Source organism: Sphingomonas sp. 77B (assembly GCF_056497825.1).
Genome location: NZ_JBWMBY010000001.1, coordinates 3,521,666 through 3,576,694 on the forward strand (window position 1 = coordinate 3,521,666; position 55,029 = coordinate 3,576,694).

A 55,029-nucleotide genomic window follows, 5' to 3' on the forward strand; every position below is an offset into this window, starting at 1 on the left:
CCGACTGATCGCGGCGGCCAAGGGCGCGCGGATCATCATCGTCTCGGCCTCCACCCCGGCGGGTGGGGCGGCGGCAGTGCAGGCGATGGCGCACGGCGCGGCCGACACGCTCGACAAGCCCCGACCGCAAGGGCTGGCCGGGTTCGGCGATGCGCTGCTCCAGAAACTCGATGCGTTGGCCTGTCCCCCCGTCGAGCGAGGCGCGCCTGCTTCGCCCGCACCCGCCATGTCGGTGGCGCCAAGCCCCCTCCGCATCGGCAAGGCCTGGCCCGAAATCATCGGCATCGGCGCGTCGACGGGCGGCATCCACGCGCTGGCGAAGCTGTTCGCTCCCATTCCGACGACGATGACGGTGCCGATCGTGGTGACGCAGCATCTGCCCGCCACCTTCATCCCGTTTTTCGCCGCGCAACTCACCGCCGTCGCGCGCCGCCCGAGCGTCATGGCCGAGGACCGGATGCGCGTCCGGCCCGGACAGATCCTCATCGCCCCCGGCGATGCGCATGTGACCTTCGCCCGGCTGGCCGACGGCAGCGCGGCGATCCGGCTGAAGCATGAACGCGCGCGCAGCGGCTGCCTCCCCTCGGTCGATCCGATGTTCGCCTCGATGGCGGAGCTGTGGGGCGACCGGGCCTGGGGCATCGTGCTGACGGGCATGGGACGCGACGGGCTGGAGGGCGCGCGGATGCTGAAGGCGGCAGGTGGAACGATCGTCGCGCAGGATCGCGAAAGCGCGGTCGTCTGGGGAATGCCCGGCGCGGTCGTGACCGATGGTTTGGCCGATGCGGTGATGACCCCGGACGCGATCGGCGCGGTGATCGCGGCGGGAGCGCCCCGCTGATGGTCATGGCCTCGGGCTGGACGCCCGCCCCCCCCGTCCGAACCGGGAGCATGTCCATGGCGCAGTCCCCTTTGTCGGGCCAGTCGCTCGCCGTGCTCAGTGCACTTCTGGAGGCGCGAACCGGGCAGCAGATCGCCAGCCACCGTTCGACCCGCGTCGACACCGTCCTGCTGCCCCTGATGCGCGAACGGCGGATCGACACGCTCGATCAACTCGTCTGCGCCGTGCTCGACGGGCGCGACCCGCAGCTGGCGGGCCGGGTGATCGACGCGCTGGTCAATTGCGAGACGTCCTTCTTTCGCGACCCGCATGTGTTCGACAACATCGTCGAGGCGGTCGCCGAGGTCGAGCGGGAAGGCCGCCGTGCCCGCATCTGGAGCGCCGGCTGCTCGACCGGGCAAGAGCCCTTGTCGCTGGCGATGATGTTCGCCGATCGGCAGCAGACGCAGGGCAGGCCGATGCCCGAGATCGTTGCGACCGACGTGTCCGAAGCCGCGATCGCCCGCGCGCGCAGCGGCTGCTACACCCAGTTCGAGGTGCAGCGCGGCCTTCCCATCCGTCAGCTGGTCCGCTGGTTCGAGGGGCGGCCCGGCAATGAATGGGTGGCCCGGCCCGAATTGCTGCGTCCCATTTCATTCCGCCAGATGAACCTGACCATCGACCCGGCTCCGTCCGGTCAGTTTGACCTGGTGCTGTGCCGCAACGTCATGCTCTATTTCGCGCCCGATCCCAAGGAACGAGCCTTTCGTACCCTTGCGGGCGCGATGCGGGACACGGGCTTGCTGATCCTGGGGGCGGGCGAAACGGTGATGGGGCAGACCGACCTGTTCCAGCTCGCGTCTGTCGGGCGCGGCATGTACCGGAAAAGCGCTGCGCCCGATCCCGTGTTCCGTGCATGAAGTCATATCCTTGGGCGGGGCTTCCCGCTAACAGGGGGCACGAACCGGGGTCGTTCAGGAGGTTGCATGACGATCGTCGACACGCCGTCACCCAATTTCGACGCGCGTAGCCTGCCCATCACGATGATCGTATTGCACTATACGGGGATGCAGGACGCCGAGTCCGCCATCGCGCGTCTGCGCGATCCGGAAGCCAAGGTGTCGTGCCATTATCTCGTTGCCGAGGACGGCACGATCCTGCGCATGGTCGACGAAGCGGAACGTGCCTGGCATGCGGGCCGCTCGCACTGGCGTTCGATCGAGGATGTGAACTCGGCGAGCATCGGCATCGAGATCGTCAATCCCGGCCATGACTGGGGCTATCGCCCGTTTCCCGACGAGCAGATCGCCGCCGTCATGGAACTGGTCGCCGATATCCAGAAGCGGCATGGCATCACGCGGGGCAATATCGTCGGCCATTCCGACATCGCCCCCGCCCGCAAGCGCGATCCGGGCGAGCTGTTTCCCTGGGGCGATCTCGCCAAGCGTCGCCTGGCCCTGCCGCGCCCGACCAAAAATTTGATGGACCCGATGTGGACCGAGGCGGGCTTCTGTTTGGCGCTGGAGCGGTTCGGCTATGACGTGACCGACCGGATGGCGGCGATCATGGCGTTCCAGCGGCGCTTCCGCCCCGAGCTGATCGATGGTGAGATCGATTCGGAATGCCGGATGATCCTGCTGGCCTTGCTGTTGCCGCGCCCGCAGGGGGATGATTGACGGGGTTACAGCTTGGGCTTGTGCTTCGACTTCGCTCAGCCTGAACGGAGGGAGGGATTGGGAATTGGCCCCAAAGGCCGTTCAGGCTGAGCGAAGTCGAAGCCCAAGTGCTACGCCCAACCACAAACCCCTTGCCCTAATCCCCAATCCGTCTACATCCCCCCGCAGTCAGAGGGCCGGGCGGCCGCGGCCTTGGGAAACCGGGGGCGAGGAAAGTCCGGGCTCCACGGAATAACGGTGCCGGGTAACGCCCGGCGGGGGCGACCCCAGGGACAGTGCCACAGAGAGCAGACGGCCACGGCTTCGGCCAGGTCAGGGTGAAAGGGTGCGGTAAAAGCGCACCGCGGGTCCGGTAACGGAAACGGCATGGCAAACCCCACCGGGAGCAAGACCGAATAGGGATGGCATGGCGCGAAAGCGTCGGGGCGTGTTCCCGCCCGCCGTCCGGGTTGGTTGCTTGAGGCGATGTGCAAACATCGTCCTAGAAGAATGGTCGCCCATCCGGCCTTGCGCCGGTGGACAGAACCCGGCTTACAGGCCCTCTGACTGCATTCCCCGCGCGGGCAGGGTCCCGATCACGGCTTGCCCAGCGCGCCTGCATTGATCGAGACATTATTGCCCTGCGACTTGGCCGACGGTGCCCCCTTGGACACGAGGTCCCATACCTGTTCGGGGCGGGGCAGGCCATCGAACGAGGGATAGCTGTCCGCGCTGTCGTCAACATGGTGCAGCACCACCGAATAGGACATGGTCTTGCGCTTTTCGATCTGGCTCATGATGCCCGGAAAGACGCTGATCGTGCGTCCGGCGTCGTAAAGCGCCATCGTATAGCCGTTGATGTCGGACCCATCCCAACGATAGACGCCGTAGGTCGTATGGCCTGCCCCGTCGCGGCAGATCGGCGCGGCGGGCTTTTCGGCTTCGGCCTTCGTATCGGGCTTGTGGTTGGCCATGACCGCACCTAGCAGCAGATTGCTCATCACATCGGCCCCGCCCGGCTTTTCCAGCTTGGCCTTGGGCAGGTGCGCGAAATCGGTCTGCGTCGCGCATGGGCGGACCGGCACCGCTGGCCCCGGATAGGCGGCAGTCGTGGCAATGGCGGGTTTCAGCGCGGCGATGATCTCGTCCATCTTGCCGTCGAGCGTCGTGGCGTTCAGCTTCTCGGCGGTCAGGCGGATGACCAGCAGCCATTCGCCCATCGGCATCACCGCCAGCGAGGTGCTGCGATACGGACTGCTCAGCAGCGACCAGCTCTGGCGCAAGCCCACCGCCGGATCGGTGCCCAGCGGCGCGAAGGCGATGGGATCGGTGCTGGCAGGCGCGCCCTTGTCGAAATTCTTGCGCTCCTCGATCGCGGTGCGCGAGCGGTCGAACCACAGCGGCACGCTGGGCACCGCCGGGTGGAAGAGGAACAGCGTGGCGAAGACCGACTTGTCGGTGCTCTCCAGCTTGACCGCGATGTCATGCTCGTTCGTGGTCGCATCGGTGATCGCGACGCGGTTCAGCCCGGCGACGCTCGGCCGGACGATCAGCTTCGTCTCGGCGTGCATCCAGCCCTTGTTCGCCGGAACCTCCAGATCGCGCGCCGATACCGCCGTCGCCGCCGTCAGGGCGACCATCGCCGCCAAACCCCAGTGCCGCATTCGATCCTCCCCCATGGACGGGGCAGAGGCTAGGCGGTCACCGGGGGGGCGATCAAGCGTCGTCGATCACATGAGAACCTTTTCGGGCCGTGCCAGCCCGTCGAGATCGGTGTTCGCATCGATCTCCAGCAGGGTCTTTATATGCCCGTCGCGAATGTCATAGACCCAGCCGTGCAGCCACAGCTCGCGCTTTTCCGCGAACGCCTTCTGGATGGTGTCGAGCCGGGCGAGATGGCGCAGCTGCTCCATCACGTTCACCTCGACCAGCCGGTTGACCTTCGCGGCCTGGTCCGGCTGGGCGTCGATCTCGTCGCGGTGGCGGTGGAGCACGTCGCGGGCATTGCCCAGCCACTGGTCGACCGGCCCCTGCGTCCCGCCCTCCAGCGTCGCCAGCACCCCGCCACAGCCATGATGGCCGCACAGGATGACGTGGCGCACCTTCAGCACGTCGACCGCATATTGCACGACCGACAACAGGTTCAGGTCGTCGTCATGGACGAGGTTCGCGATATTCCGGTGCAGGAACATGCCACCCGGCGGGGTCATCGTCATCTGCTCGGGCGTCACCCGGCTGTCGGAACAGCCGATCCAGAGGAAGTCGGGCTTCTGCCCCACCGTCTGGCGCTGGAAGAAGTCGGTCTTCTCCTCCAAGAGCTCCGTCGCCCACGCCTTATTGGCGAGCAGCAGCTGCTTATATTCCCTCATGCGTAGCGCACTCCGGTCGATGGGGCATTGATGAGGGGGGCGGTTCGCTCGGCGATGTCGCCGCGCACGATCACGCTGATCCCGCGAAAGTCGGCGCCCTTGATGAAGGCGTTGATGATGTCGACATTATCCAGGTCGACATAGGAGGTCGAGGACAGGTCGATCAGCAGGTTCGCGCCGTCCGGCACCTTCGCGAGCGACTTCTGCAACTCGTACTTGTGGATGAAGTACAGGTTGCGCCGCGCCCGGATCAGGCAATCCTCGTCATCGCACGCGAAGGTCAGCGCCGGGCGGAAATTGCGCGCCACGACGAAGACGAAGCCGACGACCAGACCGACCAGGATGCCGATCAACAGGTCGGTGCGCAGGATCGCCAGGATGGTGACGATGAAGGGAATGAACTGACTCCACCCCTGCTTGTAGCGCTCGGTGAACAGCTTGGGCTTGCACAGCTTGTAGCCGGTGGCGATCAGCACGGCGGCAAGTGCGGCCAGCGGAATCTGGTTCAGCACGACCGGGATCAGCGCGACCGACAGCAGCAGCCAGGTGGCGTGCAGCATGGTCGACAGCTTGCTCTCCGCGCCCGCATCGACATTGGCCGACGAACGCACAATCACCGAGGTGACGGGCAGACCGCCGAGCAGGCCGGAGACGATATTGCCGCCGCCCTGCGCCATCAGCTCCCAGTTCTTGTCGGTGGTGCGGCGGCGCGGATCGAGTTCGTCGACGGCCTTGACGCTGAGCAGCGACTCCAGGCTGGCGACGATGGCCAGGGTGAGGGCGGTGGTCCATACCGCGCCCAGGCCGATCGCGCCGAAATCAGGCAGCCGGAACTGGCCGATAAAGGCCGACGGACTGCCCGCGACCGGCACGCGGACCAGGTGCGAGCCTGCCAGCTGCCAGTCGGGACGCAGCGCACCGAGCAGCATGTTGCCGACCACGCCGATCACCACGACGACCAGCGGCCCGGGCAGCAGTCGCAGCGGGCCCTGCTTAGGCTTGGCGTGATCCCACCAAAAGAGGAAGGCGAGCGAGATCGCGCCGATCAGCACCGCGCCGGGCGCGATGTCGTTGCTGACGCTGGTCCACAGGTCGGTGAAGGTGTTGCCGCCCGCGCGGCTGGCATATTCGAAGCTGCCTTCGAAATCACCGTCATAGCCGATGGCGTGCGGCACCTGCTTGAGGATCAGGATCAGGCCGATCGCGGCCAGCATGCCGGTGATGACCGAGGATGGCACGAACTCCGCCAGCACGCCCGCGCGGGTGAACGAGAAGGCGAGCTGGAGCACGCCCGCCAGCGTCACCGCCAGAAGGAACACCTGGAAGCTGGGAAGCCGCTCGATCGCCTCGAACACGATGACGGTCAGACCGGCGGCGGGCCCCGCGACCGACAGCGGCGACTTGGAGAGGAAGCCGACGACCAGGCCGCCCGCGATCCCGGCGATCATCCCCGCGAAGGGCGGCGCGCCGGACGCGACCGCGACACCGAGGCAAAGGGGCAGGGCGACCAGCGCCACCACGATCGAGGCCGGCACGTCCGCTCTTGCGGTGGCCAAGAAGGAACGACTTTGGGCCACAATGGCTCCTGTCAAAGCTGGGCGTCCGCATATGCCCGGTACGGACATGAATATATGATGACGTATATTTCATGAACGAGGGAACCATTCGCGGTCAAGCGATTCAGTGGGTCATTCGGGGGCTGCGGCTTGCAAAGCATGGCGACGATGCTTGCACCCGCGCCGAAGTCGCCTAAATCGGCCGGCGTGGCGCGTTCTTCTACCCGATCCAATGACTGGGGCTTCCCCCGCTGGCGCAGCTATGGCGCCTCGCGGGAGGCCAAGCCGGTGCGTATCTGCGACCGGCACGGTTGCGACCAGCCGGGCAATTGCCCGGCCCCGAAATCCCCCAACAGCCCCGACCGCTGGTATTTCTGCGAGGCGCATGCCGCCGAGTATAATCGCGGATGGGACTATTTTCAGGGGCTCAGTGCCGAAGAGGCCGCCGCGCGCGAAGCCTCCGAGCGACAGACGAGTGCGGGCTATGCCCAGTCCAAGCATCAGGCCTGGGCCGGGCCGGGGGACGGCAGCCGCTCGCGCGACGAGATGCGTGCGCTCGATGCGCTGGGTCTGGAGCCGGATGCGGAGTTCGACCTGATCCGCGCGACCTGGCGCGGGCTGGCCAAGGCCAATCATCCCGACATCCGCCCCAATGATCCAGAGGCGGCGACCAAGTTCCAGCAGGTGCAGGCGGCATACGAAGTCCTGCGCGCGGCCGAGGAACGGCGCAGCTGGAAGCCCGAATGATCCGCCGCGCCAAGGCGGAATGGGAATCGACGGTCCTGATCTGCGGCAAATGTTCGAAGAAGGTCGGCGGCGGTTTCGGGCCGAAGGGCAAGACGCCGCTGGCGAAGGCGCTCAAGCGGATCTTCGGCAAGGGGCGCAAGGCATCGGTGGGCGTGGTTGAGACAAAGTGTCTGGGGCTTTGCCCGAAGAATGCGGTGACTTTGGTCGATGGGCGTCGGCCGGGGGAATGGCTGGTGGTGACGCCGGACGAGGATGTCGAGGCGATCGCGGCACGGTTGGGGCGGGGGAGTTAGGGTTTTAAAGCGGGGTCTCTGTGAGACCCCGAACCCTCCCCCATCCCCTCCTGCTTGCGGGAGGGGCGTGTCTGGTGGCGGGCCGTGCGCTTTTATTCTTTTGCGTTGAGCCTAGCCGAACGGTCTACGACCGAGCCTGCCAGCACCTCTAGCCGCTCCCCTCCCGCAAGCGGGAGGGGATGGGGGAGGGCCAGGTGTCTCACCGAGCCCGCCGCCGCCCGATCAATACCGCCCCGCCGTCTCCCGGATCAGCGCGATCATATTCGGAATCCCCTGCGTCCGGTTGGAACTCAACTGGTTCCGCAAATCGAACGGCGCCAGTTCGCCCTCGATATCGGTCGCCAATATCTGCGCAGGCGTCTTGTCTTGGACCGTCTTCAACACCAGCGCGATGATCCCCTTGGTGATCGCCGCATTGGAGTCCGCCAGGAAATGCAGGCCCTCGACCTCGCCTTTGGTCGGATAGACCCAGACCGACGCCGAACACCCGCGGACCAGTGTCGCGTCGGTCTTCAATGCCTCGGGCATCGGCTCCAGTGCGCGGCCGAGATCGATCAGCAGGCGATAGCGATCGTCGGCGTCGAGAAATTCATATTCGTCGCGGATTTCGGCAAGATCGGACATGATACCGCGCTACCGCGAACGGTGCGCCGCGACAACTGGTCAGTCCTTCAGCAAGGCGTCCACCGATCCGCCGTTGCGCACCAGTTCGGCCGCCACGCGGCGACGCCCTTCATAATAGGTCAGCACGCGCGCATTCGGATCGCGCGCGCGGATCAACGCCTCGTCCTGCGGGCGGATGCTGGTTTCCCGCGCGACATAGTCGGGATAGCCCTCGCGCTTCCAGGCGGGCAGGCGAAGCGCGGCCCATTCGCCGATATGATCGGCGACCAGCCGGTGCGTCATCTCATGCGCGATGGTGCCCGACAGAGTGCGCACACCGCCCAGCGGCGCGCCGTTCGTCACCCGGTCGTCCGCCACCGAGCTTCGGTTGAAGATCAGCGCATGGGCGAAGGGCCGTCGAAACGCGATGGAGCCCCGCGCGCCGATCGACAGCAGGTCCCAGCGCCAACCGCCATCGGTCAGCACGACCTGCCGCGACAGTCCCGGCCGGTAAAGCGGGCTGGCCGCCAGCAAGCCATCGGCGCGGGCCAGCACCCGTCCCATCGCCGCCCGGTCGATGGGCTGTTCGGACAGGACCGTCGTCCGCCCGAAATCGGCGCGATAGGGAAAGGCGAGGGCGGCGGGCGTGTGGACCACCCCGGCGACGACGACCGCGCCGCCGCAGGCGATCCGGGTCGTCCATCGACGAAGGGTGGCGAAGCGGCTCACAGGTCGACGCCTGCGGCGATGGCTTCGAGCTTGCGGATACGCTCCTTCAGGTCCGCCATCTCGATCCGCGACGCGGCCGAGGCGGCGGGCGGGTAGGGATTGTCGTGGCTACGCTCGAATTCGCGGTTCTTCAGCTGCAACCAGCCGCGCCAGCCCGCGAGGCCTGCGGTTACGATCATCGCCAGGCCTGCCAGGCCTGCGGTCGCGATCACGATGTAAAGATTGGTGTCGGTCATGATCCGGGCTCCCTGTCCGTATCAACGGGTGGCTTAACGGTCGCGCAGCCGCTCGATCTCGCGGTCGAGATCGATGCTCTTGCGTTCGTCGGTGATGACGCGCTCCAGGACCTGGATGCGCTCCTTGAGCTGCTGTACTTCGGCACGCAGCGCCTGGGTGTCGCGCGAGGCATCGCCGCGCAGATGCTCCACCATGTCGAGGCCGGGCGAACGGCGGTGCTTGGCCTTGAAGATGCTGGCGACCATGACGATCGCGACGATCAGTACGGTCATGAACTGTCCGCCGGACATAGCGGTGACTCCCCTCTAGATACTTATGTCAGTGTTCGATGCGGGCGGGCGTCTCGCCTGGGACCCGCAGGCCGTCGATCTCGTCGCTCAGCGCCAGGCCGCGGTCGGTGACGATCCGCTCCAGCACCCGGACCCGCTGTTCGAGCCGTTCGGTCTGGGCGGCATATTGCGCCGCCTTTTCCGCGACCATCGAGGCTTCGGTGGCCAGCCGCTTTTCGCGGTAAGCAAACCAGGGCTTGACGACGACACCGCCGATGATCGCGACCATTCCGCAACTGATGCCGAAGAGCGGGATCAGGATGGCAAAATCGTGCATCTTCCTTCTCCCTCAGCGATCGCGCAGCGCATCGATTTCGCGCGCGGTTCGCTCGGCGGGGTCGGTGGCGATGCGCTCCAGCACCGCGATCCGCTCTTCCAGTCGAGAGACCTGGCCGACCAGCTTCTGGTTCTCGGCGGTCAGCAGTTCGACCTTGCGGCCATCGGCGATGTCGTTCTTGTGCGTCATGCCGCCCCAGTCATTTTCCAGGCTGTAGCCGTGCTTCGCACGGATCCAGGTTGTGACGACCCAACCGATCGTCGACATTGCGATGATAGCCAGGACGAAACCCGGTCCTCCCCAAGCCATAATCCATACTCCCATAGGATAGTTGATGTGTCAGCGCTCTCTCAGCGCAGGCTGTCGATCTCGTCGGCCAGCTGGCGGTTGCGGCTGGTGTAGTGCAGTTCGATATCGGCAAGGCGACGGTCGAGATCGCGGAACTTCGAGCGGACCTCGGCGGTCGAGCGGCGCGGATTGCTGCGCACGCCCTGCCAGAACTTGGCGTCCTCGGCCGACTGGTAGAGGCCGATCGGCTTGGCCGTCGCCATCCATGCGATCAGCATATAGGCAAGCGGGACCCAGGGCATGCCGACCCCGGTCAGGGTGAGCAGGACCGCGGCGACGCGGACCCACATCACATCGACGCCCGTATAGTCGGCGATTCCCGAGCAGACGCCTTTGAACTTCGCATTCTGCTTGTCGAGGTAGAAATTGGTGCGGCTGGCGGTCATCTCAATTCCTCCGATCGAGGCTGTAGTCGGTCTGGCCCAGGCGCGGTTCGGGGCGCCATTCGGACTGGAGACCGGGTTTGAAGTTGGGATTGTCGGCGGCGACGATCCGTTCGACGGTGTTCACCCGGTCCTCCAGGCGGCGCGCGAGCAGGTGGAGCTCGTCGAGCAGCTGCTCGTCCTCATGGGTGATCTTGGGCGCCTGCTTCCACTTCGTCATATAGTGCAGGATCAGCCAGGGCAGCGCGATGAAGATGGTGGTGATCGCGATGCCGGGGGTGACGATATCCTCCATCTCACTCTCCCTTGTTCAGGCGCGCCTTGAGCGCGGCGAGTTCGGCATCGACCCGGTCGGAGGCACGCAGTTCGGCGATCTCGTCCTCGAGCGTCTTGGGGTTCGCGCCCAGGCCCAGCGCTTCGGCGCGGCCCTCGGCCTCGTCCACCTTGCGCTCCAGCACGTCGAAGCGGCTGAACGCGTCGTGCGTCTTCGGGCCGTTCCACATCTCGCGCAGGCGATAGCGGTTGTTGGCGCTTTCCAGACGGGTCTGGACCGCATTCTGCTTGGTCCGCGCCTCGCGCAGCTTGTTCTGCAGCTTGGCGATATCCTCTTCCGACGCGCGCAGCGCATCGTCGAGCACCTGGACTTCGGCCTTCAGCTGGTCGGCCATGTCGGCGGCCTTCTGGCGCTCGATCAGCGCGGCCTTGGCCAGATCCTCGCGGTCCTTTGACAGCGCCAGCTCGGCCTTTTCGGTCCAGCTGTCCTGAAGCTGGTCCAGCTTCATGATGTGGCGGCGGATTTCCTTCTGGTCGGCGATCGTGCGGGCGGCGGAGGCGCGCACCTCGACAAGCGTTTCCTCCATTTCGAGGATGATCATGCGGATCATCTTCGCGGGGTCTTCCGCCTTGTCCAGCAGGTCGGCGAAATTGGCGGCGACGATGTCGCGGGTGCGGGAGAAAATGCCCATCGGATACTCCTTGATGGCGGCTATTCGGGGATTATGCGGTCGGTGCCTCGATCGCCGCAACCGAAGTCTGGGTGGCGGCGACATGCGCGGGGGCGAGGGCGCCCATCAGGCAGGTGGCGCTCATCACGACGGTGCAGGCGATGGCGGCGATCTGGCGGCTGAAGGTGGTGGCGAACATGGTGGAAACTCCCTGATTGTCTTGTCTCGATCCGCTCGTTGGCGGGATGCCGGAAGCATTGCAGGAGGCGTGCCAGTTTCAAAAATGGCGGAAATCCGCGGGTTTTGAAAATAGTTGCGATCAAACAACGATTGCCCTCTTGCCAAGGCTTGGGAAAATCCGCCACCTGTTGGGAATGGAGCGAACGAGTCAGGTCATCGGCCAGTCGGGGGCCTTTCTGGACGCGCTGGAACGGGCCAGCCGCGCCGCCGCGCTCGACCGTCCGGTGCTGGTCATCGGCGAGCGCGGGACCGGCAAGGAACTGGTCGCCGAGCGTCTGCACCGGCTGAGCGGGCGCTGGGACCAGCCCTTGGTCATCATGAACTGCGCCGCGCTGCCCGAGACGCTGATCGAGGCCGAGCTTTTCGGCCATGAGGCAGGGGCCTTCACCGGCGCGACCAAGGCGCGGGCGGGGCGGTTCGAGGAGGCGAGCGGGGGCACGCTGTTCCTCGACGAACTCGGCACCTTGTCGATGGCGGCGCAGGACCGGCTGCTGCGCGCGGTCGAATATGGCGAGGTGACGCGGATCGGTTCTTCGCGGCCCTTGCGTGTCGATGTGCGTATCGTGGCGGCGACCAACGAGCATCTGCCCGACAAGGTCGCCGCGCATCAGTTTCGCGCGGACCTGCTCGACCGGCTGTGCTTCGAGGTCGTGACGCTGCCTCCCTTACGGGCGCGCAAGAGCGACATCATGGTGCTGGCCAATCATTTCGGGCGGCGCATGGCGGCCGAGATCGGCTGGAATGAGTGGCCCGGCTTCGGGGCGGCGGCGACGGATGCACTGATGGAGCATCGCTGGCCCGGCAATGTCCGCGAGCTTCGCAACGTCGTCGAGCGCGCCGTCTATCGCTGGGACCGCGAAGGGCCGGTCGATGCGATCGAGATCGACCCGTTCCGCTCTCCCTATCGCCCGCAGGGCCAGTCACCCGCCGCCGCCCGCAGCGAGCAGGGGAGCGCGCCCGCCTCCGCCGATCCGGTGAGCGACGGCGACGAGGTGGCGGCCTGCGACGTCGGTCCGTCCGACTTCAAGTCGCGCGTCGCCCGGTTCGAGCGCGAGCTGCTGACCAAGGCGCTGGCCGACAATCGCTTTAATCAGCGAACGACCGCCGAGGCGCTGGGGCTGTCCTACGACCAGCTTCGCCATGCGCTTCGTCGCCACGATCTGATCGGAACGGTTGCGTAACCGCGTCGGGGGAGCCATTTGGAGGCTCTGGCGTTGCCACAGGCAAACCCAAAGGAGCATTGACGATGGCTTTCGAACTGCCGCCCCTTCCGTACGACTATGATACGCTGGAGCCGGTCATCTCCAAGGAGACGATGACCTTCCACCACGACAAGCACCACGCCGCCTATACCAACAAGCTGAACGAGGCGGTCGCCGCCGACACGTCGCTGCAGGGCAAGTCGATCGAGGACATCCTGGCCAACATCTCGTCGGCCCCGGCCGCCGTGCGCAACAATGGCGGCGGCTTCTGGAACCATGACTTCTTCTGGAAGATCATGACCAAGCCCGGCACGACCCAGCCCTCGGGCAAGCTGGCCGAGGCGATCGAGGCGTTCGGCGGTCTCGACAAGCTGAAGGACGAGTTCAACACTAAGGGTGCGGGCCAGTTCGGTTCGGGCTGGGCCTGGGTGATCGCGGATGCCGAGGGCAAGCTGAAGGTCACCTCGACCCCGAACCAGGACAATCCCCTGATGGACGTCGTGGCCGACAAGGGCACGCCGATCCTGGGGAACGACGTGTGGGAGCACGCCTATTACCTGACATATATGAACGACCGTCCGGGCTATCTGAAGGCCTGGTGGGACGTGGTGAACTGGGACGAAGCCGGTCGCCGGTACGAGGCGGCGGTGGTGTAATTTCGCCTATTCGTTTCAGATAAGGAAAAGGGCGGCTCTGACGGGGCCGCCCTTTTTTTGCCCGTCATTGCGAGCGTAGCGAAGCAAACCAGAGTTCCCCGCCAGGACGCCCTGGATTGCTTCGCTACGCTCGCAATGACGGTGATTACTCCACCGGCGGTTCGTCGACCTTGGCGGCCTCCGCATTCAGGCCATGCTTCAACAGCATGGGGATGTTGGCGATCGCAAACAGGATGGTCAGCGGCATCGCGCCCCACAGCTTGAACCCGACCCAGAAATCCCAGCTCGAATTGCGCCACACCGCCTCGTTCAGCACCGCCATGAAGGCGAAGAAGCAGGCCCAGTTGCGAGTCAGCTTGCGCCAGCCCAGCGCGGTCAGTCCCGGATAGACATTGCCCAGCACCATCTGGATCAGCGGTCGCCCGGTCGCCAGCCCGAAGAAAAGCAGCGCGGAGAACATCGCATAGACGATGGTCGGCTTCATCTTGATGAAGCGCTCGTCGTGGAAATAGAGGGTCAGGCCGCCGAATACGACGACCAGCACGCCCGACAGCCACAGCATCGGCGAGATGCGGCCGAGCTTCACCTTGCTGACGATCATCGCCACCACGGTCGCCGCCATGAAGACGCCCGTGGCGACCAGCACGCGGGTCAGCGCGCCGATCGGCGCGAGGAAATTGACCGCGAAAAAGAGGACCAGCGGGCCATATTCGATCCCGGCCTTCAGCCCGGCACCGGCTTCCTTGCGGGGGGCGTTCACTTACGACCTCCTTCGATCCCGGCGATGATCCGGCTGACCTCGTTGGCGTCGAAGGGACGCAGGTCGGTCATGCCTTCGCCGACACCGATCGCGTGGATGGGCAGGCCGTATTTTTCCGCCGCCGCGACCAGCACGCCGCCGCGCGCGGTGCCGTCCAGCTTGGTCATGACCAGGCCGGTGACGCCCGCTACGTCCTTGAATACCTCGATCTGGTTGAGCGCGTTCTGGCCGGTGGTGGCATCGAGGACCAGCAGGATGTCGTGCGGCGCCTCGGGATTCAGGCGGCCCAGCACACGGCGGATCTTGGACAGTTCGTCCATCAACTCGCGCTTGTTCTGGAGGCGTCCGGCGGTGTCGACGATCAGCACGTCGATGCCGGTCGCGGTCGCCTGTTTCACCGCCTCATAGACGATGCCCGCCGCGTCGCCGCCTTCCTTGCCCGACACGATCGGCACGCCGACCCGCTCGGCCCAGGTGGCGAGCTGGCCGATCGCGGCGGCGCGGAAGGTGTCGCCCGCCGCCAGCATGACGCCGTAATCCTGCTCCATGAACAGATGCGCCAGTTTGGCGATGGTCGTCGTCTTGCCCGACCCGTTGACGCCGATGACCAGGATCACCTGCGGGCGGGGAAAGGCATCGATCTCCAGCGGCGTCGCGACCTTGGCGAGTGCCTTCTCCACCTCCTCGGCGACGACCAGGCGGATGCCAAGGTCCTCCATGTTCCGCTCGAAGCTGCCATCGGCCAGCCGGTTACGGATATGGCCCGCCGTTTCGGGGCCAAGGTCGGAGGCGATCAGCGCTTCCTCGATCTCGTCGAGCGTGTTCTCGTCGAGCCGCGCGGTGCCCAGGCCCGCCAGATTGCCGACCAGCCGATCCGAGGTGCGACGGAAACCGCCGAGCAGCTTTTCGTGCCAGGAGGAGGAAGAACTCATGCCAATTGTCCGATCAGATGGGTTTCGGTCGCCGCCGTGACCCGAACGCGGGCGATGCGGCCCGGTTCGGTGGCGGGGGTAAAATGAATGTCGGCGAAGTCGGGTGCATGGCCGCGCGTGCCCGGCCGCTCGACCAGCACGTCGCGGGTCTGGCCGACCTGCGCCGCCAGCCAATCACGACGGCGGCGCGCGGCGGCTTCGCGCAAGGCCGCGGCCCTTTCGCGGCGAATGGGATGCGGCACTTGGGGCATTCGCGCAGCCGGAGTGCCGTCGCGCGCCGAATAGGGAAAGATATGCGCGTGGACGATCCGGGCGTCGTCGATCAGCGCCAGCGTGTCCGCCGCCATCGCCTCGTCCTCGGTCGGGAATCCCGCGATGAGGTCCGCGCCGATCGCGATCTCCGGCCGGGCGGTCAGCAGCCGCTCGACGATGGCGACCGACTGGGCGCGGCTATGGCGGCGCTTCATGCGCTTCAGGATCAGATCGTTGCCCGCCTGGAGCGAGAGATGGAGATGCGGCATCACCCGCGCCTCGCCCGTCACCAGCTCGAACAGGCGGTCGTCGATCTCGATCGAGTCGAGCGAGGACAGGCGCAGCCGGGGCAGGGCGGGGACATGGGTCAGGATGCGCTCGACCAGCAGGCCCAGGCTGGGCTGGCCGGGCAGGTCGTGCCCATAGCTGGTCAGGTCGACGCCGGTCAGCACCACCTCGCGGTGGCCCAGTTCCACCGCGCGTGCGATCCGGTCGATCACGAGGCTTGCCGGCACCGAACGGCTGGGCCCGCGCCCGGTCGGGATGATGCAGAAGGTGCACGAATGGTCGCAGCCATTCTGCACCTCGACGAACGCGCGCGCATGGCCCGCAAAGGCCGACACCAGATGCGGCGCCGTCTCGACCACGCGCGACATATCGGTAACCAGCATCGGCTCGGCGGAGGTCCAGCTTTCGGGGCGCAGCTTGTCGGCATTGCCCAGCACGCGCGCGACTTCGGGCATGGCGGCGAAACTGGCCGGGTCGATCTGGGCCGCGCAGCCGGTCACGACGATCTGCGCATCCGGCCGAGCCTTGGCCGCGCGGCGGATCGCGGCGCGGGTCTGCTTGACGGCTTCGTTGGTCACGGCGCAGCTGTTGACGACGACCAGCTCCTCCCGCCCCGCGGCAAGCGCGCGGATCGTTTCGCTTTCGGCGATGTTCAGGCGACAGCCCAAACTGATAATCTCGGGTCCAGGGAGGGACGACATGACCGCCGATCTAGGGATGGATGAACGACGTGTCCACGCGGACGCGCAGGCCGTGCTCGACTTCTGGTTCGGGCTGGCCCCCGAAAAGCATTTCGCGAAGAACGATGCGCTCGACCGGGAGATCGCCGAGCGCTTTGGCGCGCTTCGCGATCAGGTGCTGGCGACCGAGGCGATCGGCTGGCGTGACGATCCCGACACGCTGCTGGCCGCGATCCTGCTGCTCGACCAGTTCTCGCGCAACCTGCACCGGGGATCGGCGCAGGCCTATGCCGCCGACCCGCTGGCGCTGGACCTTTGTCTGACCGCGATCGATGCGGGGTGGGAGGACCATTATCCGCCCGAGCGGCTGGCCTTTGTCTATATGCCGCTGATGCATGCCGAGTCGCGTGCGATGCAGGATCTGAGCGTCGCCAAATTCACCGAGCTGGGGCGGGAGCAGAATCTTTCCTTCGCGCGCGACCATCGCGAGGTGATCCGGCTTTACGGTCGTTACCCCAGCCGAAATGCTGCCCTGGGTCGTGCATCGACCCCGGCGGAGCGCGACTATCTCAGCCAGCCAGACGCGGGCTGGTGAGGGGCGAGGCGGAAATTCCCGCCAACAGGCGCTTTTCCGCCAGCAGCTGACGCACCTGGGCCAGATCGAGCGGCGGGCCGTAGAGCGAGCCCTGGCCGTGCGAGCAGCCGATGTCGCGCAGCCGCATTTCGATGTCCAGGTCGCGCACGCCCTTGGCGGCGATCGGCAGGTGCAGGCTGTCGCCCAGATTGACGATGGCGGTCACGATCGCGCAGCAATCGGGGTCGGCGGCCATGTTGCGAATGAAATCGGGATCGATCCGCACCCGGTCGAAGGGCAGCGCGCGCAGATGCGCAAGGCTGGAATAGCCGCGCCCGAACGCGTCGAGCGCCAGGGCGATGCCCTGGTTCTTCAGGCTTATGACGATCGACTGCGCCAGCGCCAGATTGGCGAACAGCGCATTCTCGGTGATCTCGATCTCCAGCCGGTGCGCGGGGAAGCCGCACTCGGTCAGCGTCTTGATGACCTTCTGGGCCAGCCAAGCATCCTGGAATTGCGATGCGGCCAGCGGGATCGACAGGGTGATCGACGGGTCCCAGTCGCGCGCGGCCGCGAGCGCCTGTCGCATCAGGGACAGCGACACCTCGCCCGACAGGCCGCAAGCCTCGGCCACGGGCATGAAGCGCTCGGCGGTCATCGCGCCCAGGCTGGGATGATCCCAATGCCCCGACACCTCGAACCCGGTCAGGCGCGCCGTGCCCAGATCGACCTGCGCCTCGAACCGGGGCTGGATATCGCCATTGGCCAGCGCGGCGCGCAGGTCGGTGATGATGGCGTTGCGCTCGGCCATCGCCTCTTCCATCGCGGGGGCGAACCACAGCGGCTTTCCGTCATTGCGCGCCTTGGCGGCGATCAGCGCCAGGTCGGCCTGGCGGACAAGACGGTCGATCGTCGCAGTCCCGTCATCGATGCGGGTCAGCGCGATGGCGGCGCGGGGCGTCAGCTCCTGCTCGACCAGCCGCACCGGCTGACCAAGCCGTACCGCCAGCCGTTCGGCGAGCCGCTCCACCCGGTCGCGGCCGCGCGGGTCGAAGGGGATGAGGCAGCCGAAGCAATCGCCCTCGAACCGGGCGACGATCGCCTCCGACGGGGCTTCGTCGCGAATGGTCTTGGCGATATGGCGCAGCAGCAGGTCGCCCGCCTCATGGCCCAGCGATCCGGCAATGGCGCGGAAACGGTCGATATCGACGAGCATCAGCGCGATGCCGCGATGGCGGCGCTGGACGCTTTCGATCATGCCCTGGCCCGCATCATGGAAATAGCGGCGGTTGGTCAGCCCGGTCAGGGGATCGATCTGCTCGGCATCGGGCGAGCGGGCGGGCGATGCGGGCATTCGCCAGTGCACGACGATCGCGGCGATCGCGGTCGCCGACAGGATGATCTTGGCGGGAAGGTCCAGCCCCAGCTGGATCAGGACGATGGCGACCGCCAGCAACAGGACGCCGCCCGCCACCGCAGCGCCCGAGAAGCGGGCCGAAGCAGGCGTGTTGGCAACGATGGGGCGCGACCCGTGCATGGCATAGCGGTCGCATGTGAGGTGTGTACAATAGGTTAACGCGGCTGTCCGATCGGGTCCGATTGCGCATGGCTTGCGCCGATCCGTATCTTGCCCTAAGAGCGGCCCCAAGTTCCGTTTCGGAATGTGAAAGTGAAGCGCCCAAGGGTGCACGCTGGCCGGCGAGGTTTCGCCCGCCGGCGCTTTTGCGTTTGGCGGTGCGACACGGGTTTTTGGGCCGAAATTTTCGGCTCGGGTTTGACGAGGTGAGGCGATGTTCGACAGCTTGAGCGATCGGCTTGGCGGCGTATTCGACCGCCTTCGCGGCCGTGGCGCGCTGACCGAGGCGGATGTCCGCACCGCGATGCGCGAAGTGCGCGTGGCGCTCTTGGAAGCCGACGTCGCACTGCCTGTCGCACGCGATTTCGTCGACAAGGTCACTGAACAGGCGATCGGCCAGAACGTCCTGCGCTCGATCACCCCGGGCCAGCAGGTCGTCAAGATCGTCCATGACGCGCTGGTGGCGATGCTGGGCGCGGATGCCAGCGAGCTGCTGCTCGACGTCACGCCGCCCGCCGTCGTGATGATGGTCGGCCTTCAGGGTTCGGGTAAGACCACCACCACCGCCAAGATCGCCAAGCGGCTGTCGGGCGGGGCGATGGGCCGCGATCGCAAGAAGGTGCTGATGGCGTCGCTCGACGTCAATCGCCCTGCCGCGCAGGAGCAGCTGGCGACGCTGGGCACCCAGGTCGAGGTGTCGACCCTGCCGATCATTGCCGGGCAGCAGCCGGTCGAGATCGCACGCCGGGCGATGCAGGCCGCCAAGCTCCAGGGCTATGACGTCCTGATGCTCGACACCGCCGGTCGCCTGCACGTCGACCAGGCGCTGATGGATGAGATGAAGGCGGTGGCGGAGATCGCCCAGCCTCAGGAAATCCTGCTTGTCGTCGACTCGCTGACCGGCCAGGACGCGGTGAACGTCGCGACCAGCTTCTCCGAGCAGGTGCCGCTGACCGGCGTGGTGCTGACCCGCATGGACGGCGATGCGCGCGGCGGTGCGGCGCTGTCGATGCGGGCCGTCACCGGCAAGCCCATCAAGTTCGCCGGTGTCGGCGAGAAGATGGACGCGCTGGAGGCCTTCCACCCGGAACGCGTCGCGGGTCGTATCCTCGGCATGGGCGACGTCGTGTCGCTGGTCGAGCGCGCCGCCGAGACGATCCAGCAGGAAGATGCCGAGCGCATGGCCATGAAAATGGCCAAGGGGCAGTTCGATCTGAACGACCTGCGCGGCCAGCTGGCGCAGATGCGCCGCATGGGCGGGCTGGGCGCGCTGGCGGGCATGATGCCGGGCATGAAGAAGGCGCAGAATGCGCTGAACGATGCCGGTGGCGACAAGATCCTGCTCCGCATGGACGCAATCATCACCTCGATGACGGTCAAGGAGCGGGCCAAGCCCGAGCTGGTCAACGCCAAGCGCAAGATCCGCATCGCCAAGGGGTCCGGCACCACGGTGCAGGACGTGAACAAGCTCCTGAAGATGCATCAGGAGATGGCCACGGCGATGAAGAAGATCAAGAAGATGGGCGGCATCAAGGGCATGATGTCGATGCTTGGCAAGGGCGGCCTTGGCGGCCTGGGCAACGCGCTGGGCGGCCCGCAGATGGGCGAGATGCTCAACAAGGCGGGTGGCGGCGGCGGCCTGCCGGGCATCGGCGGCATGGGTGCGGGCGGCGGCAAGCTGCCCGAGGGCATGCCGAAACTGCCCCCCGGCTTCGAAAATCTTCTGAAGAAGAAATAACCCCCGCGCCGGACGGAATTGCCGGTAATCTGAACTTTTTACTCCAAGGACTGAAATATGGCTCTCAGCATTCGTCTGTCGCGTGGTGGCTCGAAGAAGCGCCCTTACTACCGCATCGTGGTGGCCGACGCCCGTGCGCCGCGCGACGGCAAGTTCATCGAGAAGATCGGCAACTACAACCCGCTCCTCGCCAAGGACAATGACCAGCGCGTGCAGCTCGACGCCGAGCGCGCGAAGCACTGGCTGGCCAATGGTGCGCAGCCGACCGACCGCGTCGCCCGCTTCCTGGACGCCGCCGGCGTTCGTGAGCGCGCCGCTCGCAACAACCCGAACAAGGCGAAGCCCGGCGAAAAGGCCACCGAGCGCGCCGAAGAGCGTGCCGAGAAGCTGAAGGCCGCTCAGGAAGCCGCCAACGCTCCGGCCGAAGAAACCGCCGAGGCGTAATCGCTTCGGCCTTGTGCGGGCGGCGATCGATCGAGATCCCGCCCGCCCATGGCATCGGAATGCGGGGTCATGCGTTTCCCCAAGCCCTTGGCCTAGGAGATAGCGCATGACCCCGCCGACCGAACCCGATCCCCGGACCGCACCCGACGACCATGACGACGCGACCAACCAAGGCGTCTCCGCGCCAGACCCCGCCGAAGGCGGCAACGACGCCCCCGACGGGGACGGCGACTCGCCCAACGGGTGAGCCGCGCGTCACGCTGGCGGTGATCGTCGGCGCGCACGGCATTACGGGCGAGGTTCGGCTCAAGGTTTTTGCCGACGACCTGTCGGACTATCGCGCGTTCAATGACGGCGCGCTGACGCTGAAGTCGGCGCGTGACGGTTCCAACGGCGTCATTGCGCGCTTCGCCGAGGTCACCGACCGCAACGCCGCCGAGGCGCTTCGCGGCACGGAGCTGACGGTGCCGCGCTCCGCCCTGCCTCCGCTGGAGGAGGGCGAATATTATCATGCCGACATTATCGGCCTGTCCGCGATCGCCAGCGATGGCGAGGAACTCGGCCACGTCGCGCTGATCGAGAATTTCGGTGCGGGCGACGTGCTGGAAATCGAGCGCTCCGACGGCCGCCGGTTCATGGTGCCGATGAACGCGCAGGCCGTGCCCGAATGGGATGAGAACCGCCTGATCGTGGATCGCGCCTTCATCGCCTGATCGGCGATTGCTCGTTCAGCAGGTTGCGGATCGTCGTGGCCGCGACCCCGGCCTCGCCCATGGCGTGGCTGATCTGATCCAGCCCCTTGACGACATCGCCTGCCGCGAACAGGCCGGGCACCGACGTCCGCTGGTGATCGTCGACCTCCAGGCATCCACTCGGGTCCGCCTTGGCACCCGCCGATACCGCCAGTTCCGACCGGATGCGCGAACCCATTGCGGGGTACACGCTATCGAATCGCATCCGCCCATTCGCCGTGTCGAGCGCGATCTGGTCCCCCTCGATCGCCCAGCCGCCGCAGGGACCGTCAATATGTGCGACGCCTGCTTCGTCGAGAGCCTTGGCGCATTGGGGATCGAGGTCGTGTGCGGCATCGGGCGCGATCAGCGTCACGTCCTGGGTGAAACCGCGTAGGAACAAGGCCTCGCGCATGCCATGGTCGCTGGTGCCGATGACGCCGACACGCTTGTCGGTGACCTCATAGCCGTCACAGACCGGGCAATAGCGGATCAGGCCCCGCTCCAGCGCCGGATCGTGCACCTCGGGCAGGAGCTTGCGGGGGCGGTGATTGACCACGCCCGTGGCGAGCAGGACGGTTCGGGTGGCATATTCGCGCTCGTCGGTGACGACCCGGAGATGACCATCCTCGGGCAGGATCGCCGTGACCCGGTGCGGCGTACAATGCGCGCCATAACGACGGGCCTGGTCGTGCATGCGTGACAGCAGGGCCTTGCCGCTGATCCCCTCCGGGAACCCGGCATGATTATGCGTGCAGGGGATCATCGCTGCCCGGCTTGACCCGCTGTCGAACATGTGGATGCGCAGGTGATAGCGTGCCAGATAGATCGCGGCGGTCAGCCCCGCAGGCCCCGCGCCGATGATGATGCAATCGTCCATGGCGGGGGCAAAGCCTCAGGCGGCGCAACGTTCCTTGGCACTCTGCGTCGGATCATGTATATACGTGACGTATATACGGAGGTGACATGGGCAAGGACTATCAGGCAAAGGTCTTCCGCTCGGGCAATTCGCTCGCGCTGCGCCTGCCCGCTGCGCTGGGCCTGGCCGAGGGCACCGAGATGACGTTGCGTGAGGAACAGGGCCGCTATGTGTTCGAGCCCGTTCAGGTGTCGCCCAAGACGATCGACCTGACCGGGATTGCGGGATCGCTGCCATGGCTAAAGCCGTTTACGCCTGAAGAGCGCGAGTTTGATGATCCCGAGCGGCCATGGCACCTGCTGAAGGGCAAGGATGCGTAAGGCAGTGCGTTATCTGATCGATACAAACTGCTGCATCTTCCTGTTTGCGGGCGAGTATCCGGCGTTGCTGGAACGCATAGCGGCGACGCCGGTAGGCGCGATCGGCTTGTCGAGCATCGTTTTCGCCGAACTGGCACTTGGCGTACGGCATGGCAAGCCGCCATTGGAGAGGCAGTTGCAGCAACTGACGACGCAAATGCCGATCCTGCCGTTCGACGAGGCCGCCGCACGCTGCTATGCGCAGCTTCCCTTTCGCCGCGGTCGGTTCGATCGGCTGCTCGCAGCCCATGCTCTCAGTCTGGGCAGCACGGTCATCACCGACAACGAAGCCGACTTCGCCGACATCCCCGGCCTGACGATCGAGAACTGGACGCTGTGACCTTCCGCGCGACAATATTGACGCTCTACCCTGAGATGTTTCCCGGACCTCTGGGCCATTCGCTGGCGGGGCGGGCGCTGCGCGAGGATCGCTGGGCGCTGGAGGCGGTGCAGATCCGCGATTTCGCCACCGACAAGCATCGCTCGGTCGACGACACGCCTGCGGGGGGCGGCGCGGGCATGGTGCTGCGCGCCGATGTGCTGGCGGCGGCGGTCGACTCGGTCGCCGACGACCGGCCCGTGCTGGCGATGACGCCGCGTGGGCGCCCCTTGACCCAGCCGCGCGTGCGCGAAATCGCGGCGGGGCCGGGTGTCACCGTGCTGTGCGGCCGGTTCGAGGGATTCGACGAGCGCCTGTTCGAGGCGCGCGGGATCGAACAGGTTTCGATCGGCGACTACATCCTGTCGGGGGGCGAGATGGGCGCGCTGGTGCTGCTCGACGCTTGCGTTCGGCTGCTTCCCGGCGTAATGGGCGCGGCTTCCAGTGGAGTCGAGGAAAGCTTCGAAAGCGGCCTCCTTGAATATCCGCAATATACCCGACCTGCTGAGTGGGAAGGGCGCACGATCCCTGAAGTGCTGCGATCGGGGGATCATGCGAAAATCGCAAAATGGCGTCATGCCATGGCTTGCGAGGATACACGGTCAAGGCGGCCGGACCTTTGGGAACGTCATGAGGGCGTTCGGGTCGGTCGCCCTCTGGCGCGCGGCGACGATTGAGGAATAGTGTCATGAACGTGATCCAGCAGATCGAAGCTGAGCAGATCGCCAAGTTCAACGAGACGAAGAAGATCCCGGAATTCCGCCCCGGCGACACGCTGAAGGTCGGTGTGAAGGTCGTCGAAGGCGAGCGCACCCGCGTCCAGTTCTATGAGGGCGTCTGCATCGCCCGCTCGAACAAGGGCATGGGCTCGTCGTTCACCGTCCGCAAGATCTCCTTCGGTGAGGGCGTGGAGCGCGTCTTCCCGCTTTATTCGCCGAACATCGACTCGATCGATGTCGTCCGCAAGGGCGCTGTGCGTCGTGCCAAGCTGTACTATCTGCGTGGCCGCACCGGCAAGTCGGCGCGTATCGCCGAGCGTCGCGACACGCGTCCGGCCAAGGGCACCGCAGCCGCCGAGTAATCGGCGCTGCGAACCGCCTATCGGTTCGACAGGGAAGGGGCGGTGGCACCACGCGGTGCCGCCGCCCTTTTTTTCTGCTCCAATCCTCCGTCCAGCCGGGCCAGAAATACCGCCCTCCGTTCAGCCTGAGCGAAGTCGAAGGCCAAGGGGTTTTGTATTTAGACCGTGATGACGTTGCCTTGAACCAAGGCGAGCCCCTCCCCTTCAGGGGAGGGGTTGGGGTGGGGCCTCGCTACGGGCCGCACGCTTGCGGAGGCGCCCCACCCCCGGCCCCTCCCCTGAAGGGGAGGGGTGGGTTCATCTCATGTCATCTTGCTCTAACGAGCCATAGGTCCGCCGTGTCGCGGATGCTTATGCGTGGCCTTCGACTTCGCTCAGGCTGAACGAGCGTTAGAGAGGGGGCGTCTACCCGCCGAAGTTATAGAGCCACATGCGCGGCTCCTTCGTTGGCTGCGGCTTGCCGTCCAGCCGCTTGGCGGAGATCAGCGTGACGGGCTTCAGGATCATCTGTCCCTTCATCGCGTCCTGTCCGCCACCCGAGGGCTTGGCGAGGATCTTCTTCACCGTCTCCATGCCCGCGACGACATGGCCGAATGCGGCATAGCCGTCATAGCCGGGCCGCGCGTCCATGCCGGGCGTCGGGCCTACGGTGATGAAGAAATTGCCGCCCGCCGACGACGGCGTGCTCCCCCGCGCCATCGAGATGGTGGCATCGAGATGCTTGATCCCGGTCTTGGCCGTCGTCTCCAGCGGGAAGGGGGGCAGGATGCGGCGGGCATCGGTGCGGATGCCGCCCTGCACGAAGCCCTTCTTGGGGTCGCGCTTGTCCCGTGCCGCGCGGTAGAAGCTGGTGCCGTCGAACCGGCCATCGTCGACATAGGCGAGGAAGTTCCTGCTCGTCGCGGGCGCATGCCGCGTGTCGAGCGCGACGACGATCGGTCCCTCCGAGGTGTTGAGCTGCACCCGGACAGTGCCGGGGCGGGGCACATTCTGGTTGGCGGGGGCGGCTGCGATCAGCAGGGCGAGCAGCGGGAGCAGGCGTTTCATCCGGCGGCAATTATCGTCCTCGGGCCCGATTGTGGAGCCCAAAGCCACCGGATGCGCCGAGTGGCGGCACCGATCAGGCGGTCAGATCGTGCGTGAAGAACTGATTGTGCGGGCTCGCCCGGTAATCGGCAAAGGCATCGCAGGATTGGAAACCCGCGCTGCGATAGAGCGCGACGGCAGGCTGGTATGCCGAAGTGGTCCCCGTTTCCAGGCTGATCCGATCATAATCGCGACGCCGGGCCTCCGCGATGACATGGTTGAGCAGCGTACGGCCGATACCCCGGCCCAGAAAGCCGGGCGCGACCCGCATGGATTTCACTTCGCCATGCCGGGCGTCCAGTTGCTTCAACGCGGCGAAACCAGCCAGCGCGGGGCCGTCCCAGATCGTCCAAAAGGAAATGCGGGGATTGGCCAACGCGGAGGCGTCGAGCGCGAAGGAAAAGTCTTCCGCCTCGGCGCGCATATCGCGCAGGTGATAGGCAAGCAGATCGGCGACGTGCGGCGCGGTCGGATCGTCTCGGCGAATATCCATGTCAGTCCCTTAGACCGTGATGACGTTGCGTTAAACCAAGGAAAGCCCCTCCCCTGCAGGGGAGGGGTGAGTTAATCTCATGTCATCACACTCTAGGTCCCGGCGTGCGAGATGGCTGGTGAAGGGCCAGTCTATCGCTGTCGGGATGAGGGAAACAGGCGATGACCCACAAAAAAGCCGCCGACCGGGTGGTCGACGGCTTTTCCGTTTCGTCGCGTCCGACCTTACTGGTCGAGGAAGCTGCGCATCTTGCGGCTGCGGCTGGGGTGCTTCAGCTTGCGGAGCGCCTTGGCCTCGATCTGGCGGATACGTTCGCGGGTGACCGAGAATTGCTGGCCGACCTCTTCCAGCGTGTGGTCGGTGTTCATGCCGATGCCGAAGCGCATGCGCAGCACGCGCTCTTCGCGCGGGGTCAGGCTGGCCAGGACGCGGGTGACCGTTTCCTTCAGGTTCGCCTGGATCGCCGCGTCCACCGGGATGACCGCGTTCTTGTCCTCGATAAAGTCGCCCAGATGCGAATCCTCCTCGTCGCCGATCGGCGTTTCGAGGGAGATCGGCTCCTTGGCGATCTTCATCACCTTGCGCACCTTCTCCAGCGGCATGGAGAGGCGCTCGGCCATCTCTTCCGGGGTCGGCTCGCGGCCCTGCTCGTGCAGGAACTGGCGGCTGGTGCGCACCAGCTTGTTGATCGTCTCGATCATGTGGACCGGGATGCGGATGGTCCGCGCCTGATCGGCGATCGAGCGGGTGATCGCCTGCCGAATCCACCAGGTGGCGTAGGTGCTGAACTTGTAGCCGCGGCGATATTCGAACTTATCGACCGCCTTCATCAGGCCGATATTGCCCTCCTGGATCAGGTCCAGAAATTGCAGGCCGCGATTGGTGTATTTCTTGGCGATGGAGATGACGAGGCGCAGGTTCGCCTCGACCATTTCCTTCTTGGCGATACGCGCCTCGCGCTCGCCCTTCTGCACCATGTTCACGATGCGGCGGAATTCGGTCAGCGCCATGCCGGTCTGCTGCGAGATGTCGGCGATCTCGCTGCGGATGCGGTCGACGGTCGCGGCTTCGTTGGTGGCGAAATTGCCCCACTTCTTGTCGACGCCGCGCACGGTATCGAGCCAGTTCTCGTCCAGCTCGTGGCCCAGATAACGGTCGAGGAAGTCCTTGCGGTTGACCTTGTGCCGCTCGGCCAAACGCAGCATCTGGCCGCCCAGCGCGGTCAGGCGACGGTTATAGGCATAGAGCTGGTCGACCAGGAATTCGATCTTGGCGTTGTGGAACTGGACGCTCTCGACCTCGGCGGTCAGATCTTCGCGCAGCTTGTGGTATTTGCGCTCCTCGGCCGCCGACAGCTCGCCGCCCAGCGCCATGGATTCCAGGCGCTGCTGCTGGATCTTCGAGAATTTCTTGTAGATCGCGGTGATGTTGGCGAACTTCTCCAGCGCCTGCGGCTTGAGCGTTTCCTCCATCTGGGCGAGGGACAAGGTGTTGTCCTCTTCCTCGTCCTCGGCGCGGGGCCCGCGACGCTCGCCGCCCTCGCCGTCCTCGTCATCGAGCGAGGGCTCTTCCGGCTCTTCTTCTTCCTTGAACTGGGGACCGGCGTTCTTGGCGCTGATCTCGCCATTGTCGTCCTCGTCCTCCTCGCCCAGATTTTCCGGGCCGGCGTCCTTGGACAGCATGGCGTCGAGATCGAGGATCTCGCGCAGCTGCATCGTGCCTTCGTTCAGCGCGGTCGACCAGTCGATGATCGCGTTGAAGGTGATCGGGCTTTCGCACAGCCCCAGGATCATCGTGTCGCGACCCGCCTCGATCCGCTTGGCGATGGCGATCTCGCCCTCGCGGCTCAGCAGTTCGACCGCACCCATCTCGCGCAGGTACATGCGAACCGGATCGTCGGTGCGATCGACGGTTTCCTTCTTCTTGGCCTCGGGCTGCGGGCCGCCATCGCCGTCCGCGTCGGTCGCATCGGCGGCGTCGTCGGCTTCCTCTTCGGACTCGCCGTCCTCGCCCTGCTCCTCATTCTCGACGATATTGACGCCCATTTCATTGAGGGCGGCCATGATATCCTCGAGCTGGTCGGAGGACATCTGGTCCTGCGGCAGCGCTTCGTTCAGCTGGTCATAGGTGATGTAGCCGCGCTTCTTGGCGCGCGCGATCAACTTCTTGATCGATGCCTCGTTCAGGTCGATCAGCGGCGCATCGCCCGTTTCCGTGGTATCGGTCGTATCCGCCGCCATATTCGCCTTCGCCATCAAATGCCCTCGGGGTTCCGTGCCCGGCCTCTGTCACACCGCTCGCCATTCATGCAAGCGGGTGAGGGGGCCATGCGTAATTTTCCAGTGTGGGCGTGGGACGCCCAATATGCCCCGGATATGGGGCCGGAAGGCTGCCGTATCAAGCGGCCTCCCCTGCTTGCTTTTCCGCCAGGTCGCGGGCCTCTTCCAGCCAGCGATAGAGTTCGTCGCGCGATTGCGCGTGCGCCGCATGGCACCGCGTCTGCTCGGCGAAGCGATCCTCGGTCATCTCGGTCTGGAAAGCCTGCACCGCACGTTCGCGGTTCGCGCGGGTCTCGCTTTCCTCCAGCATGACCTCGATGATCTTTTCCAGATCGCGAACCGCAATGGCAGGATCGCTGGCCTTGCTGAAGAAGCTGAACGCCAGATCGCGGGTATAGTCGCGCGCGTCGATCGGGTGGACGTCGGTGGTCGCCATGATCTGTTCGATCAGGCTTTCCGCCTCGGCCGCGTCTTTCCGCGACAGATGCGGGTCGTTCACCGCCGCGTCGAGCAGATGGTGCCGCCAGTCGTTAAGATAGCGGTCGCCCATGTCCAACCGGCTGATCTCGTCCATGTAGCGGCACAGGACATGCGGATAGCGCATCAGGCCGAGCAGAACCGCGCGCTTCAGGCTGTATTCGACGCCGCGCCCGACATGGCGATTGGCCTCGGCCACCGCCTGATGCACCGCCGCCGCATTGACCCGCCGGATGCCGAAGATGTCGAAATAGCGCGACATCATCGCGCGCTTATATTCGTAGGCCAGATCCTTGTGCGGGATCTGCTGCGCCAGTTCCTCCAGCCGCTGCTTCAGCGCGGCGCGGCCCTCGGGCGTGTCTGTCTGGGCCTGGGCGATCTCCGACTGCCAGAGCAGGTCGCTGAGCGGCGTGGCGCGGGTGAGCACGTCCTCGAACCCCGCCGCGCCCTTTTCCTGGACGAGATCGTCGGGATCCTGCCCCTGCGGAAGAGTGACGAAGGACAGGCTTTTGCCCGGCTGGAGCAAAGGCAGCGCACGGTGCGCGGCGCGGATCGCGGCCTTCTGGCCGGCCGCATCGCCGTCGAAGCAGAGCGTCGGCACGTCGACCATCCGCCACAGCCGTTCCAGCTGGTGCTCGGTCAGCGCGGTGCCGAGCGGCGCGACCGCTTCCTCGATCCCGGCCTGGGCGAGGGCGATCACGTCCATATAGCCCTCGACCACCAGCACGCGGCCGGACTTGCGCACCGCAGGCGCGGCGCGGTCGAGATTGTAGAGCGTTCGCCCCTTGTCGAAGAGCGGGGTGTCGGGCGAGTTGAGATATTTCGGCTCGCCGTCGCCGATGATCCGGCCGCCGAACGCGATCACCCGGCCGCGCGCATCGCGGATCGGGATCATCAATCGGCCGCGGAACCGATCATAGGGGGCCTTGCCGTCGACCTTGATGAGCAGCCCGCACTCGATCAGCGTCGGGTCGCCATAGTCCTTAAGCGCCGCCTTCAGCTTGCCCCGGCTGTCGGGCGCGAAGCCCAGGCCGAAGGCGCGGGCCGTATCGGGCGTGACGCGGCGGCGGGTCAGCAACTCGCGCGCATCGCCGCCCGACAGGCCGCCCAGCTGCTCGGCGAACCACGCGGCGGCATCGGCCATCGCGTCATGCAGGCCCTTGGCGCGCTCGGCCTTCTGCGCGGCGCGTCGATCCTGCGCGGGCATGTCGAGCCCGGCTACCTGCGCCAGTTCCTTCACTGCATCGATAAAGGGCAGCCCACGCTGGTCGGTCATCCAGCGAATGGCATCGCCATGCGCCGAGCAGCCGAAGCAGTGGTAAAAGCCCTTGTCGTCGTTGACGTAGAAGCTGGGCGTCTTTTCGTTATGGAAAGGGCAGCAGCCCTTATATTCCCGGCCCGCCTTTTGCAGCTTCACCGTCTTGCCGACCAAGGCCGACAGACTGGTGCGAGCGCGAAGCTCGTCAAGGAATTGCGGGGTCAGGCTCATGGCGTCCGCGCGATTATAATGTGTAGCGGGGGATGGGGTTTTTGGCAAGGGTTGGGGTGCGTGAGGAGGGTTTGGGATAACCCTCCCCTCGGTCCCCTCCCGCCTGCGGGAGGGGATGCGTTTGGGGTGGAGGGCGGACCTCTCCGCCGAGCCCTACAGGCTCCCCTCCCGCCCGCGGGAGGGGCTGGGGGAGGGCCTCTCCACGAGCGTGCGCTCGATGGTCGCGACGACGCCCTCCAGATTACCGAGAACGTCGTTGTTCCAGAAGCGGATAACTCGCCAGCCTTGGGCTTCGAGGTAGCGGGTCCGGGCTTCGTCGTAAGCGGCGCGTTCGTCGTGCTGGCCGCCATCGACCTCGACAATTAGCTTTTTCGATCGTGCCGCAAAATCCGCGATGTAGGGGCCGATCGGCACTTGCCGGTTGAAGCGGGCGCCAGCGACTTGGCGTCTCGATAATGCCCGCCAGAGCCGCCGTTCCGCATCGGTCGGATTGAGGCGCAGTTCGCGCGCCTGCCTCGTGGGTCGGTTTTCGCGGAAGGGCCGGGGGCCCTCCCCTCGGTCCCCTCCCGCCTGCGGGAGGGGATGCGTTTGTGGCGGAGGGCGGTTCTCTCCGTTGAGCGCTACAGGCTCCCCTCCCGCAGGCGGGAGGGGTTGGGGGAGGGGACTCCGTTCGCGATCGAAACCCCGCACCAGCCCCGCTCCCCAACCTTACGCCAGCGACGCCTTCACCAACCCGCTCGCCTTGCTCATGTCCAGCACCGCCGCATGTCGCGCCTTCAGCTCGGCCATCACCCGGCCCATATCCTTCATCCCGGACGCGCCGATCTCCGCCTTGATTGCCTCGATCGCGGACTTGGTCTCATCCTCGGTCAGCGTCTGGGGCAGGAAGCGTTCGATCACCGCGACTTCGGCCTTTTCGGCGTCGGCGAGTTCCTGGCGGCCGCCCTGTTCGTACATGGCGATCGATTCGCGGCGCTGCTTGACCATCTTCTGCAGCACTTCGATCACGACCATGTCGTCATCGGCGGACGCGTCGCCGGTGCGGAGTTCGATGTCGCGGTTCTTGATGGCGGCCTGGATCAGGCTGATCGCCGCGCGGCTTTCCTTGTCGCCCGCTTTCATGGCGGCCACCTGCGCGGCCTTGATGTCGTCGCGAATCATGTTTTTTCCGTCTTGTCTGAAAGGCGGGGACGATAGCGCAGGGAAGCGATTCCGTGAACTGGTTGACGCGAACGCCCGATGGGCCTAGCGGACGCCACTTAGCGACATTGCAGACATTTTAGCAGGAGTGCCCGCCGATCATGGCCGACGCCAAGCCATTCGCCATGCCCGAAAAGCCTGAAGGCGCCACGGGCGTTCTCGTTCTGGCAAGCGGAGACGTGTTATGGGGGCGCGGTTTCGGCGTCGAGGGTGATGCCGTCGGCGAGGTGTGCTTCCACACCGCGATGACCGGCTATCAGGAGATCATGACCGACCCGTCCTTCGCGGGCCAGATCATCACCTTCACCTTCCCGCATATCGGCAATGTCGGCGCGAACCCCGACGATATCGAGGCGGACGCGCCGCACGCGCTGGGCATGATCGTCCGCGAGGACCCGACCGCCCCGTCCAACTTCCGCGCGATGGAAAATCTCGCCGGGTGGATGGCGCGGCACAACCGCATCGGCCTGGCGGGCATCGACACCCGCGCGCTGACCCGCCGTATCCGTGCCGCCGGCGCACCCAACGGCGTGATCGCGCATTCGGCCGCTGGTGAGTTCGACATCGCCGCACTGCTCGAAAAGGCACGCGCCTGGCCCGGCCTGGAGGGCATGGACCTCGCCAAGGACGTGTCGACCGAGCTGCATTATGGCTGGGGCGAGACGCGCGAAGGCGGGTTGTGGCGGCTGGGATTCGGCTATGCCGAGGCCGAAGGCGAGGATCGCCCGCACGTCGTCGCGATCGATTATGGCAGCAAGCACAACATCTTCCGCAACCTCGTTGAGGCAGGCGCGAAGGTGTCGGTGGTCCCCGCCACCGCCTCATTCGAGGATGTGATGGCGCTGAACCCGGACGGCATCTTCCTGTCCAACGGCCCCGGCGATCCGGCGGCGACGGGCGAATATGCGGTGCCGGTGATCCGCCAGCTGCTCGACACCGGCAAGCCGCTGTTCGGCATTTGCCTCGGCCACCAGCTTCTCGGTCTGGCGGTCGGCGCCAAGACCACCAAGATGCACCAGGGGCATCGTGGCGCGAACCACCCGGTCAAGCGCTTGGCCGACGGGCTGGTCGAGATCACCAGCATGAACCACGGCTTCGCGGTCGAGCGCGAGACGCTGCCCGCGAACGCGCGCGAGACGCATGTGTCGCTGTTCGACGGGTCGAATGCGGGTCTGGAACTGACCGACCGCCCGGCCTTCTCGGTCCAGTACCATCCCGAAGCCTCGCCGGGGCCGCAGGACAGCTTCTATCTGTTCGAGCGGTTCGTGGGGTCGCTTCGGAAATGAGGTTCGTGGCTTCCGCCGTTGCCCTGATCGCGTCTGCCATGCTGGTCGGATGCGCAGGGCAATCGGGAGGAATGCCGCTTCTTACTCCAAAGGTATTTGCCCGTGCCGCTGCGAAATGTGGGGTCGTCACGACCCATGTCTCCCGCAGGCGGAAGGGCCGGATCCCTTACGCGTCCTATAAAATCCTCGGCCCTGCCGGGGAGGTGCGCTCGGATGACGGAAAAAGCCGAGCCTGCCTGACGGACGCACTTCGCGGCTATCGATACGATTATCTGGGTGAGCAGTTTCCCGACACCTAGCACTGTGACGACAGCCCCTATCCTGCATTCCTTTTAAATGGTCATCGCCCAATGCCAAAACGCACCGACATCTCCTCCATCCTCGTCATCGGCGCTGGTCCGATCGTCATCGGTCAGGCGTGCGAGTTCGACTATTCGGGCACGCAGGCGATCAAGGCCCTGAAGGAAGAGGGCTATCGCATCGTCCTGGTCAATTCGAACCCGGCGACGATCATGACCGATCCCGAGCTGGCCGACGCGACCTATGTCGAGCCGATCACGCCCGCCGTCGTCGCCAAGATCATCGAGAAGGAGCGCCCCGACGCCGTCCTGCCGACCATGGGCGGGCAGACCGCGCTGAACACCGCGCTGGCGCTGTTCCATGACGGCACGCTGGAGAAGTTCGGCGTCCAGATGATCGGCGCCGATGCCGAGGCGATCGACAAGGCTGAGGACCGTCAGAAGTTCAAGGTCGCGATGGAGAAAATCGGGTTGGAATCGGCCCGCTCGGCCATCGCGCATTCCGAGAAGGAAGCGCTGGAGGGCCTGGAGAAGGTCGGCCTGCCCGCGATCATCCGCCCCAGCTTCACCCTGGGCGGCACCGGCGGCGGCGTCGCCTATAACCGCGAGGAGTTCATCGCGATCGTCCGCGCCGGGCTCGACGCCTCGCCGACGACCGAGGTGCTGATCGAGGAGTCGCTCCTCGGTTGGAAGGAATATGAGATGGAGGTCGTGCGCGATCGCAACGACAATTCCATCATCATCTGCTCGATCGAGAATATCGACCCGATGGGCGTCCACACCGGCGACTCAATCACCGTCGCGCCCGCGCTGACCCTGACCGACAAGGAATATCAGATCATGCGCAACGCCAGCCTGGCGGTGCTGCGTGAGATTGGCGTGGAGACGGGCGGCTCGAACGTGCAGTTCGCAGTCAACCCGAAGGACGGCCGCCTGATCGTCATCGAGATGAACCCGCGCGTGTCGCGTTCCTCGGCGCTGGCGTCGAAGGCGACCGGCTTCCCGATCGCCAAGGTCGCGGCGAAGCTGGCGGTCGGCTATACGCTGGACGAGATCGAAAACGACATCACCGGCGCGACCCCGGCCTCGTTCGAACCGACGATCGACTATGTCGTGACCAAGATCCCGCGCTTCGCCTTCGAGAAGTTCAAGGGGTCCGAGCCTTATCTGTCGACCGCGATGAAGTCGGTTGGCGAGGTCATGGCAATCGGCCGCAACATCCACGAGTCCATGCAAAAGGCACTGCGCGGCCTGGAAACCGGCCTGAGCGGCTTCAACGATGTCGAGCATCTGGTCGGCGCGCCGCGTGCCGAGATCGAGGCGGCGCTGGCCAAGGCGACCCCGGATCGGCTGCTCGTCGCGGCCCAAGCCCTCCGGGAGGGCTTCACCGTCGCCGAGGTCCATGCGATCGCCAAATACGATCCCTGGTTCCTGGAGCGGATCGCCGAGATCGTCGCGGCCGAAGCTGAAGTCATGGAAAACGGCCTGCCGCAGGACGCTTCGGGCATGCGCCGTCTGAAGGCGATGGGCTTCTCCGACAAGCGGCTGGCCTATCTGGCGCTGCAATCCGCGAACCTGCGCGGCATGGATCGCGGCATCGCGCGCGGCTCCGGCCTGATCCACGAGGTCGTCAAGATGATGACCGGCGGCGTCACGGAAGCCGAGGTGCGCGAGCATCGCCAGAAGCTGGGCGTGCGCCCGGTCTTCAAACGGATCGACACCTGCGCGGCCGAGTTCGACGCCAAGACGCCCTATATGTACTCGACCTACGAAGCCCCGACCTTCGGCGAGCCCGAGGACGAGGCGGTCCCCAGCGACCGCAAGAAGATCGTCATTCTGGGCGGCGGTCCGAACCGGATCGGGCAGGGCATCGAGTTCGACTATTGCTGCTGCCACGCCTGCTTCGCGCTGGCGGATGCGGGCTATGAGACGATCATGGTCAACTGCAACCCGGAAACGGTCAGCACCGACTATGACACCTCGGATCGGCTGTATTTCGAGCCGCTGACTGCCGAGGACGTCCTAGCCATTCTCGACGTCGAGAAGTCGCGAGGAGAGCTGGTCGGCGTGATCGTGCAGTTCGGCGGCCAGACTCCGCTGAACCTCGCCCGCGCGCTGGAATCGGCGGGCATCCCGATCCTGGGCACCAGCCCCGACGCGATCGACCTGGCCGAGGACCGCGAGCAGTTCGCGGCGCTGGTCGACAAGCTGAAGCTGCACCAGCCCAAAAACGGCATCGCGCGCAGCCGCGAGGAAGCGTTGATCGTCGCCGAGCGCGTCGGCTATCCGGTGCTGATGCGCCCCAGCTTCGTGCTGGGCGGCCGCGCCATGGAGATCGTCGACGGCCCGCAGCAGCTCGAGGATTATATCCAGACCGCAGTGCAGGTGTCGGGCGACGCGCCGGTCCTGATCGACCAGTATCTGCGCGACGCGATCGAGGTGGACGTGGACGCGATCTGCGACGGCGACCAGGTCGTCGTGGCGGGCGTGCTCCAGCATATCGAGGAAGCGGGCGTCCATTCGGGCGACTCGGCCTGCTCGCTGCCGCCCTATAGCCTGTCGGCCGAGATCATCGCCGAGATCGAGCGTCAGGCCGAGGCGCTGGCGCGTGGCCTGAACGTGCGCGGCCTGATGAACATCCAGTTCGCGGTGAAGGACGGCACGGTCTACCTCATCGAGGTCAATCCGCGCGCCAGCCGCACCGTGCCCTTCGTCGCCAAGGCGATCGGCACCCCTATCGCCAAGATCGCCGCGCGCGTCATGGCGGGCGAGAAGCTGGCCGACCTGCCGCAGATCGACCGTCACATCGACTATTATGCGGTCAAGGAAGCGGTCTTCCCGTTTGCACGCTTCCCCGGTGTCGATCCGGTGCTGTCGCCGGAGATGAAGTCCACGGGTGAGGTCATGGGCATCGACCCCGATTTCACCACCGCCTTCGCCAAGTCGCAACTGGGCGCGGGCACCGTCCTGCCGACCGAGGGCGCGGTCTTCATCAGCGTGAAGGACGGCGACAAGGAACAGATCGTTCCGGCCGCCCGGATGCTGTCGGAGGCGGGCTTCGCCATCGTCGCGACGGGCGGCACCGCCGATTATCTCGACCGCGCAGGCGTGACGGTCGAGAAGATCAACAAGGTGGCGCAAGGGCGTCCGCATATCGTCGACCGGATCAAGGACGGCGGCATCACCCTGATCTTCAACACGACCGAGGGGTGGCAGAGCCTGAAGGACTCCAAGCCGATCCGCGAAGCCGCGCTGGGTCAGAAGATTCCCTACTTCACCACCGCGCCCGCCAGCGTCGAGGCGGCGAAGGCGATTGCGGCGTCGGCGAGCCGTGGTCTTGAAGTACGTCCCCTGCAATCCTACTATTCGCGTTCGCACAACTGATCCCGACATGAGAACATGATGTGCTGGCGGGCCGCTCTCCCTTTGGGGAGGGCGGTTCGTACCGGGAATGCGTAAGAATTGGGGACTAGGAATATGGCGACCGTCGAAAAGATGCCGATGCTCCAGGAGGGCTATGACAAGCTCACCCAGGACCTGCGGCGTCTGAAAGAAGAGCGGCCGCTGATCGTCGACGCGATCGAGGAAGCGCGCGCCCATGGCGACCTGTCCGAAAACGCCGAATATCATGCGGCCAAGGAACGTCAGGGCCAGGTCGAGGCGACGATCGCTGACATCGAGGACAAGCTGAGCCGTGCGCAGATCATCGACCCGAAGGACCTGTCGGGTGACAAGATCGTGTTCGGCGCGACCGTCACGCTGCTCGACGAGGACGACAAGCCGGTCAAGTATCAGATCGTCGGCCAGACCGAGGCGGACGCCAAGACCGGCCGCATCAGCTACAACTCGCCGCTCGGCCGCGCGCTGATCGGGCGCAAGCTGGACGAAGAGGTCGAGGTGACGGTGCCGTCGGGCGACCGCTATTACGTCGTCAGCAAGATCGAGTTCATCTGATCCGATGAATTGGGCAGCGGCACGGGCCACGACGGCCATCGCGGTCGTCACGGCGGCCGTGTCGCTGGTCCTCATCCTGACCGGCATGGTGCCGGATGCGGCGGTCGCGGGCGGCTTCATCCCCCTGCGTTTCGAGGGCGCGACGCTGCCGCCCGATTTCGGCTTTGCGGTGCCCACGCTGCTGACCCCGCTCAGCGCGACGCTGATCCATGGCGGGTTCGCGCATATCGCGTTCAATCTGGTGATGCTGGTCTATTGCGGGGCGCAGACCGAACGCGCACTGGGGCCGCGTGGCATCGCGGTCCTGTATGTCGTGGGCGCCTATGCCGCAGCGATGGCGCAATATTTTCCCGATCCCGCCTCGCCCATGCCGATGATCGGCGCGAGCGGCGCGATCTCGGCGATCGTCGGGGCTTATGCGCTGCTGTTCGGGCGGCGCCGCGCGACCAAGGGTATTGCCGGACTGTCGGCGGAGTTCACCCATGTCCTGTGGCTGGCGGCGGGATGGATCGGTATCCAGCTGCTGCTCGGCTATGCCGGTATGGGGATGGGCGCGATCGCGGTCGCAGCGCATATCGGCGGGTTTATTGCCGGGCTGGTCTTTGCGAAGCCGCTGTTGCTGTGGCGCTTTCGTAACGCCTGAGGCGAGGGGTGAGGCCTTATCCTACCCCCCGTTCAGCCTGAGCGAAGTCGAAGGCCACGCTTCGACCTCGCCCAGGACCGCGAAATCAGTCCAGCGACGGCTCCAGCAGGCGGTGCAGATGCACCACCACGAACTTCATCTCGGCATCGTCGACGGTGCGCTGTGCCGCCGCGCGCCAGGCCTTTTCGGCGCTGGCATAGTCGGGGAATACGCCGACCACTTCCAGCCCGGCGGGATCGACGAAATCGAGGGTCTGCGGATCGCTGACGCGGCCGCCGAACACGAGGTGCAGCTTGCTCATGGTGTCTCCTGAGGATTTGCGCTTTTCCCTAGCGGCAAGTGCGCCGCGATTGAAGACGCTCTTTCGCGACTGCAACGCTTTGTCATGCTCATGGGGTCATGCTCATTGGCAAGCGCCGACTTTCCATCCTAGGGGGAGGTCATGAACCATATCGCCCATTCGTCTTACGACATCGTTATCGTCGGCACCGGCCATGCGGGTGCGCAGGCCGCGATCGCGCTGCGCCAGGAGGGGTTCGACGGCAGCATCGCGATGATCGGCGAGGAAGCCTGGCCGCCGTATGAACGCCCGCCCTTGTCCAAGGAGTATCTCGCCGGGGACAAGCCGTTCGAGCGTATCCTGATCCGCCCCGAGCGCTTTTGGGAGGAACGTGCGATCGCCCTCCGGCTGGGCGAACGGGTCGTGGCGGTTGATGCCGACGCACGCTGCCTGACCACGGCGGTGGGGGCGGTGATCGACTATGAAACGTTGATCTGGGCGGCGGGTGGCCATGCCCGGCGGCTGAGCTGTGACGGCCACCAACTGGCGGGCGTGCACGGCGTCCGAACGCGCGCCGATGTCGACCGGCTGATCGCCGAACTACCCGCCGTGCACGAGGTGGTGGTAATCGGCGGCGGCTATATCGGACTGGAGGCGGCCGCAGTCCTGACGAAGTTCGGAAAGACCGTCACCATCGTCGAGGCGCAGGACCGGGTTCTGGCGCGTGTCGCCGGGGAAGCGCTGTCGCGCTTCTACGAGGCCGAACACCGTGCGCACGGCGTCATCGTTCGGCTGAACGAGACCGTGGCCTGTATCGAAGGGGAGGGTGCGGTCAGCGGTGTCCGCCTGGCGGACGGCACCCTTCTGCCCTGCCAGATGGCGATCGTCGGCATCGGCATCGTGCCTGCGGTCGAACCCCTGATCGCGGCCGGAGCGGCAGGCGAGAACGGCGTTTCGATCGATGCGCAGGGCCGCACCAGCCTGCCGCATGTCTATGCGATTGGCGATTGCGCAGGCCACGCCAACGACTTTGCCGATGGCGCGGTGATCCGGCTGGAATCGGTGCAGAATGCGCACGATCAGGCGACGGTGGCCGCGCGGACGATCATGGGGCGCGACGTCGCCTATCATGCGGTGCCCTGGTTCTGGTCGAACCAATATGACCTGAAGCTGCAGACGGTCGGCCTGTCGGTGGGCCATGACCAGGCGGTGGTGCGTGGTGATCCGGCGACCCGCAGCTTCTCGGTGGTCTATCTGAGGCAGGGACGCGTGATCGCGCTCGATTGCGTCAACGCGATGCGCGACTTCGTGCAGGGCAAGGCGCTGGTCGCGGACGGTGCCACGGTGCCGGTCGAGGCGCTGGCGGATGCCGGCCGTCCGCTGAAGACGCTTTGGCCGTTGACGGCCGACTGACCCGTTAAAACAACCGCTTGCCCAGCAACCCTGCGCTATGTCAGACCTAATGCAAAGGTTTGCAGGAGGGGTTCGATGCGCTGGCGCAATGCAATTCTGGCAGGGGTGGGGTTGGTCGCGCTGGCCGCGCCCGTCTCTGCGAAGGTGACGGCGCCCGCCGGGGCCAGGGTCTTCCGGCTCGATGGCGGCGGCGTCACCTATTCCATGGGGGTGGACGAGAAGGGCTATCTCCAGCCGCTCTACTGGGGGTCGGCGCTGGCGGCGGGCGATCCGCTGATCTCGGGCGATCCGGTCAAGACGGGCGACCCGATCGTGCTCAAGGCGCCGGACGAACTGTCCGGCTTCGACCCCGCCGGGTCGGTCACGCTCCAGGAGTTTCCGGGCCAGGGCGAGGGGCTGGTCAGCGATCCGGGCGTCAAGGCGCTGTTCGCCGACGGCAATCGCGACCTCGTGCTGAAATATCGTAGCCACAAGGCCAGCGGCGAGACGCTGACCGTCGAGCTGGCCGATATCCGCCGCCCGCTATTCGTCACCCTGACCTACACGATCAACCCGGCAACCGGCATCGTCGCCCGCTCGGCCAAGGTGCGTAACGGCGATGCGAAGCCGGTGCGGGTCGACCAGCTGGCGGCGGCGGTCCTGTCGCTGCCGGTGGGTGACGATTACCGGCTTCATTATCTGACCGGCCGCCATGCCGCGGAGTGGACGCAAAAGACGGTGCCGGTCGAGGCCGCCGCCACCGTGCTGGAGAGCCGTCGCGGATCGACCGGCCATGGCAACAACCCCTGGTTCGCGATCGACCGAGAAGGGCTGACCAGCGAGGAGCACGGCCCCGTCTGGTATGGTGCGCTCGCCTGGTCGGGCTCGTTCCGGATCAGCGTGGCGTCGGACAATCTCGGCCGGGTGCGCATCGCGGGGGGCTATAATCCCTATGATTTTTCCTGGACGTTGAAGCCGGGCGAGACGCTGGAAACACCGATCTTCTATGCGGGTTATTCGAACGACGGGCTGGGCGGGGCATCGCGCACCTTCCACCAATTCGAGGTCGCCAACATCCTGCCGCATGGCACCAAGGCGCGGCTGCGCCCTGTCCTCTATAACAGCTGGGAAGCGACCGCTTTCGACGTGACCGAGGCGGGGCAGATGGCCTTGGCCGAAAAGGCGGCGAAGATCGGCGTCGAGCGTTTCGTGGTCGACGACGGCTGGTTCGGCGCACGCAACAGCGACAAGGCGGGGCTGGGCGACTGGACGGTCAACCCGACCAAATTCCCCAACGGCCTCAAACCCCTGATCGACCGGGTGAAGGGGCTGGGCATGGACTTCGGCCTGTGGGTCGAGCCCGAGATGGTCAATGTCGACAGCGACCTCTACCGCGCACATCCCGACTGGGTCCTGAACTTTCCCGACCGGCCGAGGACGGAGGGGCGCAACCAGCTTGTGCTGAACCTCGCGCGCACCGATGTCCGCGATCACCTCCTGTCCGTGCTCGACAAGCTGGTCAGCGAGAACGACATCGCCTTCCTCAAATGGGACTATAACCGCAACTGGACCGAGGCGGGCTGGCCGGAACAGCCGGTCGCCGATCAGCAGCGCGTCTATGTCGAATATGTCCGCAACCTCTATTACATCCTGTCCGAACTGCGGCGGCGGCATCCGAAGCTGGAGATCGAGGCGTGTTCGGGGGGCGGCGGGCGTGTCGATTTGGGCATCATCGGGCTGATCGACGAGGTCTGGCCCTCGGACAATACCGATCCCGCCGACCGGCTGACCATCCAGGACGGCTTCACCCGCGCCTATCCGGTCGCGGTCATGATGGCCTGGGTCACGGACAGCCCCAATTGGGCGAACACCCGCGTCACCAGCCTCGACTATCGTTTCCTGTCGTCGATGCAGGGCGGGCTGGGGATTGGGGCCAATCTCGACAAATGGGCGGATGCCGACTTCGCCACCGCGCGCAAATGGGTGGCGGCCTACAAGACCATCCGCGAGACGGTGCAGCGCGGCGCGCTCTATCGCCTGCAGTCGCCGACCGGCGACAATGCCACGTCGGCCACTATGTATGTGGGGCAGGACAGGCGTCAGGCGGTGCTGTTCCAGATGCTGCATTCGTCCATGTGGCGCGACAACCCGGCCGCCATCCATGCCCAGGGGCTGGACCCGGCCCGGATCTATACGGTGAAGATGCTCGACGGCTCGGCAAGGCCCGCGGGCGTGCCCGCCCAGGCGTCGGGGGCGTACTGGATGAACCGGGGTTTGCGCGCGCCGCTGAAGGGGGATTATGTGGGCACGGCCTTCGTGTTCGAGGCGGTGGGATAGGCTTGACGGCCCGCCGGGCGTTGGGCGACCCTCTGGCCGTGCAAGGGGGAACACGACGATGGACAGGACGATTGCCATAGTGCTGGCGGCGCTGTTCCTGACATCCTGCGAGCAGCGGACTGTCCACAAGACGACGGAAAAACTTGCAGCTTTCGATGTCGCGGAGCCCCCGTCGGCCGAGATGGCACCCACGACCGGGCCTCGAATCGCCTATAGCTACACCGTCTCCTATGCGTTCGACCGGCCGACCGTGGCGCAGGTACAGGGCGACCAGCTGGCTCTATGTCGTCGGCTGGGCAGCCGCCGCTGCCTGGTGGTGCGATCGACACTGCATACGCCCGGCCCCGACGAGCATGTGGCGGCTGACGAGGCGATGTTGCTGGTCGATGCGCGGATCGTGGCCGGACTGAACCAGCGGCTGGATGTGCTGGCAAAAGCAGGCGGCGCGCGGCTGACGGAACGGCAACTGACCGCCGAGGACGTGACGCGCGCGACGATCGATGCCGATGCCAAGGTCCGCGCCAAACAGGCCCTGGCCGAGCGGTTGTTGGCGATCATCCGGTCGGGCAAGGGCAATGTCGGCGAGCTGGTCCAGGCCGAACGCGCCTATGCGACCACGCAGGAGGAATTGGACGCCGCCCGGCAGGAACAGGCCAGCCTGGCGCGGCGGGTCGCCATGTCGTCGGTGACGATCAGCTATTTCTACGACGATACGCCGGGTGCCCGATCCGCCGTGTGGAACAGCGTGCGGTCGGCGGGCGATACGCTGGCCACCAGCCTGGCCGCACTTATCAGTGCGGTGGTGGCGGGTCTGCCCTGGCTGGTCGTCGGCGGTGGCGTTATCCTGCTCCTGCGCCGCTTGGCCTGCAAGCGAGGCTGGCGCCGTCCGGGGCGCAGGTCGCCGCCGCCGTCGCCATTGGGTCGCGACGACACCATGTTATAGGCCGGATGGATGGGGGTGCAGTGGGGATTCGCTTGACGAAGCTGCCCGACGCCGAGGGGCGTCTTGTCCACCGATATGGGCTGACCAGGGAAGTCCGGCGGCTGGGTCGTCGCCTGGAGCTGCGCGCGGTCAGCCTGATCCCGGAGCATCTGAACCGCGCAGAAGGATATCGCGCGGCGCTGGCGGTCGCGCTGCCGTTGATCCTGGCGATCGCCACGGGGCATGTTGCATGGGGATGGGCGGTCTATGCCGCCTTCTGGACATGCCTGTGCGATACGCCGGGGCCCGATCGCCTGCGCCGTCGCCTGCTTGCGATCTTCATGGCGAGCGGGACGGCGATCGCTTTGATCGGCTCCTGGGCCGCATGGCTCGTGCCGCAGGGCAGCCTGCTGATCGGGCCGTTGCTGGTCTTCATCGCGACATTGTGCGCGGCGCGGCTGCCCTTTGGTGGCTTGGTCGGGACGCTGTCGGCGGTCGTCGCGGTGGTCGCGGTCGGCTTTCCGCATCCCCTGGCCATGGCGGTCCCGCTGGCGATGGCGTTCCTGGCGGGAGCGGCGTGGAGCTACCTGCTGATGACCGTCTTCTGGCGGATCAATGCCTATGATCCGCTGCGCCGTGCCGGTCGGGCGGTGAGCACCCGTCTGTCGGACATGGCGGAATATCTGGCGGAGCTGGGCGATGGTCCTCACCGCGATGCACGCTGGCATGGCGATCATGCCGAGCATCGCAGGGCGGTACGGCTGGCGATCGAGCGGTTTCGCGATGTGCTGATCCGCTACGAGGGCGAGGCGTCGGGCCCGGTGACGGCCGCGCGGCGGGATATTGCGGCGGCGGAGGCGATGTTCGGGGTGCTGCTTGCACTGGACCAGGCCTGCATCGACCGCTGGGGTCCGGCGGGGGAGCGTGCGGCGTTGGCCAATGCCTGCCGACGCGTGGTCGCAGGCGGGGGCCTCCTTAGCGGAGCCGCCATGGCCGAGGCGAGGGGCACGCTTCAAGGGCTTCGCGCGAACCTGACGCAGGATGTGTTCAGGGGGTGTGCAGCGGCGCTCGAAGGCGTGCTGGACATGCTGAGTGATTCGAATGCGGCCCCGGTTGTCGATCCGGCACCCGGCGGCGGTGCCGCGCCACCGGCCGATCGATCCTTGGCGATGGTGTCGCAGGGGCTCAGGCAAGCCGGTGGCGTGGTCGGGGTCTATCTGGCGGCGGCGGCGTTCGGGCTCGGCTATCCCTATTGGGCGGCGATGGCGGTCATCGTCGTGTTGCAGGGCGATGTGCGGGTGACATGGTCGCGTTGTCTGGAGCGTATCGCGGGCAGCCTGCTGGGCGGGGCGCTGGCGCTCGCGTTACCCCTGCTGGGCGGCGGGGCGATCGTTCCTGCTCTGGCCGCGGTGGCGCTGGCGGCGGTCACCATGGCGCTGCGGTCGGTCAACTACACCGTCTTCGTGATGTTCCTGACCACCTTGTTCGTCCTGGTCACCGACATGCTGCACCCCGCAATCGGTATCGCATCGGCGCGGATCGTCGACAATGTCATCGGCAGCATCGCGGCGATGCTGGCGGTGTTCGCCTTCCGGCCGGACTTTGGCCTTCCCCTGCCCAGGCGGATCGCGGCCGGGATCGCCGCCAATCGCCGCTATGGCGAGGCGGTGACTCAGGGCGAGCCCCGCGCCGTGATCGAGGCTACGCGCCGGGCGGCGGGACGCGCCAGCGTGGATGCCGAAATCGCCCTGCACGACCTGGGCGGCTGGTTGCACCGACTGACCCATCGTCAGGCGGATGTCGCGGCATTGCAGGATATGCGCAATCTGGCCGGTCGTGCCGCCATGGCCTGGCATGCCAGGATGGCGGACCCGCGTCGGGGCGGGGACGTGACCGGAACGGTGACGTAGAGCGGGAGTGGATCAGCGCGCCAGTGCGCGTTCGGTATCCTCTCTGGCCTGTTCGACCAGCACGATGGTCGCGGCACGCGCGGCGGCGGCGTCGGCCTCCGCGATGGCGGCGAACAGGTGGCGGTGTTCGGGCATGGAGTCGCGGGGCTGTTTGGCGCTGCGATGCTTGTAGAGCGTGGTCCAGCGGACGGCCGCGCCGATACTGCCCGACAGGCTGATGAGCAGTTCGTTGGCCGTCGCCTCCAGGATGATGTTGTGGAACAGCTGGTCGGCGGCGCGGCCCTGTTCGGTGTGGAGCCCGTGCTCGCCCATCGCCTCCAGCGCGGCACCCATGCGGGAGAGCTGGCGCGTGTCGCGCTTGACCGCCGCCAGTTCGGCGGCGGCGGGCTCGACGATCAGGCGCAGCTGGAACAGGCTGGTGACGAAACCGGCGGGCGGCTCGCCCTCAAACATCCAGGCGAGCAGTTCGGGGTCGAGCAGGTTCCATTCCAGCCGCTCACGCACCCGCGTCCCCGCCTTGGGCTTGCTGACCACCAGCCCCTTGGCCGCCAGCATCCGCAGCGCCTCGCGCACCACGGAGCGGGATATGCCGCGCTGCTCCGCAATCTCGACTTCGCCGGGCAGGGTCGATCCGGTCGGGATGCGGCCGGTTACGATGGCGACACCGATCTCCCGCGCCAGGGCGCTATGGGCGGGGCCGCGCCGCTTCAAGGTCGTCACTCGGTAGGGTCCTCCCCGGATCATCGGGGCGTCACCCCTTTGTTGTCTGACCATATTATGAGGCGATGCGCGGAAAGGAAAGCGCGGCGGTGAAGCGGGGCCGCTTGCGCCCCGAATGAGACCATGTATCATCGCAAAATCCGACAGTTGCTCCCGACCCCGTGTCGCGGCACGATGCGGCATTCACGACCATGAGGGGGTCCGTTTTTCATGCGTTTCCGCCAATTTCTGCTCGCCGCCAGCGCGCTTGCCGTCCTGACGCCCGCCACCGCGCAACAGGCACCCGCGACGGACCAGCAGCCGGTCAAGGTCGTCACCGATTCGACGGTCAGCGATATCCCGGCTCATTTCACCCCGCCGACCGACGTGGCCGAGCGCGACTATATCAAGCGCGAAGTGATGGTTCCAATGCGCGACGGCGTGAAGCTGTACACCGTCATCGTGATCCCGAAGAACGCGGTGAATGCACCGATCGTGCTGACCCGCACCCCTTATAATGCCGCGGGCCGCGCCAAACGCTCGGACAGCACCAAGATGATCGAGGCGCTGCCGCTGGCCGATGAGGAATTCGTGAAGGCCGGTTACATCCGTGTCTATCAGGACATTCGCGGCAAATACGGATCGGAAGGCGAATATGTCGTCACCCGCCCCGTCATCGGCCCGCTGAACGCGACAAAGGTCGACCACACGACCGACGCCTATGACACGATCGACTGGCTGGTGAATAAGGCGAATCTGCCCCAGTCCAATGGCCGGGTCGGCATGATCGGGTCGTCTTACGAGGGCTTCACCGTCGTCATGGCCCTGCTGAACCCGCACCCCGCGCTGAAGGTCGCCGCACCCGAAAGCCCGATGATCGACGGCTGGATGGGCGACGACTGGTTCCATTACGGCGCGTTCCGCCTCGCCAATATCGCCTGGATCGGGTCGCAGACCGGCTACAAGGGTGAGGGCAAGGCGCCGTCCAGCGGCGGTTACGACGATTACGAGAATTTCCGCTACGGCTCGGCGAACGACTGGGCCAAGAAGTCGGGTTACGACCAGCTGCCCTTCTGGCAGCGTATCGTGCAGCATCCGGCCTATGACTTCTATTGGCAGGGCCAGGCGCTCGACAAGCTGCTGGCGGCCAATCCCTCCAATGTGCCGACGATCTGGGAACAGGGGCTGTGGGACCAGGAGGACATGTACGGCGCGATCACGTCCTGGGAAGCGCTGAAGGCCAAGGGCAAGCTGGGCAACAACTTCCTGGTAATGGGGCCGTGGCGGCATAGCCAGATCAACCGCACCGGCATCAGCCTGGGGCCGTTCCAGTGGAATGGCGACACCGCCAAGCAGTTCCGCGAGGACATGGTCCTGCCGCTGTTCAACCAGTATCTTAAGGACGGCGCGCCCGCCAACCTGCCCAGCGCGGCCATCTACAACACCGGCGAAAACCATTGGGACAAGCTGACCCAATGGCCGCTCGCCTGCCAGAGCGGGTGTGCCGCGCCGCTGACCCCGCTCTATCTGGCGGATGACAAGGGTCTGAGCTTCGACAAGCCGGGGGCCGGGGCCGATGCCTATGTCTCCGATCCGGCCAATCCGGTGCCGCATCTGTCGCGTCCGGTGAACTTCAACGATGGCCGCTGGGGTGACTGGCTGGTCAGCGACCAGCGTCATGCCGATGGCCGCACCGATGTCGTTACCTATACGACGCCGGTCCTGACCAAGGCGGTGCGCGTGTCGGGTGCGCCGATCGCCGACCTGTTCGCGCGGACGACCGGCACGGACGGCGATTTTGTCGTGAAGATCATCGACGTGCTGCCGCCCGAGGACGCGATCGATCCGAAGATGGGCGGCTATGAGCTGCCGATCAGCCTCGACATCTTCCGCGGGCGTTATCGCAACGGCTTCTCCAACCCCACCGCCATCCCGGCGGGCAAGGTGCAGGAATACAAATTTCGCCTGCCGACGGTGAATCATGTGTTCCAGCCGGGCCACCGGATCATGATCCAGGTCCAGTCCAGCCTGTTCCCGCTCTACGACCGCAATCCGCAGACCTTCGTGCCCAATATCTTCACGGCCAGGGCGAGCGACTATAAGAAGGCGACGATCACGCTGGAGCGCGGCGGTGCCAATGCCAGCCGTGTCTGGCTGCCGGTGGTGCCGCTCGACCAGTCGGCGGTAATGGCGCGCTGATCCGTCCGGGCGGATCATGATCCACCCGACGGATTTGTCCGAAACAGGCCTTGGAGCCACGGCCCGGTAGCGTTACTCTGCCGGTCGTGGCTCTCCCACCACCTCCATCACCGCCTTTGCCGATGCCCGGCGAAGCGATCGGAACGGCTGCGGCCGGTCCAGCCGATGCCCAGCGCTATATGGCGCTGGTGGCGGCGGCGACCGACCGGCTGATGGCGGCCGACGATCCGGCTGCGATGATCGATTCGCTGTTCGCGCTCATCCGCGACGAAATGCGGCTCGACGTCTTCTTCCATTTCCGCCGCGATGGCGACGTCGTCCGGCTGGATACGTCGGGCGGCCTGACCCGCGCCGAGCGTCTTGCGGCTGCCGAGCTGGACATCGCCCTGTCCGCCTGCGGGCAGGCGATGCGGGAGCGTCGGGTGCTTCACCTGACCGATATCCAGACCAGTGGGGAGGCGCAGACGGCCTTTGTCCGGTCGCTGGGTGTCGATGTCTATCTGTGTATGCCGCTGCTCCATGGGGACGAGGTGCTGGGCACGCTCGGTTTCGGACGGCGGGCCGCGCGGCCGTTCGACGAGGATGAGCGGCGGCTGTTGCTGCTGCTATGCCATTATGCCGCCCTGGCGCAGCATCGGCTGCGGATCGAGGAGGCGCTCCGGCATGGGCTCGACACCCAGGCGCGGCTACTGGCCGAACTGAACCACCGGGTCCGCAACGCCCTGCAGGTCGCGATCGGCCTGGTGTCGCACGAGGGGCGGGAGGCCCAGGATCCGGGTACGCGCGGCGCGCTGATGCGCGCGGCCGAGCGCTTGCAGGTGCTCGCGAGCGCCCACCGGCCGCTTTACGCCACCGCCGATCCGGGGCTGGTCGACCTGCCAGCACTGTTCGGCGACGTGATCGCGCAGTTGCGCGGCCATGAGGCGGCCCTGCCGATCACGGTCGACACCCCTGTTTCGGTCCCTGTCGAGCGCGCGGTGGCCGCCGCCCTGCTGCTCGATGCGCTGATGGCGGAAGGGGTGGGGACCCCACGGATCGGCTTCATGGTCCGAGGTGCTCACGGGAACGAAACGCTCCGCATCGCGTTTCAGGCGATCGGATGGGGACGTATCGTCGATCTGGTCGATCGCAATCGGCTGGTGGCGCGACTTTGCCATCAGTTGCGCGCGACGTTGACGAGCGAGGGTGATGGGTGTTTGATCTTGGTCATGCCGCATGAAGGCGGCACATACGGGACTCGCCCCTCAGCCCCATGACGAAATTGCCGACGAGACGCCGCTGAACCTCCTCATCATCGAAGATGAGGCGCTGGTCGCGATGCTGGTCGAAGATGCCCTGACCCTGCACGGCCACCGGGTCATCGGCATCGCCGATACGGTTGCCTCCGCCATGGCGCTGGCGGATGGGGAGCGGCCCGATCTGGCGCTTTGCGACGTCAAACTGGCCGATGGCGACAGCGGGCTGACCGCGGCACAGTTGCTGGCCGATCGCGGGATTCCGTGCGTGTTCCTCAGCGGCAATTGTCCCGAAAATGGCGGACATCCGCTGGTCATCGGCTGCATCGCCAAGCCGTTTCGTGCCGGTAGTCTGGGTGCCGCCGTCCGCGCCGCGCACCAGACCGCGACCGGCCGACGACCCAGCGATCCGCCGCCTGCACTGAAATTCTACCACGAGGCAGGATAGGCGCCGTCCGACCGGAGGCGTGACGCGGGGTTCAGACGGAGAAGGGGGTTCGGCTTGGCGACATGGCGACGATCAGACCCCGGCACGCCCGCCCATGCAGGCCGCTCCGGGGCCCGCCCCGATCCGGGTTTCGATCGCCAGTTCCAGCCGGTCGAGGATGCGCGCAAAATCGCCGATGTCCTCCTCGGTCAACAGGCTGAACGCCTGTTCTACCAGTTCGCGACGCAGCGGCTCGGTCTGGCGCAGGACTTGATGGCCCTTGTCGGTGATATCGAGCCGCTTGGCGCGTCGGTCGACCGGATCGGGCACCCGAACGACCAGCGCGTCGCGCTCCATCGTATCGATCGCCTGGGTCACGGTACGCGGCGCAAGATCGAACCAGTCCGCGACGTCCGCCGCGCGCACCGGCGCATTGTGGGCGATGTAATGCAGCATCTTGGTCCGCGCCAGCGACGCACCCTCCGCCACCATGCGCCGGTCGAGCACCCGATGCATCAGGTTGTAGATGCGCCCATAGCGTATCGCCAGTTGTACATGATCGGTCATAATATGAGGTAGCTCAATAAATGGTCTTGCCTTATTGTGCAAGTGCGAGCAAATGCACGACCCAGTATTTTTGATTCCATCGACAGGGAGGCCGGTGTGGCCGACGCAAACCAAGTGAATGAGGGGCAGGACGCAGAGCGCGAAGGCGCCGACGCGGCCGAGGACAAGGCTCCCGTATCGCTCGCCAAGAAGCGGCGTATCCGTATCATCCTGCTGGTCGTCGCGGCGGTTGCCGTGATCGGTGGCGTGTTCTGGTACGTCAATTACAAGAGCGTCGGCCAGTATATGCAGACGACCAACGACGCGTATATCCAGGCGGATGCGGTCACGGTCGCGCCCAAGGTCTCGGGCTATGTCGACAAGGTGTTCGTGGCCGAGAACCAGAACGTTCAGGCGGGCCAGCCGCTGCTCCAGATCGATACCCGCGACTATAAGGCGCAGACGGCGCAGATCCAGGCGCAGATCGGCGTCGCCCGTGCCAATGCCGAGGGTGTCCAGGCGCAGATCAAGGAACAGCAGGCGGCGATCGATCGCGCCGAGGCCGATCTCCGCGCCGCGCAGAGCGACGCCGCCTTCGCCCAGGCCGAGGTGACGCGCTACGCCCCGCTCGCCGCATCGGGCGCGGAAAGCCGCGAGCGCCTGTCGCAGCTGCAGAACCAGGCGCGCCAGGCCAATGCCAAGGTCGCAGCCGCCTCCGCCGCGCTGGCCGCGTCGCGTCGCCGCATCGGCACGCTCGATGCACAGGTCCAGCAGGCGCGTTCGCAGGGGCAGGCCGCCAAGGCGCAGCTCGACGCCGCCGACGTCAATCTGAACTCGACCCTGATCCGCGCCTCCATCGGCGGCCGGGTCGGGAACAAGACGGTGCGCGTCGGCCAGTTCCTGCAGGCGGGCACCCGGACCATGTCGATCGTGCCGGTCAACCAGCTGTATATCAACGCCAACTTCAAGGAGACGCAGCTCGGCCTGATGCGCCCCGGCCAGCCGGTGAAGATCGATGTCGATGCGCTGCCGGGCGTCGAGATCAAGGGTCATGTCGAGAGCGTGGCGCCGGGCACCGGCGCGCAATTCTCGCTGTTGCCGCCGCAGAACGCGACCGGCAACTTTACCAAGATCGTGCAGCGCGTGCCCGTCCGCATCGCGGTCGACGCCGATGCGCAGACCCGCGCCCTGATGGTGCCGGGCATGTCGGTCGAGGTGACGGTGGATACCCGTTCGGCCAAGGGCGCGCTGAAGCGCATCGCCGAGCAGCAGGACCAGCATAACGAGACGCGGCAGGGGGCGCAGGGCCGGTGAGCGCCGCCGCCGCCCCCGCTCGGGGCAATAAGGCCGGTTCGGCCGCCCAGGGCGGCGGCACACCCGCCAAGGCCGACCTGACCGCTTGGCTCGCCGTCGCGGCGGGCAGCATCGGTGCGCTGATGGCGACGCTCGACATCTCGATCGTCAACTCGGCGCTGCCGACCATCCAGGGCGAGATCGGCGCCAGCGGGACCGAGGGGACGTGGATCGCGACCTCGTACCTCGTCGCCGAGATCATCATCATCCCGTTGTCGGCCTGGCTGGAGCGGTTGCTCGGCCTGCGCACCTTCCTGCTGATCGCCACGATCCTGTTCACCAGCTTCTCGGTGGTGTGCGGCCTGTCGACCAACCTGACGATGATGATTATCGGGCGCGCGGGGCAGGGCATCACCGGCGGCGCGCTGATCCCCACCGCGCTGACCATTATCGCCACCCGCCTGCCGCGTGAGCAGCAGCCGATCGGCACCGCCTTTTTCGGCGTCACCGCCATTCTGGGCCCCGTGATGGGGCCTCTGATCGGCGGCTGGCTGACCGAGAATGTCAGCTGGCACTATGCCTTCTTCCTGAACGTGCCGGTGGGGGCGATCCTCGTCACCTTCCTGCTCGTCGGCTTGCCGCACCAGAAGCCGCAAATGGCCGAATTGATGAAGGCCGACTGGTTGGGCATCGCCGGTCTGGCGCTGGGTCTGGGCGGCCTGACGGTAGTGCTGGAGGAAGGGCAGCGCGAGCAGTGGTTCCAGTCGCGCGAGATCGTCGAGCTGACCGCTCTGTCGATCGTCGGCTTCTGCCTGTTGTTCGCGGGGCAGTTCGTCGCGTCCAAGCCGGTCATCCGCCTCAAGCTGCTGCTCGACCGTCAGTTCGGCAGCGTGGTCATCATGGGTATCGTGCTGGGCATGGTGCTCTATGGCACCTCCTATGTGATCCCGCAGTTCCTCGCCTCGATTGCCGGGTACAACGCGTTCCAGGCGGGCAAGGTGGTTCTGCTCAGCGGTATTCCCAGCCTCTTGATGATGCCGTTCACCCCGATCCTCATCAAGAAGGTCGATATCCCCATCGCGGTCGGCCTGGGGCTGGGCATCATGGCGCTGAGCGCGGGGATCGACACGGTGCTGACCGCCGATTCCACCGGCGGTTCCTTCACCGACAGCCAGTTGCTGCGCGGGGTCGGTACGATCCTGGGCATGTTGTTCTTGAACCAGGCGGCGATCTCGTCGGTGCCGCCGTCGCAGGCAGGCGATGCGGCCGGGCTGTTCAGTGCGGCGCGCAACCTGGGCGGCTCGTTCGCGCTCGCGGGAATCGCGACGGTGCAGGACCAGCGCAGCTTCCTCCATCAGCAGCGCCTGGAGGAATCGCTGGCCGCCAATTCGCAGGCGGTGCAGGACTGGCTGGCCGGTCTGTCGCAGCAATTCGGCGGCACCGAGGCTGGCTACCGCATGATCGGCAACATCATCCAGCAACAGGCGCTGGTCATGACCTATAACGACCTGTTCTTCATCCTGTGCGTCGGCATCATCATGGTGATGCCGCTTGTCCTGTTCCTCCGCCCGCTGCCCAAGGGCGGCCCTGTGGCGATGCATTGAGAACCATGATGCGCAAGCAGTTTTCCCTGATCCCGCTCCTCCTGCTGGGGGCCTGCACCGTCGGGCCGAACTATGCGGGACCGCCCAAGGCCATCGGCTCGGCGGCGACCCCGCCCGCCGGCTTCGTGCGCGCCGACAACACGCTGGCGACGACCGCCCCTGCGGTCGCCGACTGGTGGACGACGCTGAACGATCCCATGCTCAACTGGCTGGAGGAGCGGGCGCTGGCGTCCAATCCCAATGTTGCGGTGGCGCAGGCGCGGTTGAAGCAGGCGCGTTCGGCGCTGCGGCTGGAGCGGGCCAACCAGGCGCCCAACGCCAATGCCAGTGCGACCTATCTCCATGCCAATCTCCCCGAACTCAACCTCGGCGGCGGCAGCGGGGAGCAGGGCGGTGCCAATGGCGGCGCGTCCGGCGGTTCGGCGAACGGCTCGGGCGGTGGCACCAATGTCGACTTCTTCAACCTGGGCTTCGATGCCAGCTGGGAAATCGACCTGTTCGGCGGCCGTCGCCGCACCGTCGAGGCGGCCCGCGCCAGTGCGGCGGCGGCGGAGGCCAATGTCGCCGATGCGCAGGTGTCGCTCAGCGCCGATGTCGCCCAGGCTTATGTCGGGCTTCGCGACGCGCAGCAAAGGCTGATCCTGGCGCGTGAGGCGTCGCGGATGCAGCGCGACACGCTGAATTTGACGCTCCAGCGGTTCAACAACGGCACCGCCTCGCAGCTGGAGGTGGAGCGGCTGCGCAACCAGGTGGAGAGCACCGATGCGCAGATCCTGCCGCTGTCGGCCTCGGTCGAGACCTATCTCAATGCGCTTGCCATCCTGATCGGCGAGGCGCCGGGTATGCTCGACCAGCGGCTGACCCAGGCGGGGCAGGTGCCGCTGCCCCCGGCCCAGGTGTCGGTGGGCGATCCGACCAGCCTGCTTCAGCGCCGCCCCGACATTCGCGCCGCCGAGCGCAATCTGGCGGCGCAGACGGCCAAGATCGGCGTGGCGGAAGCGGCGAAGTTCCCGCGCCTCAACCTGATGGGGATCATCGGCATCGGCGGCACCTCGCTCGACTCGCTGACCGATCTCGACAATCTGGTGACGCTTGGCGCGCCGATGCTCCAGTGGAACGTGCTGAACTTCGGCCGCGCCAACGCCCGCGTCGGACAGGCCGAGGGCGCGCGCGACGAGGCGGAGGCGCGCTATCGCGGCGCGGTCCTGTCGGCGCTGCGCGATGCGGAGGATTCGCTGGCCCGTTTCCGGGCTCGGCGAAACACGGTGGCGACGCTGGCGCGGGCGAAGGCGTCGGCCGACCGTTCGGCGGTGCTGATGCAGCAGCGTTATCGCGCGGGTGCCGCGACGCTGATCGATACGCTGGACGCCGAGCGGCAGCGGGTGGCGGCGCAGCAGTCGCTGTCGCAGGCGGTCGCCGGGCTGACCAATGATTATGTGGCGCTACAAAAAGCGCTCGGCTTGGGCTGGCGGGCACCGACGGGGGCGTAAGGAACAGCCCTACTGCGTCATTGCGAGCGTAGCGAAGCAATCCAGTGTCCGGGCAAGACGTCCTGGATTGCTTCGCTACGCTCGCAATGACGGCTGGCGAATTTACGCCCCCGCCTTGGCGATCCGCTCGCGCGCTTCGCGTTCGATCGTCTCCAGCTCGTCGACCGTCTGGATCAGCGCGGTCATCTGCTGGCGCAGTTCGTCCACCCGCTCGCGGCAACGTTCGGCCAGCACGCGCATCTGTTCGACATGCTGCGGATCGGCGTCGTACAGCCGCAGGAACTCCTCGATCTCGCGGAGAGAGAATCCCAGTCGCTTGCCGCGCAGGATCAACTGCATCCGGCCCGTCTCGCGCTTGGAATAGACGCGCGCGGTGCCGACGCGGCGCGGCTCGATCAGTCCGCGATCTTCATAGAAACGCAGCGTGCGCGTCGTCACGCCCAGGCTGTTCGCGACATCCTGGATGCCGCGAAGCTCCTCGTTTTCCCCCACCGTCTATTCCCCCACGGGCCGCACCGCCGCCGCAGCGGCCTTGGCCAATTCTTCCTCAACCAATTCCTTTTTCGACAATTTGCCGATCAGGGTCTTGGGCAGGCTTTCGCGGATTTCGACCTCGCGGGGAAGTTCGATCTTGCTGACCTTGTCCTGAAGGAACACACGCAGTTCCTCGGGCGTGGCGTGGTGATCGGCGGCGAGCTTGACGAAGGCCTTGGGCGACTGGCCGCGATAGGCATCGGGGATGCCGATGACGACGGCTTCGGCGACGGCCGGATGCTCGTACAGCGCTTCCTCGATCATGCGCGGATAGACGTTGTAGCCGCCGCACAGGATCACGTCCTTGATCCGGTCGACGATGAACAGATAGCCGTCCTCGTCCAGATAGCCGACATCGCCGGTGCGCAGCGCGCCGTGGATGAAGACCTGCTCGGTCTCGCTCGGCCTGTTCCAGTAACCGGACATGACCTGCGGGCCGCGCGCGCAGATTTCGCCGACCTCGCCCGGCGGCATCAGCCGGTCGGGATTGTCGCGGTCGCGGATCTCGATGACCGTGCCGGGGAAGGGCTGGCCCGCAGAGCCCCCCTTGTTCTCGCCGATGATGGGGTTGCAGGTGATGATCGGCGACGCCTCGGACAGGCCATAGCCCTCGACCAGCTTGCCGCCGGTCGTATTCTCGAACGCGATCCGCACTTCGGCGGGCAGGGGCGCGCCGCCCGAGATACAGGCCTTGATCGCCGACAGGTCGACCTTGCGCGCCTCGGCCACGCCCGCGATCGCGTTGTAGATGGTGGGGACGGCCGGGAAATAGGTCGGCTTGCTGCGGGCGATGGTCTTGAGCACCTGATCCAGCTCGAACCGGGGGAGCAGGATCATCTCCGCGCCGACCCGGA

The 55,029-nt window shown here is 66.1% G+C and carries 57 protein-coding genes, 1 other RNA gene and 1 pseudogene (2 of these 59 only partly in view); 30 read left to right on the top strand and 29 right to left on the bottom strand.

Going from position 1 to position 55,029, the window contains the following annotated elements:
- The 4 genes from cheB to rnpB all read left to right on the top strand — a co-directional run.
- Window positions 1–841, top strand: the 3' portion of a protein-coding gene (gene cheB / locus AC1GI4_RS16540) for a chemotaxis-specific protein-glutamate methyltransferase CheB (RefSeq protein ID WP_479630227.1). It extends 248 nt beyond the left edge of the window; only the last 841 of its 1,089 coding nucleotides appear in the window; its start codon lies off the left edge, out of view; it ends in the stop codon at window positions 839–841.
- A gap of 56 nt (window positions 842–897) precedes the next feature.
- Complete coding sequence (locus tag AC1GI4_RS16545; protein WP_479630228.1) at window positions 898–1,740, top strand: CheR family methyltransferase; 843 nt, start codon at window positions 898–900, stop codon at window positions 1,738–1,740.
- A gap of 66 nt (window positions 1,741–1,806) precedes the next feature.
- The gene (locus AC1GI4_RS16550; RefSeq protein ID WP_479630229.1) at window positions 1,807–2,496 is read left to right on the top strand and encodes an N-acetylmuramoyl-L-alanine amidase; all 690 of its coding nucleotides are present in this window, start codon (window positions 1,807–1,809) and stop codon (window positions 2,494–2,496) included.
- Window positions 2,497–2,664: 168 nt separating this feature from the next.
- Window positions 2,665–3,046: RNase P RNA component class A (rnpB, locus tag AC1GI4_RS16555), an RNA gene on the top strand.
- Window positions 3,047–3,071: 25 nt separating this feature from the next.
- On the opposite strand, the gene AC1GI4_RS16560 is transcribed toward rnpB, so the two are convergent.
- The 3 genes from AC1GI4_RS16560 to AC1GI4_RS16570 form a co-directional block, all read right to left on the bottom strand.
- Window positions 3,072–4,139 (bottom strand): hypothetical protein, encoded by a 1,068-nt coding sequence (locus tag AC1GI4_RS16560; RefSeq protein ID WP_479630230.1) that lies wholly within the window; start codon window positions 4,137–4,139, stop codon window positions 3,072–3,074.
- Between the two features lie 66 nt (window positions 4,140–4,205).
- A complete protein-coding gene (locus tag AC1GI4_RS16565) occupies window positions 4,206–4,844 on the bottom strand; it encodes a carbonic anhydrase (RefSeq protein WP_433910192.1) in 639 nt (212 codons plus the stop codon).
- Window positions 4,841–6,400, bottom strand: a complete 1,560-nt coding sequence (locus AC1GI4_RS16570) for a SulP family inorganic anion transporter (RefSeq protein ID WP_479630231.1) — start codon at window positions 6,398–6,400, stop codon at window positions 4,841–4,843. Before AC1GI4_RS16570 ends, AC1GI4_RS16565 begins: the two co-directional genes overlap by 4 nt.
- A 207-nt stretch (window positions 6,401–6,607) precedes the next feature.
- Between AC1GI4_RS16570 and AC1GI4_RS16575 the strand changes: the two genes are divergently transcribed.
- Both AC1GI4_RS16575 and AC1GI4_RS16580 read left to right on the top strand, forming a co-directional pair.
- Window positions 6,608–7,147, top strand: a complete 540-nt coding sequence (locus tag AC1GI4_RS16575; RefSeq protein ID WP_056434533.1) for a J domain-containing protein — start codon at window positions 6,608–6,610, stop codon at window positions 7,145–7,147.
- Window positions 7,144–7,440 (top strand): (2Fe-2S) ferredoxin domain-containing protein, encoded by a 297-nt coding sequence (locus AC1GI4_RS16580; protein ID WP_294274466.1) that lies wholly within the window; start codon window positions 7,144–7,146, stop codon window positions 7,438–7,440. Before AC1GI4_RS16575 ends, AC1GI4_RS16580 begins: the two co-directional genes overlap by 4 nt.
- Before the next feature lie 222 nt (window positions 7,441–7,662).
- Here AC1GI4_RS16580 and AC1GI4_RS16585 read toward each other — a convergent pair whose 3' ends face one another.
- From AC1GI4_RS16585 to AC1GI4_RS16630, 10 genes are read right to left on the bottom strand one after another with little or no spacing between them, the layout of a single operon-like run.
- Window positions 7,663–8,064 (bottom strand): SufE family protein, encoded by a 402-nt coding sequence (locus AC1GI4_RS16585; protein WP_479630232.1) that lies wholly within the window; start codon window positions 8,062–8,064, stop codon window positions 7,663–7,665.
- Window positions 8,065–8,103: 39 nt separating this feature from the next.
- Entirely contained in the window at window positions 8,104–8,772 is a 669-nt protein-coding gene (locus tag AC1GI4_RS16590) for a hypothetical protein (RefSeq protein WP_479630233.1), read from the bottom strand.
- A complete protein-coding gene (locus AC1GI4_RS16595) occupies window positions 8,769–9,008 on the bottom strand; it encodes a hypothetical protein (RefSeq protein ID WP_219020322.1) in 240 nt (79 codons plus the stop codon). Before AC1GI4_RS16595 ends, AC1GI4_RS16590 begins: the two co-directional genes overlap by 4 nt.
- 33 nt (window positions 9,009–9,041) lie before the next feature.
- A complete protein-coding gene (locus tag AC1GI4_RS16600) occupies window positions 9,042–9,281 on the bottom strand; it encodes a hypothetical protein (RefSeq protein ID WP_056434531.1) in 240 nt (79 codons plus the stop codon).
- Window positions 9,282–9,327: 46 nt separating this feature from the next.
- Window positions 9,328–9,615 (bottom strand): hypothetical protein, encoded by a 288-nt coding sequence (locus tag AC1GI4_RS16605; RefSeq protein WP_294274458.1) that lies wholly within the window; start codon window positions 9,613–9,615, stop codon window positions 9,328–9,330.
- A 12-nt stretch (window positions 9,616–9,627) separates the two neighbouring features.
- On the bottom strand, window positions 9,628–9,924 hold the full coding sequence (locus tag AC1GI4_RS16610) for a hypothetical protein (protein ID WP_479630234.1): 297 nt from the start codon (window positions 9,922–9,924) through the stop codon (window positions 9,628–9,630).
- A gap of 41 nt (window positions 9,925–9,965) precedes the next feature.
- The gene (gene pspC, locus AC1GI4_RS16615) at window positions 9,966–10,349 is read right to left on the bottom strand and encodes an envelope stress response membrane protein PspC (RefSeq protein WP_294274451.1); all 384 of its coding nucleotides are present in this window, start codon (window positions 10,347–10,349) and stop codon (window positions 9,966–9,968) included.
- A 1-nt stretch (window position 10,350) separates the two neighbouring features.
- The gene (gene pspB, locus AC1GI4_RS16620) at window positions 10,351–10,641 is read right to left on the bottom strand and encodes an envelope stress response membrane protein PspB (protein ID WP_294274450.1); all 291 of its coding nucleotides are present in this window, start codon (window positions 10,639–10,641) and stop codon (window positions 10,351–10,353) included.
- 1 nt (window position 10,642) lies between these two features.
- Window positions 10,643–11,311, bottom strand: coding sequence for a phage shock protein PspA (gene pspA / locus AC1GI4_RS16625; RefSeq protein WP_007404037.1), 669 nt, complete (start codon window positions 11,309–11,311; stop codon window positions 10,643–10,645).
- A 31-nt stretch (window positions 11,312–11,342) separates the two neighbouring features.
- A complete protein-coding gene (locus AC1GI4_RS16630; protein ID WP_294274448.1) occupies window positions 11,343–11,489 on the bottom strand; it encodes a hypothetical protein in 147 nt (48 codons plus the stop codon).
- Between the two features lie 175 nt (window positions 11,490–11,664).
- Here AC1GI4_RS16630 and pspF point away from each other — a divergent pair, with 175 nt between their 5' ends.
- Both pspF and AC1GI4_RS16640 read left to right on the top strand, forming a co-directional pair.
- Entirely contained in the window at window positions 11,665–12,711 is a 1,047-nt protein-coding gene (gene pspF, locus AC1GI4_RS16635; protein ID WP_294274446.1) for a phage shock protein operon transcriptional activator, read from the top strand.
- A gap of 65 nt (window positions 12,712–12,776) precedes the next feature.
- Window positions 12,777–13,388: a superoxide dismutase gene (locus AC1GI4_RS16640; RefSeq protein WP_294274444.1), complete on the top strand. Its 612-nt coding sequence runs from the start codon at window positions 12,777–12,779 to the stop codon at window positions 13,386–13,388.
- A gap of 145 nt (window positions 13,389–13,533) precedes the next feature.
- Here the strand turns inward: AC1GI4_RS16640 and AC1GI4_RS16645 are convergent, their stop codons facing one another.
- The 3 genes from AC1GI4_RS16645 to mtaB are packed head-to-tail and all read right to left on the bottom strand — an operon-like array spanning window position 13,534 to window position 16,321.
- The gene (locus AC1GI4_RS16645; protein ID WP_294274442.1) at window positions 13,534–14,148 is read right to left on the bottom strand and encodes a septation protein A; all 615 of its coding nucleotides are present in this window, start codon (window positions 14,146–14,148) and stop codon (window positions 13,534–13,536) included.
- Window positions 14,145–15,080: a signal recognition particle-docking protein FtsY gene (gene ftsY / locus AC1GI4_RS16650; protein WP_294274440.1), complete on the bottom strand. Its 936-nt coding sequence runs from the start codon at window positions 15,078–15,080 to the stop codon at window positions 14,145–14,147. The genes AC1GI4_RS16645 and ftsY overlap by 4 nt, the downstream gene beginning before the upstream one ends.
- On the bottom strand, window positions 15,077–16,321 hold the full coding sequence (mtaB, locus tag AC1GI4_RS16655) for a tRNA (N(6)-L-threonylcarbamoyladenosine(37)-C(2))-methylthiotransferase MtaB (RefSeq protein WP_479630235.1): 1,245 nt from the start codon (window positions 16,319–16,321) through the stop codon (window positions 15,077–15,079). The genes ftsY and mtaB overlap by 4 nt, the downstream gene beginning before the upstream one ends.
- On the opposite strand from mtaB, the gene AC1GI4_RS16660 reads away from it, so the two are divergent.
- Complete coding sequence (locus tag AC1GI4_RS16660) at window positions 16,320–16,895, top strand: DUF924 family protein (RefSeq protein ID WP_479630236.1); 576 nt, start codon at window positions 16,320–16,322, stop codon at window positions 16,893–16,895. The genes mtaB and AC1GI4_RS16660 overlap by 2 nt on opposite strands.
- Here AC1GI4_RS16660 and AC1GI4_RS16665 read toward each other — a convergent pair.
- Window positions 16,870–18,411 carry a putative bifunctional diguanylate cyclase/phosphodiesterase gene (locus AC1GI4_RS16665; protein ID WP_479630237.1) on the bottom strand — a complete coding sequence of 514 codons (1,542 nt, stop codon included), beginning with the start codon at window positions 18,409–18,411 and terminating at the stop codon, window positions 16,870–16,872. The genes AC1GI4_RS16660 and AC1GI4_RS16665 overlap by 26 nt on opposite strands.
- Before the next feature lie 253 nt (window positions 18,412–18,664).
- Between AC1GI4_RS16665 and ffh the strand changes: the two genes are divergently transcribed.
- The 3 genes from ffh to rimM all read left to right on the top strand — a co-directional run bounded on the left by ffh (window position 18,665) and on the right by rimM (window position 21,345).
- Window positions 18,665–20,188 carry a signal recognition particle protein gene (gene ffh, locus AC1GI4_RS16670; RefSeq protein WP_479630238.1) on the top strand — a complete coding sequence of 508 codons (1,524 nt, stop codon included), beginning with the start codon at window positions 18,665–18,667 and terminating at the stop codon, window positions 20,186–20,188.
- 57 nt (window positions 20,189–20,245) lie between these two features.
- Window positions 20,246–20,632 (top strand): 30S ribosomal protein S16, encoded by a 387-nt coding sequence (gene rpsP / locus AC1GI4_RS16675; protein WP_007404083.1) that lies wholly within the window; start codon window positions 20,246–20,248, stop codon window positions 20,630–20,632.
- Between the two features lie 152 nt (window positions 20,633–20,784).
- Window positions 20,785–21,345 carry a ribosome maturation factor RimM gene (rimM, locus tag AC1GI4_RS16680; RefSeq protein WP_479630239.1) on the top strand — a complete coding sequence of 187 codons (561 nt, stop codon included), beginning with the start codon at window positions 20,785–20,787 and terminating at the stop codon, window positions 21,343–21,345.
- Here rimM and AC1GI4_RS16685 read toward each other — a convergent pair.
- Entirely contained in the window at window positions 21,335–22,243 is a 909-nt protein-coding gene (locus AC1GI4_RS16685) for an NAD(P)/FAD-dependent oxidoreductase (protein WP_479630240.1), read from the bottom strand. The genes rimM and AC1GI4_RS16685 overlap by 11 nt on opposite strands.
- An 86-nt stretch (window positions 22,244–22,329) precedes the next feature.
- Here AC1GI4_RS16685 and AC1GI4_RS16690 point away from each other — a divergent pair, with 86 nt between their 5' ends.
- The 4 genes and pseudogenes from AC1GI4_RS16690 (at window position 22,330) to rplS (ending at window position 24,101) form a co-directional block, all read left to right on the top strand.
- Window positions 22,330–22,602 carry an AbrB/MazE/SpoVT family DNA-binding domain-containing protein gene (locus AC1GI4_RS16690; protein WP_479630241.1) on the top strand — a complete coding sequence of 91 codons (273 nt, stop codon included), beginning with the start codon at window positions 22,330–22,332 and terminating at the stop codon, window positions 22,600–22,602.
- Window positions 22,603–22,606: 4 nt separating this feature from the next.
- Window positions 22,607–22,981 (top strand): type II toxin-antitoxin system VapC family toxin, encoded by a 375-nt coding sequence (locus AC1GI4_RS16695; RefSeq protein ID WP_294274424.1) that lies wholly within the window; start codon window positions 22,607–22,609, stop codon window positions 22,979–22,981.
- A pseudogene (trmD, locus tag AC1GI4_RS16700) lies at window positions 22,978–23,693 on the top strand (tRNA (guanosine(37)-N1)-methyltransferase TrmD); the annotation flags it as partial. The gene AC1GI4_RS16695 and the pseudogene trmD, both read left to right, overlap by 4 nt.
- Before the next feature lie 15 nt (window positions 23,694–23,708).
- A complete protein-coding gene (gene rplS, locus AC1GI4_RS16705; protein WP_294274420.1) occupies window positions 23,709–24,101 on the top strand; it encodes a 50S ribosomal protein L19 in 393 nt (130 codons plus the stop codon).
- A gap of 405 nt (window positions 24,102–24,506) precedes the next feature.
- On the opposite strand, the gene AC1GI4_RS16710 is transcribed toward rplS, so the two are convergent.
- From AC1GI4_RS16710 to AC1GI4_RS16735, 6 genes are all read right to left on the bottom strand, one after another.
- Window positions 24,507–25,148, bottom strand: a complete 642-nt coding sequence (locus tag AC1GI4_RS16710) for a peptidylprolyl isomerase (protein WP_479630242.1) — start codon at window positions 25,146–25,148, stop codon at window positions 24,507–24,509.
- 73 nt (window positions 25,149–25,221) lie between these two features.
- Window positions 25,222–25,680, bottom strand: coding sequence for a GNAT family N-acetyltransferase (locus AC1GI4_RS16715; RefSeq protein WP_479630243.1), 459 nt, complete (start codon window positions 25,678–25,680; stop codon window positions 25,222–25,224).
- 224 nt (window positions 25,681–25,904) lie between these two features.
- The gene (rpoD, locus tag AC1GI4_RS16720) at window positions 25,905–27,935 is read right to left on the bottom strand and encodes an RNA polymerase sigma factor RpoD (RefSeq protein WP_479630244.1); all 2,031 of its coding nucleotides are present in this window, start codon (window positions 27,933–27,935) and stop codon (window positions 25,905–25,907) included.
- Window positions 27,936–28,077: 142 nt separating this feature from the next.
- The gene (gene dnaG / locus AC1GI4_RS16725) at window positions 28,078–29,925 is read right to left on the bottom strand and encodes a DNA primase (RefSeq protein ID WP_479630245.1); all 1,848 of its coding nucleotides are present in this window, start codon (window positions 29,923–29,925) and stop codon (window positions 28,078–28,080) included.
- 153 nt (window positions 29,926–30,078) lie between these two features.
- Window positions 30,079–30,615: an endonuclease domain-containing protein gene (locus AC1GI4_RS16730; protein WP_479630246.1), complete on the bottom strand. Its 537-nt coding sequence runs from the start codon at window positions 30,613–30,615 to the stop codon at window positions 30,079–30,081.
- Between the two features lie 18 nt (window positions 30,616–30,633).
- A complete protein-coding gene (locus tag AC1GI4_RS16735) occupies window positions 30,634–31,086 on the bottom strand; it encodes a GatB/YqeY domain-containing protein (RefSeq protein WP_479630247.1) in 453 nt (150 codons plus the stop codon).
- Between the two features lie 140 nt (window positions 31,087–31,226).
- Between AC1GI4_RS16735 and carA the strand changes: the two genes are divergently transcribed.
- The 4 genes from carA to AC1GI4_RS16755 all read left to right on the top strand — a co-directional run bounded on the left by carA (window position 31,227) and on the right by AC1GI4_RS16755 (window position 37,307).
- Window positions 31,227–32,411 carry a glutamine-hydrolyzing carbamoyl-phosphate synthase small subunit gene (gene carA, locus AC1GI4_RS16740; RefSeq protein ID WP_479630248.1) on the top strand — a complete coding sequence of 395 codons (1,185 nt, stop codon included), beginning with the start codon at window positions 31,227–31,229 and terminating at the stop codon, window positions 32,409–32,411.
- Between the two features lie 350 nt (window positions 32,412–32,761).
- Window positions 32,762–36,094, top strand: a complete 3,333-nt coding sequence (gene carB, locus AC1GI4_RS16745; protein WP_479630249.1) for a carbamoyl-phosphate synthase large subunit — start codon at window positions 32,762–32,764, stop codon at window positions 36,092–36,094.
- 93 nt (window positions 36,095–36,187) lie between these two features.
- Complete coding sequence (greA, locus tag AC1GI4_RS16750; protein WP_042483476.1) at window positions 36,188–36,664, top strand: transcription elongation factor GreA; 477 nt, start codon at window positions 36,188–36,190, stop codon at window positions 36,662–36,664.
- Window positions 36,665–36,668: 4 nt separating this feature from the next.
- The gene (locus AC1GI4_RS16755) at window positions 36,669–37,307 is read left to right on the top strand and encodes a rhomboid family intramembrane serine protease (protein ID WP_294270183.1); all 639 of its coding nucleotides are present in this window, start codon (window positions 36,669–36,671) and stop codon (window positions 37,305–37,307) included.
- A gap of 85 nt (window positions 37,308–37,392) precedes the next feature.
- On the opposite strand, the gene AC1GI4_RS16760 is transcribed toward AC1GI4_RS16755, so the two are convergent.
- Window positions 37,393–37,608: a DUF4170 domain-containing protein gene (locus tag AC1GI4_RS16760; protein WP_219020294.1), complete on the bottom strand. Its 216-nt coding sequence runs from the start codon at window positions 37,606–37,608 to the stop codon at window positions 37,393–37,395.
- A 141-nt stretch (window positions 37,609–37,749) separates the two neighbouring features.
- On the opposite strand from AC1GI4_RS16760, the gene AC1GI4_RS16765 reads away from it, so the two are divergent.
- The 4 genes from AC1GI4_RS16765 to AC1GI4_RS16780 all read left to right on the top strand — a co-directional run bounded on the left by AC1GI4_RS16765 (window position 37,750) and on the right by AC1GI4_RS16780 (window position 44,148).
- A complete protein-coding gene (locus AC1GI4_RS16765; RefSeq protein WP_479630250.1) occupies window positions 37,750–39,000 on the top strand; it encodes an NAD(P)/FAD-dependent oxidoreductase in 1,251 nt (416 codons plus the stop codon).
- A gap of 75 nt (window positions 39,001–39,075) precedes the next feature.
- The gene (locus tag AC1GI4_RS16770) at window positions 39,076–41,316 is read left to right on the top strand and encodes an alpha-galactosidase (RefSeq protein WP_479630251.1); all 2,241 of its coding nucleotides are present in this window, start codon (window positions 39,076–39,078) and stop codon (window positions 41,314–41,316) included.
- A gap of 58 nt (window positions 41,317–41,374) precedes the next feature.
- Window positions 41,375–42,259, top strand: coding sequence for a DUF4349 domain-containing protein (locus AC1GI4_RS16775; protein ID WP_479630252.1), 885 nt, complete (start codon window positions 41,375–41,377; stop codon window positions 42,257–42,259).
- Between the two features lie 32 nt (window positions 42,260–42,291).
- Window positions 42,292–44,148 carry an FUSC family protein gene (locus AC1GI4_RS16780; RefSeq protein WP_479630253.1) on the top strand — a complete coding sequence of 619 codons (1,857 nt, stop codon included), beginning with the start codon at window positions 42,292–42,294 and terminating at the stop codon, window positions 44,146–44,148.
- Between the two features lie 12 nt (window positions 44,149–44,160).
- On the opposite strand, the gene AC1GI4_RS16785 is transcribed toward AC1GI4_RS16780, so the two are convergent.
- Complete coding sequence (locus AC1GI4_RS16785; RefSeq protein WP_294270203.1) at window positions 44,161–44,868, bottom strand: FadR/GntR family transcriptional regulator; 708 nt, start codon at window positions 44,866–44,868, stop codon at window positions 44,161–44,163.
- 210 nt (window positions 44,869–45,078) lie between these two features.
- On the opposite strand from AC1GI4_RS16785, the gene AC1GI4_RS16790 reads away from it, so the two are divergent.
- From AC1GI4_RS16790 to AC1GI4_RS16800, 3 genes are all read left to right on the top strand, one after another.
- A complete protein-coding gene (locus AC1GI4_RS16790) occupies window positions 45,079–47,046 on the top strand; it encodes a CocE/NonD family hydrolase (RefSeq protein WP_479630255.1) in 1,968 nt (655 codons plus the stop codon).
- Window positions 47,047–47,168: 122 nt separating this feature from the next.
- Window positions 47,169–48,302 (top strand): GAF domain-containing protein, encoded by a 1,134-nt coding sequence (locus tag AC1GI4_RS16795; protein ID WP_479630256.1) that lies wholly within the window; start codon window positions 47,169–47,171, stop codon window positions 48,300–48,302.
- Window positions 48,262–48,729: a response regulator gene (locus AC1GI4_RS16800; RefSeq protein ID WP_479630257.1), complete on the top strand. Its 468-nt coding sequence runs from the start codon at window positions 48,262–48,264 to the stop codon at window positions 48,727–48,729. The genes AC1GI4_RS16795 and AC1GI4_RS16800 overlap by 41 nt, the downstream gene beginning before the upstream one ends.
- Before the next feature lie 72 nt (window positions 48,730–48,801).
- Here AC1GI4_RS16800 and AC1GI4_RS16805 read toward each other — a convergent pair whose 3' ends face one another.
- Window positions 48,802–49,275, bottom strand: a complete 474-nt coding sequence (locus AC1GI4_RS16805; RefSeq protein ID WP_433910221.1) for a MarR family winged helix-turn-helix transcriptional regulator — start codon at window positions 49,273–49,275, stop codon at window positions 48,802–48,804.
- 96 nt (window positions 49,276–49,371) lie between these two features.
- Here AC1GI4_RS16805 and AC1GI4_RS16810 point away from each other — a divergent pair, with 96 nt between their 5' ends.
- Genes AC1GI4_RS16810 through AC1GI4_RS16820 form a run of 3 tightly spaced genes read left to right on the top strand, consistent with a single transcriptional unit; the run spans window position 49,372 to window position 53,641 of the window.
- Window positions 49,372–50,568, top strand: a complete 1,197-nt coding sequence (locus tag AC1GI4_RS16810; RefSeq protein ID WP_479630259.1) for an HlyD family secretion protein — start codon at window positions 49,372–49,374, stop codon at window positions 50,566–50,568.
- Window positions 50,565–52,151 (top strand): MDR family MFS transporter, encoded by a 1,587-nt coding sequence (locus AC1GI4_RS16815; RefSeq protein ID WP_479630260.1) that lies wholly within the window; start codon window positions 50,565–50,567, stop codon window positions 52,149–52,151. The genes AC1GI4_RS16810 and AC1GI4_RS16815 overlap by 4 nt, the downstream gene beginning before the upstream one ends.
- 8 nt (window positions 52,152–52,159) lie before the next feature.
- Window positions 52,160–53,641: an efflux transporter outer membrane subunit gene (locus tag AC1GI4_RS16820; protein WP_479630443.1), complete on the top strand. Its 1,482-nt coding sequence runs from the start codon at window positions 52,160–52,162 to the stop codon at window positions 53,639–53,641.
- 102 nt (window positions 53,642–53,743) lie between these two features.
- Here the strand turns inward: AC1GI4_RS16820 and AC1GI4_RS16825 are convergent, their stop codons facing one another.
- Complete coding sequence (locus tag AC1GI4_RS16825) at window positions 53,744–54,133, bottom strand: MerR family transcriptional regulator (RefSeq protein ID WP_479630261.1); 390 nt, start codon at window positions 54,131–54,133, stop codon at window positions 53,744–53,746.
- A 3-nt stretch (window positions 54,134–54,136) separates the two neighbouring features.
- Window positions 54,137–55,029, bottom strand: the 3' portion of a protein-coding gene (locus tag AC1GI4_RS16830) for a long-chain-fatty-acid--CoA ligase (RefSeq protein WP_479630262.1). It continues 823 nt past the right edge of the window; the window shows 893 of its 1,716 coding nt (coding positions 824–1,716); the start codon falls outside the window, past its right edge; it ends in the stop codon at window positions 54,137–54,139.

Coding starts and splice junctions, on each gene's coding strand:
- ffh (WP_479630238.1), top strand. CDS start 18,665: ATGTTCGACAGCTTGAGCGATCGGCTTGGCGGCGTATTCGACCGCCTT.
- AC1GI4_RS16760 (WP_219020294.1), bottom strand. CDS start 37,608: ATGAGCAAGCTGCACCTCGTGTTCGGCGGCCGCGTCAGCGATCCGCAG.
- rplS (WP_294274420.1), top strand. CDS start 23,709: ATGAACGTGATCCAGCAGATCGAAGCTGAGCAGATCGCCAAGTTCAAC.
- AC1GI4_RS16560 (WP_479630230.1), bottom strand. CDS start 4,139: ATGCGGCACTGGGGTTTGGCGGCGATGGTCGCCCTGACGGCGGCGACG.
- rpoD (WP_479630244.1), bottom strand. CDS start 27,935: ATGGCGAAGGCGAATATGGCGGCGGATACGACCGATACCACGGAAACG.
- AC1GI4_RS16805 (WP_433910221.1), bottom strand. CDS start 49,275: ATGACCGATCATGTACAACTGGCGATACGCTATGGGCGCATCTACAAC.
- ftsY (WP_294274440.1), bottom strand. CDS start 15,080: ATGAGTTCTTCCTCCTCCTGGCACGAAAAGCTGCTCGGCGGTTTCCGT.
- AC1GI4_RS16585 (WP_479630232.1), bottom strand. CDS start 8,064: ATGTCCGATCTTGCCGAAATCCGCGACGAATATGAATTTCTCGACGCC.
- mtaB (WP_479630235.1), bottom strand. CDS start 16,321: ATGTCGTCCCTCCCTGGACCCGAGATTATCAGTTTGGGCTGTCGCCTG.
- rimM (WP_479630239.1), top strand. CDS start 20,785: ATGACGACGCGACCAACCAAGGCGTCTCCGCGCCAGACCCCGCCGAAG.
- AC1GI4_RS16795 (WP_479630256.1), top strand. CDS start 47,169: ATGCCCGGCGAAGCGATCGGAACGGCTGCGGCCGGTCCAGCCGATGCC.
- AC1GI4_RS16545 (WP_479630228.1), top strand. CDS start 898: ATGGCGCAGTCCCCTTTGTCGGGCCAGTCGCTCGCCGTGCTCAGTGCA.
- AC1GI4_RS16640 (WP_294274444.1), top strand. CDS start 12,777: ATGGCTTTCGAACTGCCGCCCCTTCCGTACGACTATGATACGCTGGAG.
- AC1GI4_RS16595 (WP_219020322.1), bottom strand. CDS start 9,008: ATGACCGACACCAATCTTTACATCGTGATCGCGACCGCAGGCCTGGCA.
- rpsP (WP_007404083.1), top strand. CDS start 20,246: ATGGCTCTCAGCATTCGTCTGTCGCGTGGTGGCTCGAAGAAGCGCCCT.
- AC1GI4_RS16715 (WP_479630243.1), bottom strand. CDS start 25,680: ATGGATATTCGCCGAGACGATCCGACCGCGCCGCACGTCGCCGATCTG.
- greA (WP_042483476.1), top strand. CDS start 36,188: ATGGCGACCGTCGAAAAGATGCCGATGCTCCAGGAGGGCTATGACAAG.
- AC1GI4_RS16580 (WP_294274466.1), top strand. CDS start 7,144: ATGATCCGCCGCGCCAAGGCGGAATGGGAATCGACGGTCCTGATCTGC.
- AC1GI4_RS16755 (WP_294270183.1), top strand. CDS start 36,669: ATGAATTGGGCAGCGGCACGGGCCACGACGGCCATCGCGGTCGTCACG.
- AC1GI4_RS16735 (WP_479630247.1), bottom strand. CDS start 31,086: ATGATTCGCGACGACATCAAGGCCGCGCAGGTGGCCGCCATGAAAGCG.
- pspC (WP_294274451.1), bottom strand. CDS start 10,349: ATGACCGCCAGCCGCACCAATTTCTACCTCGACAAGCAGAATGCGAAG.
- AC1GI4_RS16600 (WP_056434531.1), bottom strand. CDS start 9,281: ATGACCGTACTGATCGTCGCGATCGTCATGGTCGCCAGCATCTTCAAG.
- AC1GI4_RS16775 (WP_479630252.1), top strand. CDS start 41,375: ATGGACAGGACGATTGCCATAGTGCTGGCGGCGCTGTTCCTGACATCC.
- carB (WP_479630249.1), top strand. CDS start 32,762: ATGCCAAAACGCACCGACATCTCCTCCATCCTCGTCATCGGCGCTGGT.
- AC1GI4_RS16660 (WP_479630236.1), top strand. CDS start 16,320: ATGACCGCCGATCTAGGGATGGATGAACGACGTGTCCACGCGGACGCG.
- pspF (WP_294274446.1), top strand. CDS start 11,665: ATGGAGCGAACGAGTCAGGTCATCGGCCAGTCGGGGGCCTTTCTGGAC.
- AC1GI4_RS16800 (WP_479630257.1), top strand. CDS start 48,262: ATGAAGGCGGCACATACGGGACTCGCCCCTCAGCCCCATGACGAAATT.
- AC1GI4_RS16565 (WP_433910192.1), bottom strand. CDS start 4,844: ATGAGGGAATATAAGCAGCTGCTGCTCGCCAATAAGGCGTGGGCGACG.
- AC1GI4_RS16550 (WP_479630229.1), top strand. CDS start 1,807: ATGACGATCGTCGACACGCCGTCACCCAATTTCGACGCGCGTAGCCTG.
- AC1GI4_RS16605 (WP_294274458.1), bottom strand. CDS start 9,615: ATGCACGATTTTGCCATCCTGATCCCGCTCTTCGGCATCAGTTGCGGA.
- AC1GI4_RS16610 (WP_479630234.1), bottom strand. CDS start 9,924: ATGGCTTGGGGAGGACCGGGTTTCGTCCTGGCTATCATCGCAATGTCG.
- AC1GI4_RS16665 (WP_479630237.1), bottom strand. CDS start 18,411: ATGCACGGGTCGCGCCCCATCGTTGCCAACACGCCTGCTTCGGCCCGC.
- AC1GI4_RS16630 (WP_294274448.1), bottom strand. CDS start 11,489: ATGTTCGCCACCACCTTCAGCCGCCAGATCGCCGCCATCGCCTGCACC.
- AC1GI4_RS16685 (WP_479630240.1), bottom strand. CDS start 22,243: ATGGACGATTGCATCATCATCGGCGCGGGGCCTGCGGGGCTGACCGCC.
- AC1GI4_RS16770 (WP_479630251.1), top strand. CDS start 39,076: ATGCGCTGGCGCAATGCAATTCTGGCAGGGGTGGGGTTGGTCGCGCTG.
- AC1GI4_RS16765 (WP_479630250.1), top strand. CDS start 37,750: ATGAACCATATCGCCCATTCGTCTTACGACATCGTTATCGTCGGCACC.
- AC1GI4_RS16820 (WP_479630443.1), top strand. CDS start 52,160: ATGCGCAAGCAGTTTTCCCTGATCCCGCTCCTCCTGCTGGGGGCCTGC.
- dnaG (WP_479630245.1), bottom strand. CDS start 29,925: ATGAGCCTGACCCCGCAATTCCTTGACGAGCTTCGCGCTCGCACCAGT.
- pspB (WP_294274450.1), bottom strand. CDS start 10,641: ATGGAGGATATCGTCACCCCCGGCATCGCGATCACCACCATCTTCATC.
- carA (WP_479630248.1), top strand. CDS start 31,227: ATGGCCGACGCCAAGCCATTCGCCATGCCCGAAAAGCCTGAAGGCGCC.
- AC1GI4_RS16710 (WP_479630242.1), bottom strand. CDS start 25,148: ATGAAACGCCTGCTCCCGCTGCTCGCCCTGCTGATCGCAGCCGCCCCC.
- pspA (WP_007404037.1), bottom strand. CDS start 11,311: ATGGGCATTTTCTCCCGCACCCGCGACATCGTCGCCGCCAATTTCGCC.
- AC1GI4_RS16690 (WP_479630241.1), top strand. CDS start 22,330: ATGGGCAAGGACTATCAGGCAAAGGTCTTCCGCTCGGGCAATTCGCTC.
- AC1GI4_RS16790 (WP_479630255.1), top strand. CDS start 45,079: ATGCGTTTCCGCCAATTTCTGCTCGCCGCCAGCGCGCTTGCCGTCCTG.